Below are 57,671 nucleotides of genomic sequence, written 5' to 3'. Positions count from 1 at the left end.
GCGCGACAGCGGCACGATGATCGTGAAGAAGACGCGCCAGCGGCCCGCGCCGTCGATGAAGGCGGCCTCCTCCAGCTCGCGGGGGATGCCCTGGAAGAACTTGTAGAGGATGTAGACCATCGCGGCGGGCGCGCACTGCGGCAGGATCATGCCCCAGTAGGTGTCGACCATCCCCATCTGCTGGACGGTGGTGAACAGCGGGACGCCGAGCACGGCCGGGGAGACCATGAGGCCGGCCATCACCACGCCCATCAGGAGGCCCTTGCCCCGGAACTCGGTGCGGGCGAAGCCGTATCCGGCGAGCGCGCTCACCAGCAGCACGATCGCCGTCACGCAGACCGACACGACGAGGGAGTTGACGAACCAGTCGGTGATGTTGCCGGTCTCGAAGAGGGCCTTCCAGGCCTGTCCGGTCCAGTCGTCGGGCAGCCAGTGGGTGGGCACCTCGACCGCCTCGGTCTCCGACTTGAGCGAGGTGAACAGGGCCCACAGGAGCGGGGCGAGGAACACCGCGGAGACGGCGGTGCCGAGGAGCGTGAGCACGATCTGGCCGGGGGTCCAGCTCCGGCGGGGGCGGGTGCGGACCGGCGGTGCGGCGGTGGTCATCGGCCGCCCTCCTCACGGTTGCGCAGCAGCCACATCCGGGCGAGGGCGACGGCCGCGATGAGCACGAAGAAGATGATGGAGATCGCGGAGGCGTAGCCCACGCGGTAGCTGGTGAAGCCCTGTTCGAGCGTGTACTGCACGAACGTGCGGGTCGAGTCCTCCGGTCCGGGTCCGAAGTCCTGTATGACGACGGCCTGGTCGAAGACCTGGAGGGAGGCGAGGATCTGCAGGGCGATCACGAGGCCGGTGATGTTGCGCAGCATCGGCAGCGTGATGTGCAGGATGCGGTGCCATGCGTTGGCGCCGTCGAGTTTGGCGGCCTCGTAGAGGTGGGCGGGGATGCCCTGGAGCGCGGCGAGGTAGAGCAGGAAGCTGAAGCCGACGGTCCACCACAGGGTGGTGATGACGACCGCGAGCATCGCGTACGACTTGTCGGTCAGCCAGGGCGTTTCGAGGCCGAAGACGTGGTTGACCATGCCGGTGCCGGGGTTGAACAGCCACTGCCACAGGTTCGCGGCGACGGTGGACGGCAGCAGGAACGGCAGGAAGAAGCAGAGCCGCCACAGCCACTTGCCGCGCTCGATGTGGTGGGCCAGCATCGCGAGGAGGAGGGCGAGGACGGTGATGCAGGGCACGACGAGCAGCGTGAAGTACGCGCTGTGGCCGAGCGCGTCCCACATCAGGGGGTCCTTCAGGGCCTCGCGGTAGTTGTCGAGGCCGATGAAGTTCGCGCTGTCGCCGGAGATGTTGGCGTCGGTGAAGCTGAGGTAGAGGCCGCGCAGCAGCGGCCAGACCACGAAGAGCGCGAAGAGCGCGAGGAACGGGGCCACGAACCAGCCGCCGTGCTGGAAGCCCTGCCTGCGGCGGACGCCTGCGCTGTCGGCGGCGGTCCTCGCCCGGGCCGGGCGGACGATCGTCTCGGCACTGGTGGCGGTCATGCGGTGGCACCTCCCTGCGCGGCGGTGCGGCCGTCCATGGGGTTCTTCATGGCGAGCAGTTCGGTGAGCGTGCCCTTCATCCGGCGGGCGGCGGCCTCGGGCTTCGCGGAGCCCGTCGTCGAGGAGACGACGACCGGGCCGACCCGCTGGGCGAGGATGCCGGTGGACCCGGCGAACCACACCTTGGGCTCGGTGGCCTGGTGGTCCATGGCCGAGACGTACTCGTTCTGCGGCTGAAGGGCACGGTAGGCGGCGGTGGACAGGGTCGGCGTGTAGGCGGGGATGTGTCCGCCGGCCGCCCACTGCCGGGCGTGCTTGACGACGTAGGCGGCGAGCCGGTGCGCGCCCTCGTTGGTGGCGCCGCCGCGGCCGGCCTGGTGCGGCAGGACGAAGGAGTGGGACTCGGCGTGGGTGGCGCGCCTGCCGAAGACGGGCGGCAGCGGAGTGGCGCCGTAGTCGAGCTTCGCGGCGTCGAAGACCGGCACGGACCAGTTGCCCTCCCAGGCGAACGGGGAGCCGTTGACGAACTGTTCGGCACCGGCGCCGCCGCCGAAGGAGGGGTTGGCGTACCCGTCGGCGACGTGCTTGCGCAGGAACTCCAGGACCTGGGCGGCCTTGTCGGTGTCGAAGGTGACCTCGGTCTTGGCGTCGTTGAACCAGGTGCCGCCGAGCTGGGTGTAGAAGGCGACGAAGAACCACCACTGGAAGTTCTGGTCGTTGTGCCACAGGCCGATGGTCTGCAGCCCCTTCGCGGTGGCCTTCCTGGCCTCCTTGAGCACGTCGAACCACTCTTCGGTGGATTCGACCGGCACGATCCGGCCGTCCTCGCCGAGCAGGCCCGCCTTCTTCAGCACGTCCTTGCGGTAGAAGCAGAGCTGGACGTGGATGTCGAGCGGCAGCGCGTAGAGCTTGCCGTCGATGACGGCACGCTTCCACAGCTCCGGGTTGAAGTCCTGCTCGCGCACGCCGTACTTGGCGAGCAGCGCGGGGTCCCAGGGGTCGAGGAGGCGGCCGGGCGAGAAGCCGGTGACCCGGCCGAGGTGCATGACGCCGAGGTCGGGCGCGCGGTTGCCGGCGGCGGCCATGGCGAGCTTGGTGTAGAAGGGGCTGCCCCACTGGAGGGTGGAGTCCTTCACGTCGATGCCGGGGTTGTCCTTACGGAAGGAGTCCAGCATCGCGATCATGTTGTATCCGTCGCCGCCGCTGAAGAGGTTCCAGTAGCGGACCCGGGTGTCCGCTCCGGAGGCGAGCGCGTCGGCGCCGGTGCCGAGCGCCGCGAAGCCGAAGCTGCCCGCGACCGTCAGGCCGCCGGCCGCGGCCAGAAAGTGCCTGCGATTCAGGCCAGGTCGTCCCATGCCCTGCCCCATCTGTCGTCATTCGAAGTGATCGTTCGATATTTCGGATGTCGCTCGTAACTTCGAACGGGAACGTAGGTGGGAAGCGCTTGCACGTCAATGGTTCGGGCAGGATCGGGCCGGTCTTCACAGGCGGCGGGACGCGTCACGAGGGCACCGTCTCGGCCACCTCGCGACCGAGGAGGCTCCGGGAACTGGCCCGGAGGCCGGGGGTCTTGGCATATTGCAGGGGTGACCGACGGACGGCCGGGGGAACGAGGAGACAGCGGTGCGTACCAGGAAGGAGATGCGGCGTCTCGCTGACGCTCTCATCGACCCCATCGAGGTGGCCGTGCCGGCTGATCCCGAGGTGCTGTTCGAGGCACTCGTCGCCTCCGTCAGCGCGTGGCGGGGACGCGAGGTGGTCGTGCACCGGGCGGCGTTCCCGCCGCACACCGCCAGTGGGCTGTGGCTCGAGCGCGAGAGCCACGACGACGTGGTGGTCGACGAACGCGCGGCCGTCTGGCACCAGATCGTGATCCTGTGCCACGAGGTGTGGCACATGAGCCGCCGTCGGGCGGAGGGCGGTGCGGAGGCGGACGGCCGGTCCCGGGCGGTGGCCGCGCGCAGCGACTTCTCCCTGGCCGAGGAACAGGAGGCGGACCGCTTCGGCATGCTGATGGGCAGCCGGCTGCGCACCTGGCTGGACGCCTCCACCGACTCGGTGTTCGCCGCGGAGGGCGGCGGTCCGGCCAGCCCGGAGAGCCTCGCAGGCCGCATCGGGGCCGCGCTCAACTACCGCGGGACGACCGGATGAACAGCCTGATCAACTATCTGAGCTGCGCCGCGCTCTGGCTCGGCCTCGCAGTGCGGGCCCCCGACCTGCTGCGGCACCGGCACGATCCGTATCTGCGGGCCATCTGCGCGGTGCTGGGACTGGCCGGGCTCTGCTTCGCGCTCGGGGCGCCGCCGACGGTCGGGGCCGTCAACCGGCTGAGCGGCGTGCCCAACCTCGCGGCACCAATCACCTACGCGGCGATCACCGGGTACTGCGCCGCCTCCCAGGTCCTCGTCGTGCACTGGCGCGGCGGCCCCCGGGTGCGCCGTACCGCCCGCCGCTGGACGCTCGCCTACGCCGTCGTGGTCCTCGGCATCGCGCTGACCTTCGCGCTCGGCGACGCGCCCGTGGAGCGCCGCACCGATCTGGACACCTACTACGCGACGACCCCGTTCATCGCCCAGATGATCGTGCTGTACCTGGTCGCGCACCTGACCGCGGCGACCGTCACGACGGTGTCCGCGCTGCGCTGGGCCCGGCAGGTGCGCGGCGGGCTGCGGGCCGGCCTGACGCTGATCGGGGCCGGCTCGCTGTGCGGCGCCGGCTACAGCGCCACCAAGCTCGTCGCGGTGGGCGCCCGCTGGTCCGGGCGCGACTGGTCGGCGCTCGGCACCACGGTCTCCCCGGCCGCCGCCGGCCTCGGGGCTCTGCTGGTGGTCGTCGGGGTACTGGTGCCGCTGGTGACCCCGCGGGTGGCCGAGTGGCGGCGGGCGGGGCGCGCGTACGCCCGGCTGGGGCCGTTGGAGCGGGCCCTGGACGACCTGCTCGTGCGCCGGGCGCTGCGGCTGCCGCGCCCGCGGTTCGCCTCCCCCGCCACCCTCCTGATGTGGCGCCGGACGAGCATCCACAACGCGCTCGGTCACCTGGACGCGTACTGCGACCGGGACCTGTACGACCGGACCCGCGCCGACACGCTGACGGCGACGGGCGATCCCGCACTGGCCGGGGCGCATGCCTGGGCCGCGGTGATCGTCGACGCGCTCCGGCACGAGGCGGGCGCCGGGGAGGCGCCGCCGCCCGCCGCGGGCACCGGTCGCCCCCTGGCCCCCTCGCCGGACCCGGCGGCCCTCGCGAGGATCTCCGACGTGCTCGCCGGCACCGTGCGGGTACCGGCCGCCTCCCCCGCGCCGAGCGGCAGGACGACGGCGGGCACCGCGTGACGGCCGGCGGCGTCACCGAGGGTGGCGCGGGCGGCCGCGCGGGCACCCGGCACGGCCGGCCGGCACAGGTTCCGCACGTAAGGAGTGGTCGGACGTGAGTCTCGTCGTCTACCTGGCGGCAGTGGTGTTCGGCATGACCTCGGTGCTGCTGTTCCGCCGCCCCCGGACGGCCGTCCGCGACCCGCTGGCCCTGTCCACCTGCGTGGCCATCGTCCTCGGTGCGCTGGTCTTCGTGTGCGCCGCCCCGGCCACCCTGCGCACCGTCAACGAACTCACCGGCGTCACCAACTTCGGGGCCCCGCTGACCTACGGCATGCTCTCCGCGTACAGCTGCGCGGTGCTGGTGCTGCTGATCAACTGGCGGGGCGGGCCCCGGCCGGTGGTGCGGCGCGCGGTGCTGCGCAGCATGGCGGCCTACGGCGTGCTGGTGGCCGCCATCGTGGTGCTGTTCCTGCTCGCCGACGCGGACACCGAGCGGCTGACCGACCTCGACACGTACTACGCGGGCACCCCGTTCATGCGGGAGATGATCCTGCTGTACCTGCTCGGGCACAGCGCGGCCATGCTGGTGATGTGTGCCGTCTGCGTCAAGTGGAGCCGTGAGGTGGGCGGCCTGCTGCGGGTCGGGCTGCGGCTCATCCTGCTGGGCGCGCTGCTGGACCTGGTGGGGTTCCAGGTCACCAAGTACACGGCCGTGGTGGCGCGGTGGACGGGTCAGGACCTCGACTTCCTGTCCACCAGCGTGGCCCCGCCGATGGCGTCGCTGGCGGCGCTGGTGTGTTCCGTGGGGTTCGCCCTGCCCAGGCTGCTGCCCTCCGTCCTCGCCCACTGGCGGGGGCTGGACGACTACCGGCGGCTGGGTCCGCTGTGGTCGCTGGTGAAGTCGGTGTCCACGGCTCCCCGGCAGCCGTCCGTCCGGTGGCGGCTGCCCCGGGCCCGGCTCCAGTGGCGCGAGGTCTCCATCCACGACGCCCTGCTCACCCTGGCGCCGTACTTCGACCACCGGGTCCGCGAGGGGGCGCGGGAGGCCGCTCTGCGCGCGGGCCGCTCCCCGCACGAGGCGCGGCTGGCGGCGGAGGCGGCGATGCTCACCGACGCGGCACGCCGGGCCACCGCCCACGAGGAACCGCCCGACGCCACCGGCTCCTACCGCCTGCACGCCACCGAGGTACCGGGCGCGAGCGGGCTGGTGGAACTGTCGCAGGCACTGCACCGCCTGCCCGGCCGGGCCGGCGCACCCGGCGGCCCGGACCCGTCCGCCCTGACCGGACCCCTGACCGAACCCGAGGAGCCCCATGTCGCGTAGAGCAGTCGTCGTCGGTGCCGGACTGGCCGGGATGCTGGCCGCCGCCGTGCTGGCAAACGCGGGCGTGGCGGAGGTCGTCGTGCTGGACCGCGACGAGCTGCCCGACGGGCCGCGGCAGCGCCGGGGTCTTCCGCAGGGGCGGCACGCGCACCTGCTGATGCCCGGCGGGCTGACGGCGATGGAGGAGATCGTGCCCGGCGCGAGCCTGCGGGGGCGACTGCTCGCCGCGGGGGCGCACGAGGTGTCCCTCGGCTCGGGCATGCTGGCCCGCAGCCCCGAGGGCTGGCTGCGGCGGTGGCGGCGCCCGGGGCCCGTCATGCTCACCTGCACCCGGGCGCTGGTGGACTGGACGGTACGGGCCGCGGTGCTCGAACAGACGGCCGTCGAGGTGCGCCGGGCGTCCGTGGTGGGCCTGACCGGGTCGTCGGGGCGGGTGCGGGGCGTGCGGGTGTCGGGGCCCGGCGGGGAGGAGGACCTGGACGCCGACCTGGTCGTGGACGCGAGCGGACGCGGTACCCGGATCATCCCCTGGCTGGACGGGCTCGGGCTGTCCGGCGTCCGGACGCGGACCGTGGACTCGGGGCTGGTCAACGCCTCGCGCGTGTACCGGGTGCCGGCCGGGGCGGAGCGGTTCCCGCTGACGGTGGTGCACGCCGATCCGTACGTCTCCCGGCCGGGCCGCAGCGCCATGGTCATGCCGATCGAGGGCGACCGCTGGCTGGTCAGCTGCGGCGGCACGCGCGGCGGTGAACCACCGGCCGATCCCGAGGGGTTCCTGCGGTACACGCTCGGCCTGCCGGACCCGATCGTGGGCCGGCTGATCTCCGGCGCCGAACCGCTCACCGACGTGCACCTGAGCCGGTCCACCAGCAATGTGCGGCACTACCTGGACAAGGTGCGCGACTGGCCGGAGGGCCTGGTGGTCCTCGGCGACGCGCTCGGCACCTTCAACCCGGCCTACGGGCAGGGCATGTCGGTGGCCGCGTTCGGCGCCCGGGTACTGGGACAGGAGCTGGACCGGGCCGGCGGGCTCGACGCGCCCGGCCTGGCCCGGCGGGTGCTGCGGGGTGCGGCGCGCCCGGTGGACGCCGCCTGGGCCATGGCCGTCGGGCAGGACGTCCTGTATCCCGGGACGCGCGGCGGCGGGCGGCCGGGCATCGCCGACCGGGCGGCGACGGCGTACACGCGGCGCATGACGAGGGCGGCCACCGGTTCCCTCGCGGCGGCCTCGGCGATCTGGGACGTCACCAGCATGCGCACACCGCCGACCCGCCTGTTCCATCCGTCGGCGGTCCTGGCCGCGCTCGCCGGGCCGCCGCTCCCCCTGCTGACCGGGCCGCCGCTGACCCCGGGCGAGCGCGAGGTGCTCGACGGGCTGGACCGCACCGGGGCGTGAGCGCGGGCCGGTCGGCGGTCGCCGCCGTTCGCGGCGGCCGCCGGACGGCGGTGGGCGTCACCCCGCGAACGCCGGCTGCGCCACCCCCCGTCCCGCGTCCGGCACCACCAGCAGGGAGCCCGCCAGCGGGTGCGGGTCCGGCAGGCCGACGCGGGCCGTGGTGAGGTACAGGTCGGTGAGGTCCGGGCCGCCGAAGGCGCAGGCCGTGACCCGGGGGACGGGGAGGGTGATCACCCGGTCCAGGTCGCCGGACGGGGTGTAGCGGCGTACCGCGCCGCCGTCCCACAGGGCGACCCACACGCAGCCGTCGGCGTCGACGCACAGGCCGTCGGGGAAGCCCGCGCCGTCCTCGATCGCGGCCAGGGGGCGGCGGCCCGCGACCCGGCCGTCCGCGGTGACGTCGAAGACGTCGATCCGGCGGGTCGGGGTGTCGGCGTAGTACATGAGCGTGCCGTCGGGGCTCCAGCCGGTGCCGTTGCTCACCGTCACGTCGTCGAGGACGGTCTCGGCGGTGCCGTCGCCGGTGTACCGGGTCAGCGTGCCCCCGCCGCGCGCCTCGTCGTAGCGCATGGTGCCCGCCCACAGGCTGCCGTCGGGGGCGACGGCGGCGTCGTTGCCGCGGCGGCCGGGGACGGGTTCGCGGTGCAGCCAGCGGAAGGTGTCGTCGGGGTCGAGCAGGCCGATCCCGTCCCGCAGGTTGAGGACCAGGCCGCCGCCCGCGCGGGGCTTGACGGCGCCCACGTGCTGGTCGGTGCGGCGCACGGTGCGCCGGCCGGTGGCCGGGTCGTGGGTGTGGACGCGGGAGTTCAGGATGTCGAGCCACAGGAGGCGGCCCGTGGCCGGGTCCCAGGTGGGGCCCTCGCCGAGGGTCGCCTCTTCGTGGACGGCCACCTCGAAGGCCGTGCCGGTCCTTTTCATGCCGCGCTCCTGTGGCCGAGCCGCTCGGAGAGGTCGGCCGCGCCCTTGACCGCGAGCTGCTCCAGTTCGGCGCGGCGTTCCTCGCTCCAGCGGATCATAGGCACCGAGATCGACAGCGCGGCGACGACCCGGCCGGTGCGGTCGCGGACCGGGGCGGCCACACAGGACACGTCCGGGTTGGACTCGCGGCTCTCCACCGCCGTACCGCGCTCGCGGATCGCGGCCAGGGCCTCGCGCAGCGCGGCCGGGTCGGTGATGCTGTTCGGGGTCATCGCGGTCAGCTCGGCGCCGTCGGGGAAGCGCGCGGCGACCTCCGGCTCGGGCAGGGAGGCCAGCAGCATCTTGCCGACGGACGTGCAGTGCGCGGGCAGCCGGCGTCCCGCCGCGGACACCATGCGCACCGCGTGCGTGGAGTCGACCTTGGCGATGTAGATGACGTCGGTGTCCTCCAGGATCGCCACGTGCACCGTCTCGTCGCAGGTCTCGGCGACGGTCCGGGCGACCTGCTGGCCCTCCGCGGCGAGGTCGAGGTACTCGGCGTAGCGGGCGCCGAGCTGGTACGGGCGCACGCCGAGCCGGTACCGTCCGGACTGCCCGGCGACCGGGACGATGTACTTGCGGGCGGCGAGCGTGGTGACCAGCTCGTGCACGGTGGTGCGCGGCAGCTGGAGCCTGCGCACGATGTCGGGGGCGGAGAGCGTGCCGTCCCCGTCGAGGAAGAGCTCCAGTATGTCGAGAGCCCGGGTCACGGCCGGCACGAGGCGTCCCATGTCCAGCCCCCTCCCTAGATATGTTCGAGATTTCAACAGGCGATCGGAATAACGAACACAGGCTACTCATACCGCGTTTGCCTGGGCAATGGGCGTGCGGCCGCCCCATGGTCCACTGCGTCCGCGATGATGGCTGCCATGCCGACCGGAAAGCGGCCCGCGGGCCCCTTCACCCCGCGCGACTTCCAGCTGGTCCTGCTGCGCCGCATGGCCGACCACAACCCCGGCCCGGTGGAGGACGCCCGCCGCGAGCTGGGCGCCTCCGTCGCGCAGATGCGCGAGGCCAACAGGCGCTGGCAGGCGATGCTGCGCTCTCCCCGGTCCCGCTCGGCGGCCGCTCGGTACCGCTCCGTCCTGGGCGAGCCGGAATCGGTGGCGCCGCGCCGGATCGGCGACCTGGAGTGCGAGGCCCGGCAGTGGGCGCTGCCCCTGTGGCCCGGCCTGCGCTTCGAGGTGCTCGTCGCGGACAGGGGCGTCGTCTGGAACGAGTGGCTGGTCCGCGCCCCCGGCGCACCGGGGCCGGAACTGCGCACCCTGGACGACCTCACGCCCTGGTCCTGCACGGTCGACGAGGCGGCCCGCGCCTTCGCCCCCGCCCGGCCGCTCCAGGGCTCGGCCCCGACCCGGTGGGGGCTGGCCTTCACCGCCCCGGACCGGGAGGGCGTACGGCACGAGGTGGTCGCGGAGTTCACCTGGGGGCTGTTGCAGCGCACGGCGGTCGGCGGCTGACGCGGGCCCGGCGGGGACGGGCGGTCAGCGCTCGTCCTCCGGGTCCCAGTCCAGCAGGCGGACCTTGGCGACCGTACGGACGTGGCGGCGCATCGCGGCGGCGGCCTGCCGGGGCTGCCGGGCGGCCACGGCGTCCAGGATCGCGCGGTGCTGGGCCAGGGAGCGGCCGGGGCGGCCGGGCTGGCGCAGGGACTCGGTGCGGCTCTCGGCGATCTGGTGGGCGATGGACCGCATGAACTCGGCGAGCAGGCTGCTGTGTGCCGCCGCGGTCACCGCCGCGTGGAAGAGCCGGTCGCCCTCGACGCCGTGCCCGTCCCGGTCGATCTCCTCGGCCATCACGGCCAGCGCGGACCGCATGGCGGCGAGGTCGTCCTCCGTGCGGCGCTCGGCGGCCAGTTCGGCGAGCTTCGTCTCCAGGGCCTCGCGGGCCTCCAGGACGTCCGGGAGGCGCCGGCGGCGTTCGACCATCTTCTCCACGGGTTCGACGTCGAGGCTGTCCCGGACCAGATAGGTCCCGCCGCCGTGCCGCGCCTCCACCAGGCCCTGCACCTCCAGCACCACGATCGCCTGCTTCACCGAGGCACGGCTGACACCGAGGCGCTGGGCCAGGTCCCGCTCGGGCGGCAGCCGGTCGCCCGCCCGCAGGCCGCCGTCGGCGACGTACTGGCGCAGCCGCTCCAGCACCTGTTCGTACAGGCGCTGTTTGGTCATGGGGCGCAGGGCGTCGGTCATGAGGTCCCCCCTCTCCACGGGAGCGTAGCACCGGCGCCGAGGGTGGCCCGGTGGCCGAGTGGCTGAGCCAATTGTTGCGCGACCCCTTGACGTGATCCCGGGCCGGGCCCACGCTGACCAGCCAACCGCACCACACAAGTGGCTCAGCCACTCGGCCACTCGCTCAGCCATTCCCATCGGCAGTCAGGTCAGCACTCGGGAGCCCCCGCATGTCCCCCGAACTCATCTCGATCCTCGTCCTCGTCGTGGTGTTCGTCATCGCCACCACCCGCTCCGTCAACATGGGCGCGCTCGCCTTCGCCGCCGCGTTCGGGGTGGGCACGCTCGTCGCCGACCTCGACGCGGACGGCATCTTCGCCGGGTTCCCCGGCGACCTGTTCGTCGTCCTGGTCGGCGTCACCTACCTGTTCGCGATCGCCCGGGCCAACGGCACCACCGACTGGCTGGTGCACGCGGCCGTCCGGCTGGTGAGGGGCCGGGTCGCGCTGATCCCCTGGGTGATGTTCGCGCTGACCGGCGCGCTCACGGCGATCGGCGCGGTCAGCCCGGCCGCGGTCGCGATCGTCGCGCCGGTCGCCCTGAGCTTCGCCACCCGGTACTCGATCAGCCCGCTGCTCATGGGCACGATGGTGGTGCACGGCGCGCAGGCCGGCGGGTTCTCGCCGATCAGCATCTACGGCTCGATCGTCAACGGCATCGTGGAGCGGGAGAAGCTCCCGGGCAGCGAGATCGGCCTCTTCCTCGCCTCGCTGGTCGCCAACCTCCTCATCGCCGCCGTGCTGTTCGCGGTGCTCGGCGGGCGGAAGCTGTGGGCGCGCGGGGCGGTGACGCCGGAGGGCGACGGCGCCCCCGGCAAGGCCGGCACCGGGACCACGGGCAGCGGCAGCGACACCGGCACCGGCACCGGCACCGGCACCGGTACGAGCGCGGGCACCGGAGGCACCGCCCCCACCGCCGTGGCCGTCCGCTCCGACCGGGAGACCGGCGGTGCCGAAGGCACCGGCGTCCGCCTCACCCCCGCCCGCGTCGCCACCCTGGTCGCCCTGGTCGCGCTGGTCGTGGCCGTGCTCGGCTTCGACCTGGACGCCGGTCTGACCGCGGTCACCCTCGCCGTCGTCCTGAGCACCGCCTGGCCGGACGACAGCCGGCGTGCCGTCGGTGAGATCGCCTGGTCCACGGTGCTGCTGATCTGCGGTGTCCTCACCTACGTGGGCGTACTGGAGGAGATGGGCACCATCACCTGGGCCGGTGAGGGCGTCGGCGGCATCGGCGTCCCGCTGCTGGCCGCGGTGCTGCTCTGCTACATCGGCGCGATCGTGTCGGCCTTCGCCTCCTCCGTGGGCATCATGGGCGCGCTGATCCCGCTGGCGGTGCCGTTCCTCGCGCAGGGCGAGATCGGGGCGGTCGGCATGGTGGCGGCGCTCGCGGTGTCGGCCACGGTGGTGGACGTCAGCCCGTTCTCGACCAACGGCGCGCTGGTGCTGGCCGCGGCCCCGGACGTGGACCGGGACCGCTTCTTCCGGCAGCTGATGGTCTACGGCGGGATCGTGGTGGCGGCCGTGCCGGCGCTGGCCTGGCTCGTGCTGGTGGTGCCCGGCTTCGGGTAGACCCGTCTCGCGGATCCGGCGCGATCCGGCAGCCTTGAACGACAGCCCCGACAGCAGCTCTCGGGCAACAGCTAAGGAGTACGACGCGTGTCCTCTCTCTTCCCGGCCCTCTCCCCGGCCCCGACCGGCGCCCCGGCCGACCGGCCCGCGCTGCGGTTCGGCGAGCGCTCCCTGACCTACGCGGAACTCGCCGCGGCGGCGGGCGCCACGGCCGGGCGGATCGGCGGCGCCGGCCGGGTCGCGGTCTGGGCCACCCCGGCGATGGAGACCGGCGTCGCCGTGGTGGCGGCGCTGCTGGCCGGGGTCGCCGCCGTACCGCTCAACCCGAAGTCCGGCGACAAGGAACTCGCGCACATCCTCTCCGACAGCGCGCCCTCGCTCGTCCTGGCGCCCCCGGACGCGGAACTCCCGCCCGCCCTCGGGGCCCTGGAGCGCGTCGACGTCGACGTGCGGGCCCGCGGGGCGGTCCCCGAGGACGGTGCCGACGACGGCGACCCCGCGCTCGTCGTCTACACCTCGGGCACCACGGGACCGCCGAAGGGCGCCGTCATCCCCCGGCGGGCGCTCGCCACGACCCTGGACGCGCTCGCCGACGCGTGGCAGTGGACCGGCGAGGACGTGCTGGTGCAGGGGCTGCCGCTGTTCCACGTGCACGGGCTGGTCCTCGGCATCCTCGGCCCGCTGCGCCGGGGCGGGTCCGTGCGGCACCTGGGCCGGTTCTCCACCGAGGGTGCGGCGCGGGAGCTGAACGACGGCGCGACCATGCTGTTCGGGGTGCCGACGATGTACCACCGGATCGCCGAGACGCTCCCCGCCGACCCGGAGCTGGCGAAGGCGCTCGCCGGGGCCCGGCTGCTGGTGTCGGGGTCGGCCGCGCTGCCGGTGCACGACCACGAGCGCATCGCCGCCGCCACCGGGCGCCGGGTGATCGAGCGGTACGGCATGACCGAGACGCTGATGAACACCAGCGTGCGCGCCGACGGCGAGCCGCGCGCCGGGACGGTGGGCGTGCCGCTGCCCGGTGTGGAGCTGCGGCTGGTGGAGGAGGACGGCACGCCGATCGCGGCGCTCGACGGGGAGAGCGTCGGCGAGATCCAGGTTCGCGGCCCGAACCTGTTCACCGAGTACCTGAACCGCCCCGACGCCACCGCCGCCGCCTTCACCGAGGACGGCTTCTTCCGCACCGGCGACATGGCGGTGCGCGACCCCGACGGCTATGTCCGCATCGTCGGCCGCAAGGCCACCGACCTGATCAAGAGCGGCGGTTACAAGATCGGGGCCGGGGAGATCGAGAACGCCCTGCTCGAACACCCGGAGGTCCGGGAGGCCGCCGTCACCGGCGAACCCGACCCCGACCTCGGGGAACGGATCGTGGCCTGGATCGTCCCGGCCGACCCCGCCGCCCCGCCCGCCCTCGGCACGCTGGCCGACCACGTCGCCGCCCGGCTCGCCCCGCACAAGCGGCCGCGCGTCGTCCGGTACCTCGACGCGGTGCCCCGCAACGACATGGGGAAGATCATGAAGCGGGCGCTGAACCGTGACTGAGCGCCTGACCGCACGGGAGTTCCTCGCCCTGGTCACCGACGACGCCACCTTCAGCGAACTCCCGCACGCGGACGGCCCGTGGCGGCCCGACGGCCCCCTCGGCTGGCCCGGCTACGACGCCTCGCGGGCCCGCGCCGCCGAGCGCACCGGCGAGGCGGAGTCCGTCGTCTGCGGCACCGGCCTGGTGGAGGGCACCCGGGCGGTGCTCGTCTCCTTCGAGTTCGGCTTCCTCGGCGGCTCGCTGGGGCACCGCACCGGCGACCGTCTGGAGGCGGCGTACGCGTACGCCCGTGAACACCGGCTGCCGGTGGTGCCGTTGGTGGCGACCGGCGGCAGCCGGATGCAGGAGGGGATGCTCGCGCTGACCCAGCTCCAGCGGGTGGCCCGGCAGTCGGCGCTCACCCGCGCGGCCGGCCTCGCGCAGATCGCGGTGGTACGGGACCCGGCGACCGGCGGCGGCTGGGCGACGCTGGGCGCGGGCGCCGACGTGGTCCTCGCCCTGCCCGGCGCCCAGGTGGGCTTCGCCGGTTCGCGGGTCCGGCCGCCGGACGCGGACCCGGCGGCGTACACGGCCGAGGCGCAGGTGGCGGCGGGCAGCGCGGACGCCGTCGTGCCGCCCGGGGAGCTGCGCGCGACGCTGGGGCGGTGGCTGCGGCTGCTGACGGCGCCGTCCGGCGGTCCGGCGCCGGTGCCGGAGCCGCTGGGCGCCCGGGACCTGCCGGCCGGCGGCTGGGAGGCGGTGCGCCGGGCCCGCGATCCCGGACGCCCGCGCGCCGGGGCGTACCTGGACGCCTACTTCACCGACCGTGTCGCCCTGTCCGGCGACCGCTGCGGCGGCCGGGACCCGGAGGGCATGCTGTGCGGCTTCGGCTCGCACGCGGGGCGCACGGTGGCGTACGCCGCGCAGACGGGCACGGCGACCCGGCCCGCCGGGTACCGCACCGCCACCCGGCTGATCCACCTCGCGGACCGGCTCGGCATCCCGGTGCTGACCCTGGTGGACACACCGGGCGCGGCCAACGACGCGGAGGCGGAGCGGGCGGGGGCGGGTCCGGCGATCGCGGACCTGTTCGGCGCCGTGGCCTCGGCGCGTACGCCGGTCACCACGCTGGTGATCGGCGAGGGCGGCTCGGGCGGGGCGCTGGCCCTGGCCGCGCCCGGCAGCACGTGGGCCACCCCGGACAGCTACTTCTCCGTCATCGCGCCGGAGCACGCGGCGGCGATCCTGAAGCGCCCGCCGGCGGAGGTGGAGGCGACGGCCGGTCAACTGCGGCTGCGGCCGCAGGACTTGGCAGCACTTGGCGTGATCCGAACAAGCGAGCAGTTGTTCCCTGGAACAGGTGATCGTCGCTCTGAAGAACGCATGTGACTGCAGGGACCAACGATACTTACGGTGTGCAAGCAACGGGCTGCAGACCGTAGTTGACGCACATGTCCCGAGTAGTCCCGGCGGGGCCCGGCGGGTCCCGCACCTGAACAGCGCAAGGAGCTGCACGATCATGAACCTTCTCACCGACATCCTCGCCGGCCTCGTCCACTTCGTCGGCTGGCTGGTCTGACGGTCCGAGAACCCGACGGCGCCGCCTCCCCGTCCCAGGGAGGCGGCGCCGTCCGCGTGTCCGCGCCCGGACCGGGGCCTACCGCACGGCCACCGCCCGCACGATCTCCTGCGTGACCGAGCCGCCCCGGTCGTCGCGCGCCGAGGCCCGCAGCGAGACGTGCTCGGCATCGCGCGGCACGCTCAGCGTCCCGTACCAGGAGGCCTCACCGTCGCCGCCGCGCAGCCGGACCTGGTGCCAGGTCGTCCCGTCGTCGTAGGACGCCTCCAGCTTTCCGCCGCCGAGCTTCCCGGTGTCCGGGGCGCCCGCCACGTACGCGGCGCCGAGACCGACCCGCAGCTTCTTGCCGGCGCGCACCTTCCCCGCGAGGTCGGTGTCGACGTCGAAGGAGAGGTTGATCAGCGGCAGGAAGGTCCACCGGTCGTCGGGCGTGGCCGCCGACCGGAAGGTCCACTCCGCGTGGCCCTTCGTCGCCAGCGGCCAGCGTGCCGCGTCCAGCGCCGTGTCGGTGACGAGCCGGTAGGTGTGCTCGCCGGCCGGCGCGTCCCACACGTACGCGGCGGAACTCGGCCCCTGGTCGACCGGTTCGCCGTCCAGGTACACCGACGTGGTCTGCGACATGCCGCTGCCCTCGCTCCACACGTCGCCGAAGCCGGTGTGGTCGGGCCCGGAGTCGCCCCAGCCGGGCGCGTTGAACTGGAGCCGGTTCCCGGCGCGCTGCTGCCCCCAGCCGAGCCCGGTGCCGAGGTAGGGGTGCCACACCGGCTTGAACCAGTTCAGCTCCGCACGCGAGCCTCCCCGGTACCGGGACAGTCCGCCGCGCTCCTCCAGCGCCTCACCGGCGCTCGTCACGGTCTCGTGCCACAGCTGGCCGGGGCCGGTGGACACGTACTCGGTGCGCTCGACCGGGTAGTCGATCCGCTCCCGGAAGCCGAGGCCGATCGGGAAGGTGTCGGTGAGGGAGTACCGGAACTCGCCGCCGCTCGACGGTTCGGCGGCGTGGTACCTGGTGCGCAGCACGGCGAGGTCGCGGTGCCCGGGCTGGTAGGTGAGGTCCCGGTCGGGCACGGCGCCCTCGTGTCCCTCGGACAGGTCGTACACGTAGGGCGTGTTGCGGGTGCCGGTCATGTCGACCCGTCCGGCCCGGTGCAGCCGGCGGGCGTCGGCCGCGGAGACCGTGGCGATCTGGAGCGGCCGGTCGGCGTTGTCGTCGGTGCCCCACCACGACATCAGCCGTCCGGGGGCGTCGTCGGTCACGAACAGCGCCTTGACGCCGGCGTCCTGTGCGGCCTGGGCGAGCGCGGCCGGTTCGGTCCCCTCGGTGAGCCGGGCGAGGACCGCCTTGCCGCGTACGCCGTCCGGGAAGGGCCCGGCACCGACGGCTCCGACGTCGACCAGGGGCAGCCGGGTGCGGCCCTCGGTCAGGGTGCCGCCGGACTGGACGGTGGCCTCGTCGATCCCCTTCACCTCGAGCAGCGGCTTGCCGAGCCGCCACACGGTGCGGTACTCGAAGTCGCCCTGGGCGACCTTCTTCGTGGGCGCGGCGAAGACGCTGTCGTACGTCAGCGGCACCTGCACCGCGCCGAACAGGTCGGAGCCGTTCGCGCCGCGGTCGTACTCCATGAGGAGCTGCCGGGTCTCGGTGCGCCGGCCGACGTCGGCGCCGATCTCGCGCAGCTCGCGGCCGTCCAGGGTGATCTCGCGGTCCCGGTCGACGACGACCTCAGGGGCGGCGAGGAAGCCCAGGCCGAGGGAGTCGGCGCCGTGGCTGCCGCGCACGTCCAGGAAGGACGACAGGCTGTACGTCCCGGGCTCGAGCCGGAGCTTCAGGGTGCCGGAGTCGCCGACGTGGGCCGGGAAGGGGTCGACGCCCTCGGTGAGCCGCTGGACGGTCAGGTCGGCCGGGGTCGCGGCGCCGGAGCGGTCCTTGACGTGCACCGTGAGCGTGTACCGCTCGCCCTCCTTGACCAGCCCGAACGCGGTGTGCGCGAGGGGCTTCCCGCTCGCGTCGGCCGCCACGACCTGGCCGCTCGTGTTGCCGACCGGCGCCTTGGACCCGTCCCCGGTGACCGTGGTCGAGGCGGTGCCGTGCGCGGGCACGGTGAGGGAGGTGTCGGCGAGCGTGGCGACGCCCTCGGGGGCGCCCCGCACGGACAGCTTCAGCTCGACGTCCGTGTCCGAGGAGTTGGTGTAGGCGACGGTCCTGGTGACCGGCTCGTCGGCCTCGTACGGCCAGGAGTAGAAGCCCAGGTCGGCGCTGCCGGTCGCGGTGACGTCGGCGCCGACGGCCGCCGGCACGCTGACCCGGCCCGCACCCAACTGGTAGGCGGAGACGTCCAGTTCCTTGGACGTGGACATCAGCGCGTCCTTGAGCCGCGCGCCGCTCCAGTCGGGGTGCTCCTCGGCGAGCAGGGCGGCCACCCCCGCGATGTGCGGCGTCGCCATCGACGTACCGTCCATGGACGTGTAGTCGCCGCTGCCCTCGGCGAGGCGGGAGCGGGCGGCGAGGATGCCGACGCCCGGGGCCGACAGGTCGGGCTTGAGGGCGTTGTCGCCGTAGCGGGGCCCGGCGCTGGTGAACCAGGCGGCCTGGTCGGCGGAGTCGACCGCGCCCACGGTGAGGGCGGCGTCGGCCGCGCCGGGCGAGCCTATGGAGGAGGGGGCGCCGGTGTTCCCGGCCGCGATCACGAACAGGGCGCCGGTCTCGCGGGACAGGGTGTTGACGGCCTCGGCCATCGGGTCGGTGCCGTCGCTGGGTTCGGTGGAGCCGAGGCTCATGGAGACGATGTCGGCGTCCACGTCCCGGGCGGCCCACTCCATGCCCGCGATGATCTCCGACTCGCTGCCGAAGCCCTCGTCGTCGAGGACCTTGCCGACCGCGAGCGTGGCGCCGGGTGCGACACCCTTCTCCTTGCCGTCGGAGGCCGCGCCGCTGCCGCCCACGGTGGAGGTGACGTGCGTGCCGTGGCCGTGCCGGTCGGCGACCTCCTCGCCGGGGATGAAGCTGCGGCTCTGCGCGATCCGCCCCGCCAGGTCGGGGTGCCCGGCGTCCACGCCGCTGTCCAGCACGGCCACGGTGACGCCCTTGCCGGTCAGCCCCGCCTCCCAGGCCTCGGGCGTGCCGATCTGCGCGTTGGACTCGGCCATGTCCGCGGTGACCCGCCCGTCGAGCCACACGCCCTCGACACCGGCGCCGCGACGGGTGAATTCGCGCCAGAATGCACGCCCCTTGTCGGCCTCGACGGCGGCCCCGCGCACGCTGGGCAGCGACCGTGTCCGCTCGGCCCCCCGCGGGGTGGCGGCCCGCACGCCCTTGCCGTACGTCACGATCAGCGGCAGCTCGCCCGTCTCGCTGTCGGCGAGCCCCTGCTCCAGCAACGCACCGACGTCGAAGAGCCGTTCGTCGAGGCTGCCGTCGCGCAGGTACGGCAGGGCCTCGTCCGGTACGACGGTGGTCCGGCCGCCAAAACTGCTGGTGCGCACGGCCCCGGTGGCGCCCTCGGGCCGCTCGACCGCGACGGTCTTCCGGCCGCCGCCGAGGTCGGTGACGGTCACCCGGTCGCCGGTGACGAGGGTGACGGTGCGGGCCGCGTCGGCGGCGGCCGTGCGGGCGGCCGCCGTTCGGGATCGCGCCGGGTCGGGGGGCGGGTCCTGCGCCGCCGAGGTCCCGGCCGGCAGCAGCGCGATCACGAGCCCCGCCGACAGGAGGGCCGCCCCGCGTCTGACTGGTCCTGTGCTCATCCACGTCTCTCTTCGTGTCGTCGTAGAGTGCGGTGAAGAGTGCTGTGATCAGTCTCAGGGGGCCGGTGGGGCACGGGAGTTGACCGGAGGCGGCGGTTAGTCGCCCTGGCGGGTTTCCGCCAGCGGCCGAACGGACCGGCGGCCCGGGACGGGACACGGCCGAGTACCGTCCGTCACAATGGTGCTGCGCACGGACACGTACGGCACACGGGGAGCGAGCGGCGTCATGGACGGGTTGGTCGAGTTCAGGACCGAGGACGGCGTGCGGGTGGTCGTCGAGGGCGTCGAGGACGAGGACGGCGCGCGGCTGGTCTCGCGCGGCGACGGCCCGGCCCGCGCGGCCCGCACCTTCGAGGACTCCCTGGACGGCGTGCGGGCGGCGGCCGCGTCCGCGCTGCGCGTCTTCCGGGACGGCTCGCTCCGACCCGACGCCGTGGAGCTGGAGTTCGGGGTCAAGCTGAGCGCGGAGGCCGGCGCGGTCATCGCGAAGGGCTCGGCGGAGGGCCATCTGGTGGTGCGGCTGAACTGGTCGCCCGAGCCGTCCCCCACGCGTCCCGAGCCGCGGCCGTCCGCGACGCGTCCCGAGCCGCGGCCGTCCCCGGCGGGTCCCGAGGCCCCGGACGCCGCCGCGCTGTCATGAGCGGTGCCGCGTGGCACGCCCGCGTCGAGTGCGGCAGGGAGGTCGGCGCCGGATTCCTCGTCTCCGCCCGCCGGTTGCTCACCTGCGCCCATGTCGTCCGGTGGGCCGACCGCGCGCCGGTGACGGTGACCTTCCCGGGCCGCCGGGAGCTGGGCGAGCTGTCCGGCACGGTCGTCGTGCACGGCGGGTGGCAGGAGGGCGCCGCCGACCTCGGCGACCTGGTGGTACTGGAGCTGGACCGGGAGGTGCCGCTCGCCCCGGCCGTCTTCGCCCGGCCCGGAACGGAGCGGACCGTCCCCGTCCCCGAGCTGATCGCCTACGGCTTTCCCAAGGGGTACGACGAGGGCATGCTCGCCTCCTACCGCGCCCTGCCCGGGCCCCTCATCTCCGACGAGTGGGTCCAGCTGGAGGCCGTCACGGCGCACGGGCAGCCGCTGGCCGCCGGGTTCAGCGGCGCGGCGCTGACACTGGCCGACGGCACGGTCGTCGGCATGGTCTCCGCCGTGGCCGGCGCCCGGGACGTACGGGTCGGCAGGATGCTGCCCGTCGAGGTCATGGCGCGCTACTGGCCGGAGCTGGGCGAGCTGGTGCCCACCCCCGGCCACCGGGCGGACGCCCGCAGGCGGCTGTACGCGCTGGTGCGCCGGGCCGAGGAGAGCGGCCTGGCCTGCGACCCGAACCGGCTGTACGTGTCCGCCATGGACGCGTTCGACCCGCCGCTGCCGGAGGGCGGTTTCGGCTCCCTGCGGGAGGCCGCCGCCTACGTGCAGTGGGAGGTGCCGGACCCGGCGGCGGTGGCCCGCTTCGCCGACCGGCTGACGGAGCGGCTGCACGCCCCGTCCGGTCCGGCGCCGCGCCCCGCGGCCTGGTCGCCCATCGTCGTGGAGATCGACCGCAGCGGTGCCGGTGCCGACCAGGTCACCGTAGAGGTGTCCGCCTACCGGGACGGCCGGCGCCGCCCAGTGGGTTCGCGCCGGCTGGCCCGCGGCGCGGTGCGGTCCTTCGTCCAGGAAGGCATTGACGAGGCGTTCACCCAGCTCGATCCCGGCGCCGACGAACTGCTCACCTTCGTGCTCCCGCGCGAGTGGCTGAACGAACCGGTGGCGCACTGGGAGTGCGGAGAGGACGACTCCACGCCGCTGGGCTGCGCCTACCCGCTCGTGGTGACCGACCGGTACCGGCAGCGCAGCGGACGCCTCCGCCACCAGCTGCACAAGAAGTGGCGCAGGCTCGGGTCCGGCACGGGCGGCACGCTGCACCGGGTGGACTGCGGCACCCGGGAGCGGCCGGCCGGGCTGCGCAAGCGGCTGCGGGACGACGCGGAGCTGGCCGGTTTCGCCACCCCGCCCTCGGCGGCGCCGGAGTACTTCGAGGTCGGCCTCAACCTGCCCGTCCCCGTGCTGTTGTGGCCGCTGCGGGAGTGCCCCGGCGAGGAGGGACCCGACGGCCGCTGCTCCGGCACGGCGTTCCTCGACGAGCTGGCGGCGTCGGTGGCGGACGTGCCGCCGGCCGAACTGCCGCGCCTGGTCATGGAACTGCGCGAGACGGCGGACGCGGCGGAGGTCCCGGAGGAGCACTGGGCGCGGGACGTCCAGCTCCTGTGGGACGACCCCCGCTGTTTCGCCGAGCCGCCCGCCCTGCTCCACTCCCCCGTCGGCTGAACCGCCCGCCGCGCCATGCACCGACGCACCACGGCCGACCGCGACCGCGCCGAACCGACCCGCGCACCGATGGCCCTACCGACCGCCGCACCAACCCCTGCACCGACCGCCGCACCTACCGCCCGGAGAGAAGAACCCATGCCCTTGTGGCCCGTCTACACCGGCGCGCCTGACCCCCACGACGGCATCGCCCGGCTGCCCCCGCCCCCGCCCTGGCGGGCCTTCGACGGCGGCCCCGTGCTCGATCCGCCGGACGCGGACGGCGACACCGCGGCCGCCTCGCCCGACCGCGCCCACCGTGCCGCGACCTACCAGGCCACCGAGGACACGGTGCAGTTGGTCAACGCGGCCCTGTACCTGCGCCGTCCGCTGCTGGTCACCGGTCCGCCCGGCACCGGGAAGTCGTCTCTCGCCTACGCGGTCGCCCGTGAACTGCGGCTCGGCCCCGTCCTCAGGTGGAACATCACCAGCCGCAGCACCCTGGGCGACGGCCTCTACACCTACGACCCGCTCTCCCGCCTCTACGCGGCGCGCCACACCACGCAGCCGCCCGACGCCCCCGCCGCCACCGGCGTCGAGGACCACCTGCGGCTGGGCCCGCTGGGCACCGCCCTGCTGCCGTACGCCCGGCCGCGCGCCCTGCTCATCGACGAGATCGACAAGAGCGACCTCGACCTGCCGAACGACCTGCTGCACGTCCTGGAGGAGGGGCAGTACGAGATCCCCGAACTCGTCCGGGCCTCCCGGGACATCCCCGACGGCCACGCCGAGGTCCTGGCCGACGGCACCGACCAGCGGGTGCCGGTGGAGCGCGGCCGGGTCCGCTGCAACGCCTTCCCCTTCGTCGTCCTCACCAGCAACGGCGAGCGCGAGTTCCCGCCCGCTTTCCTGCGCCGCTGCGTCTCGCTGCGGCTGCGGCAGCCCGACGACGACCACCTCGCCGAGATCGTCCGCGCCCACCTGGGCGAGCCCGACGGGCACGCGCGCCAGTTGATCCACCGGTTCCTGTCCCGGGTGGGCAGCGGCGAACTGGCCACGGACCAGTTGCTCAACGCCATCTACCTGGCCCGTTCCTCCGGTCTGGGCGCCGACTCCCTGGACGAGCTGGCCGAGCAGCTGATGCCCTACCTCGGCCGGTCCGCGCAGCCCGACGCCTTCTGATGCCCACCGACCGCCCCGGCACACCGGACCCGCCGCCTCTGCCCCTCCTCGCCGATCTCCTCGGCCGGGCGGCGGCCACCGGTGCCCGCCCGACGCCGCTGGAGCTGGCCGAACTCCTGTGGCTGGCCGGTCACATGGAGCCCCCGGAGCAGGACCCGCCCGACGGCCCGGCGTCCGGGCCGCGGCCGGCGGAGCCGCCACCGGCCCCGGAGGGCACCCGGGAGCAGGGCCAGGAAGGCGACGGGCAACGGGAGCGCGACCGGAAGCCGGAGCGGGACCGGCACGGCGACCGGGAGCGTGACCGGGACGGGGACCGGAACCGGGGCCGGGGGCCGGGACAAGGGCCGTGGGGCGACGGGCCGGGGCGGCCCAGTACCCGCTCCGAGGCCCCCCGCACCCCCTTGCGCCTGCCGTCCCCCGCCCCCGCGCCGGGCACCTCGGCGGCGCAGCCGCACAGCGCCCTGCTCGCACCCGCACCGCCGATGCTGCGCCACACGCTGGCGCTGCAGCGTGCCCTGCGGCCGCTGAAGCGCCGTGCCGACGCGCCCGTCGGCCACGAGGTGGACGAGGCCGCGACCGCCGACCGCATCGCGCGCCTCGGCGCCGGCCCCGAGTGGTGGCTGCCCGTGCTGCGCCCCGTACGGGAACGGTGGCTGCGCCTGCACCTGGTGCACGACGCGGGCCCCACGATGCCCGTCTGGCGGCCCCTCGTGCGCGAACTGCAAGCCGCCCTGGCCCAGTCGGGCGTCTTCCGCACCGTCACCCTGCACCGCGCGGACCCCGACGGCACCGCCCGCGGCGACGGCGCCCAGATCCCCGCCGACGGCCGTACGGTGATGCTGCTGATCAGCGACTGCATGGGGCCGCAGTGGCGGGCCGGCCCGGACGGCGTCCGGTGGTTCGCCACGCTGCGCCGCTGGGCACGCCGCGCGCCCCTGGCGGTGCTCCAGCCGCTGCCCGAGCAGTTGTGGCGGGACACCGCCCTGCCGCCGGTCCCGGGCCGGCTGTCGGCCCCGCACCGGGCGGCGCCCAGCGCCTCGCTCGCCTTCACGCCGTACGACACCGCCGCGCCCCGCGCCCCCGAGGGGACCGTGCACGTCCCCGTGCTGGAGCCCGGGCCCGAGTGGCTGGCGAACTGGGCCGCCCTGGTCGCGAGCCCGGGCGGCACCCCGTACCCGGGCGCGGCCGCGGCGCTGCACCGACCGCTGCCGGCCGACGCCGACGACCGCACCGACGTCGCGCGGCTGTCGCCCGAGGAACTCGTCCTGCGCTTCCGCGCCAGCGCCTCCCCGCAGGCCTACCGGCTGGCCGGCCATCTCGCGCTGGGGCGCCCCGACCTGCCCGTGATGCGGCTGGTGCAGGCCGCGGTCGAGCCGGACCCGCGGCCCCAGCACCTGGCCGAGGTCATCCTCGGCGGACTGCTGACCACGGTCGCCGGGCCGCCCGGCTCCTACGCCTTCCGCCCCGGAGTGCGCGAGCTGCTCCTGCGCGGGCTGCCCCGCACCGCCCGCAACCGCACCCACGACCTGCTGCTGCGCACCGGCGGCCTGATCGACGACCGGGCGGGGCGTTCGCCGGGCGAGTTCCGCGCGCTGATCCCCTCCCGGAAGGGCACCGAGCGGGCCGGCCCGAGCGAGTCGTTCGCGACGATCAGCGAGGAGAGCGTCCGGCAGCTGACCGTGCGGGAGCGGCCCTCCGCCCCCTCGCCCTTCCCGCCCGGCCTGGGCGCCCGCTACCGGCCCACGCGACGGCTCACGCCGTCCGGCAGGATCTGGCTGGCGGAGGACACCGGACCGGACCGGACGGCACCGGACCGGACCCCGGCGGACCGGACCGCGGCCCACCCCGCGCCGACGAACCGGACGGTGGCGATCCGGCTGCACGACCCGGCCACCGGCCCGGCCGCGCGCCAGACGTTCCTGCGCAACGCGCGCCGGCTGACGCGGCTCTCCCACCCGAACCTGGTGACCGTGCTCGACGCGGGCATCGAGGGCGACGTCCCGTACGTCGTCATGGAGCACCTCGACGGCATAGCGCTGGGCGCCCTCACCCGGTCCGGGGACGGGCGGCTGCCGGTGCCGCTGACGGTGTCCGTGGGGGCGCAGCTGGCCCGGGCGCTCACCGCCCTGCACCGGGCGGGTCTGGCGCACGGCGGGCTGGAGGCGTCCCGGGTGGTCCTCCTGCCGGACGGCACGGTCCGGCTCAGCCTCTTCGAACCGGCTCTGGCCTCGGGGCCGGGGGCGCGCTCGGCGGACCTGCGTGCCCTGTGCGAGGTGCTGCTGCGGCTGACGTCGGGGACCTCGCGCCCGGCCGTCCCGGTCGACTCCCGCCGCCTGGACCGGCTGCCCACCGCCCTGCGGATCCACTACGCGCACGCCTTCGACCAGCTGCTGTCTCCCTCGCCGGCGGCCCAGGCCCGGGGCCTCGACCTGCTCGGGGACCCGGCGCTGCTCGCCCGCGCGGGCGAGGCGTACGCGCCGCGCCGGTACCGGGCCCTGGGCCCGCTGCGGGTCGGCCTCCCGGACGGTCCGGCCGACCTGCCGCGGGACGTGCGCGCGCTGCTCGCGATGCTGCTCCTCAAGCACGGCCGCACGGTGACCCACGAGGAGCTGCGGTGGGGCCTGTGGGACCCGGGCAACGAGCCGCGCAACCCGCGGAGCGAGACGACCCGGCTGGCGAAGCGGCTCGCGGAGATCCTTGGCCCGGGCGTCCTGGCCACGGCCGCCCACGGCTACGCCCTGCACACCAGCGCCGACGAGCTGGACCTGGTGCGCTGCGACGAGTTGGTGCGGCGCGCCGACGCGGCCCGGCTGGAGAGCGCGCTCGCCGAGGCGCACGACCTGGTCTCCGGGGCGCTGTCGCTGTGGGGCGACGCCGAGCCCCTGGCGGGCGTGCCCGGCCCCGCCGCCCGCACCGCCCGGACCCGCCTGCTGCGGCTGCGGCTCGCCCTGCACACCAAGCGCGCCGAGCTGGACCTGGTCCTCGGCGAGTACGACCGGGCCGCCGCCGAACTGTCCGGCCTGCTGCGCGCCCACCCGCACCGGGAGGACTTCCGCCGCCTCTGCCTGATCGCCCTGCGCCGCCAGGGCCGGGTCGAGGAGGCGCTGGAGGTGTACGAGGAGTACGAGCTGTCCGGCGGACGGAGCCCGGCCCTGACGGCGCTGGGCCGGGAGCTGCGCGAGGAGTACGCCGAACCGGTGGACGACGCGCCCCCGTGGACCGAGTACGAGCAGCGCCCCGTGGAGCCGGGCGCCCCCGAGTCGACGGTGTCCGCGCCGGACGAGTTGCCGGAGGGCCCCTTCCCCACGGAGGACGGCCTCTGGACGCCCCTGCTGGACGACGACGCCGAGCACGACACGGCACAGGCCCGGGCGGAAGCGGACGAGAGGGAGGAACGGGCGGAGAGCCGGGCAGCGCTGCGGGAAGCGATGCGCGCCGAGGGCCTGGAACCGGAGCCGGAACTGGACGAGGATCCTGGGCCGGAGGAAGAGGAGGAGCCGGACGAGCCGCCCTGGATCGACTTCGACACCGGTTTCCGCGCCTGCGCCCGCTACACCCTCGCCGACGGCCCGGTGGACCGCGACGCTGGCGCGGCACTGCACGGCCTGGTCACGGAGCTGCTGGCGGACAGCGGGGCGGACGCCGCCGCCTACGAACTGGTGGACGAGCCCGGTGGCCCGCTCGTGCTGCTGGCGCCGCGGGCCGAGGCCGCCCCGCTCCTGAGGGCGACCGTCGAAGGTCTGCCCGGGCGGCTGGCCCGCCTGGCCGGCCTGCGGTTGCGGATCGAGTTCTGGCAGGTGGAGTTCGGGCTGGACGGGAACGGGGAGCAGTCACTGGGCCGTGCCGACGCCGACGCGGTCGGCGCGGTCCTGGACGCCTCCGCCGCGCAGGCCGTCGTCGTGCTCTCCGACTCCCTGTACTACGACGAGGTGCGCGAGGAGGGGCAGTACGGGCCCGCCTTCCCGCCGAACCTCTTCCGCCCGCTGGCCGACGACACCGGCTGGTACCACCTGGTCGAGGGCGGCGGGCGCCCCGGTCCGGCGGCGGACCTCCGCTGACCCGGCCGGGCGCGGTCCTCCCGGGCCGCGCCGGGAACTCCCCTCGTTCAGCGGCCCCCCGCCCGGCCCCCTCCAGCGGGCGCCCGCCCGCGCGGCCGCGCACGATCAGTGCCTAAGAGGCCGCCCACCGGGCGGCCCCGCACGGTCCGCGCTCTCGGGAGGATTCGCCATGACCGCCAGTACTGCCAATACCGCCAGTCTGGAGGCGCTGCGCCGCTGCCACTTCGCCGTCGACCTGGGCGCGGCGCGGACCCGCGTGTACGTCAAGGGTGCCGGGCTCGTCGTCGACCAGCCGTCCGCCGCGGCGGTCAACACCCGCACGGGCGCGCTCATCGCGGTCGGCGACTTCGCGGAGAAGATGACCGGCCGCACCCCCGGCTACATCCGTGTCGTGCGGCCCGTCTCCGGCGGCACGGTGGTCGACATCGAGATGGCCCAGCGCATGCTGCGTCATCTGCTCGGCGACCGGGTCCGCCGCGCCCTGCGCCGCAAGCCGCGGCTGCGGGCCGCCGTCTGCACCCCGCACGACGCGGATCCGCTGTCCCAGCGCGCGGCGATCGAGACACTGGTCGGGCTCGGCGCGCGCCGCGTGGAACTCGTCGACACGCTCATCGCTGCGGCGGTCGGCTGCGGACTGCCCGTGGAGCAGCCCGAGGCAACGATGATCATGGTGTGCGGCGCGCACGCCACGCAGGTCGCGGTGCTCTCCCTGGGCTCGATCGTGACCGCGGTGCGCGTTCCGGTGGGCGGCGAGGCCGTGGACCACGCGATCGTGCAGCTGCTGCGCCACCAGCACGAGCTGGTGCTGCCCAGCCAGTCCGTGCGCCCGTTGCAGCTCGCCCTGTCCGGCAACGGGCTGACCCCGCAGGGACCGTCGTCCACCGAGATCCACGGCCGGGACGTGGCGACCGGGCTGGCCCGCAGTGTGCGGGTCGACACCGCCACGGTGCGCAACGCCATCCAGACCCCGCTGACGGCCGTGCTCGACGGCATCGGCAAGGTGCTGCGGGACTGCCCGCCCGACCTGGTCGCGGACCTCGCCGACCGCGGGATCATGATGGTCGGCGGGAGCGCGCTGCTGCCGGGCTTCGACCAGATGCTGCGTCAGGCCACCGGTATGCCGGTGCACATCGCGGAGCGGCCCGACGTGTGCGCGGTCCAGGGCCTCGGCAGCATGCTGGAGGGCCGGGTGGAGCCGCTGGTCCTGCACCCGACGACCGCCGGCTCCGACTCGCACGCCGACTCCGACTGATCCGCCGCCGGGCGGCGACCGGGGAAGCCTGACGCATGAGCGCGCGGCCCGCGCCCCGACTGGCCCGTCTCCTGGAGGCCCTCCTGGACGTCGGCACCGCCCTGGACCTGCGCGGCGTTCTGCAGCACATCGTGGACGGAGCCGCCGAGCTGACCAGCGCCGACCGCGCGGACCTGGTCGTCGCGGACCCGGACGCGGGCGGCCTCGCCGAGATCCGTACCCCGGGGCCGGACCGCCCCGTACCGGAGACGGCGCCCCTGCTGCGGATGCCGGTCCACGTGCGGGACGAGGAGTTCGGCGAGCTGCGGCTGGCCGGGCGGGCCGGGGCCGCGCCGTTCACCGTCGAGGACGAGCAGCTGCTGCGGGTCCTGGCCGTGCAGGCCGGTGTCTCGATCGGCAACGCCCGGCTGTACGAGACGGCCCGGCAGCGGGAGCGCTGGATCGAGGGCGCGGCCGCCGTCACCACCGCGCTGCTCACCGAGGAGGGCGCGGGCGACGCGCTGACCACGGTGGCCGAACGGGCCCGGCTGCTCGCCGACGCCTGCGCGGGCGTCATCCTGCACCCGACCGCCGAGGGCGGCATGGCGATCGTGACCGCCTCCACGCCCGACGACCCGGACGGCATGGTCGGCGCGACCATCGAGCCGGGCAGCCCGGTCCTGGAACAGCTCCTGGGCGGCGAGCCGGTGTTCGTCGACGACTCGGCGACCGACCCGCGCATGACGACCCACGTGCGGCACCGGTTCGGGCCGAGCATGATGCTGCCCCTTCAGGCGGGCGGCCGGCTCATCGGCACCCTCGCCCTGCCCCGACGCCGCGGCGGACGCCCGTACACGGACCTGGAGCGGCTGCTCGCGACGCAGTTCGCCTCGCAGGCGGCGCTCGCCCTCGTCCTGGCCGACGCCCGGCGCGGCAGGGAGCTGCTGGCGGTCTACGAGGACCGCGACCGCATCGCCCGGGACCTGCACGACCTGGTCGTCCAGCGGCTGTTCGCCACCGGCATGATGCTGGAGTCCACCCGGCGCCGCCCGGGCGCCGACGACGTCCGTGACATCCTCGGCCGCGCGGTGGAGGAGCTGCGCTCCACGGTCGGTGAGGTCCGTACGGCGATCCTCACCCTCCAGCAGCCCCCGGCAGGCCCGCCGGCGGGCCTGCGCGGCCGGGTCCTGCGCGAGACCGCGTCCGCCGCCGCCCGGCTCGGCACCGCGCCGTCCACGCACTTCAGGGGCCCCGTCGACGCCCGGGTGCCCGACCGGGTCGCCGACCGCCTGCTCACCGCCCTGCGCGACGCGCTGGCCGCCGCGTCGGCGCGCCCGGACGTCTCCCGCGTCGAGATCGCCGTCGAGACGCCCGCCCCCTCGCCGGAGGGCCGGGACGGGGTGCGCCTGCGGGTCGCCGACTACGGCGCCGACGCCGGGGGCCGGGGGCGGGGGACGACGGTGACGTGGTGGGCGCCGCTCTAGGTCCTGGCGGCCGGATGGTGCCGGTCTCCCGGACGGGGTACCCGTGCCGTGACCGCCCGGCAGGAGGAGGTACCACGATGAGCGAGCCGACCCCGTCCCAGGCCGAGGGCGAACGCGACGACGAGCCGGACACCCCCGACGTGCCGCACACCACTCCCTCCCAGGCAGAGGGCGAGCGGGACGACGAGGGCGAGAGCGCGCCGGTTGTCCAGCCACCCGGAACAGGCCGCTGACCAGCTCGGGACACGTTCGGACCGACAGCACGGACCCTTGCGAGAGGGAGTACGAGAACGACTTGACGGTGTCAGGAAAATCTCGCACTGCCAAAGACACTTACGGCGTGGATAGCGTCATGGCCGGCGGCGGGGCAGCGGCTCCGCCGCACCCCCACCACCAGCGCGGGCCATGGGTTCACGCCGTGAGAACGCAAGGAGAGAGTGCGTGTTTGACCGCATAGCCGAACTGGCGATCCGCCGGTCCCGGCTGGTACTCGTCGTCGCAGCCGTGGCCGTGGTCCTCATGGGAGCCCTGGGCGCCGGCGCGTTCGGCAAGCTCCTGCCCGGCGGCTTCGACGACCCGTCCTCCCAGTCCAGCAGGGCCAGGACGGTCATCACCGACAAGTTCGGCGGTGAGTCGAACCTGGTCCTGCTGGTGCGTGCCCCCGAGGGCGGCGTCGACGCCGCGAACGCCCGGCAGCAGGGGGAAAAGCTGACGGCCGGCCTCAAGGAGGAGAAGACCGTCGCGAACGTGATCTCGTACTGGGACACGGGCAACCCGGACCTCCGTTCCGAGGACGGCGAGCAGGCGATGGTGCTCGCCCATGTGAAGGGCGGTGACACCAAGGAGCGGGAGAACGCCAAGGAGATCATCGACGAGTACACCGGCGCCGGAGACGGCGGGCTCACCGTCGAGGCCGGCGGCAGCGCGGCCGTGGGTGACGACATGGGGACGTACTCCTCCGAGGACCTCGTACTCGCCGAGACGATCGCCCTGCCGCTGACCCTCCTGCTGCTCCTGTTCGTCTTCGGCAGCGTGGTCTCGGCCCTGCTGCCGCTGGCCATCGGGCTCATCGCGATCGTGGGTACGTTCGCGGAACTCTTCCTCCTCGGCAGCGTCGCCAGCATCTCCATCACGGCCACCAACCTGACCACCGCCCTCGGTCTCGGCCTCGGCATCGACTACGCGCTGCTGATGGTCAGCCGGTTCCGCGAACAGCTCGCCAAGGGCGCGAGCGTGGACGACGCCGTCCGGCACACCGTGCACACCGCGGGCCGTACGGTCGCCTTCTCCGCCGCCACGGTGGCGGTCGCGCTCGCGGCGCTCCTGGTCTTCCCGCAGTACTTCCTGCGTTCGTTCGGGTACGCCGGCGTCGGTGTGGTCGCCATCGCCGCCGTCAGCACCCTGTTCGTGATGCCGGCCCTGCTCAACGTCCTGGGACACCGGGTCAACAAGGGGCGGCTGCCGTGGGCGGGGAGGACGGAGCGGCACGACGACTCCCGGGTGCCCTTCTGGGGCCGGCTGGCCCGCACGGCCATGCGGCGTCCCGCCCTCACCGCGCTGCCGGTGCTCGCGGTGCTGCTGCTGGCGGCGAGTCCGCTGCTGGGCATCTCCATCGGTATCGCGGACGAGCGCTCGCTGCCCGAGGACGCGGCGAGCCGCCAGGTCTCGGCCCGGTTGGCGGAGAACTTCAACGGCAGTGACGCGGCGGCCGTCCACGTGGTCATGGACGAGTCCGTGGGCACGGCACCGCTCGGCTCGTACGCGGGCAGGCTCTCGCGGCTCGACGGTGTCGTCCGCGTCGAGGCGTCCACCGGGACCTACACCGGCGGGCAGGCCGCGGCGCCCGGTCCGCGCAACGCCGCGCTCGGCCGTCCGCAGGCGCAGCGGATCAACGTGGTGAGCGACCTGGCCCCGATGTCGGACGCGGCCCAGGACCTGGTCAAGGACGTCCGGGCGGTCGCGGCACCCGAGGGGACGGAGCCCCTGGTGGGCGGCAGGGACGCCGCGCTGGTCGACTCCAAGGACTCCATCACCGGCCTGATCCCGCTCGCCGGCGGCCTGATCGCGCTCACCACCTTCGTTCTGCTGTTCCTGTTCACCGGCAGCGTGGTGCAGCCGCTGCGGGCGCTGGTGCTCAACATCGCCAGCCTGGGGGCGGCGCTCGGCGTCATGACGTGGATGTTCCAGGACGGCCACTTCTCGGACCTGTTCGGCTTCACGCCGCAGCCGATGGAGGTGTCGATGACGTTGCTGATGTTCTGCATCGCCTTCGGCCTCTCGATGGACTACGAGGTGTTCGTCACCAGCCGGATCAAGGAACTGCACGACCAGGGCGCGGACAACGAGACCGCGGTCGTCGACGGCCTCGGGCACACGGGACGGATCGTCAGCGCGGCGGCCTGCCTGCTGGCGGTGAGCTTCTTCGCCTTCGGGACGGCCGGCATCAGCTACATGCAGATGTTCGGTCTGGGCAGCGGACTGGCCATCCTCATCGACGCCGTCGCCGTCCGCGGGGTGCTCGTGCCCGCCGCGATGCGCCTGCTCGGCCGCTCGGCCTGGTACGCCCCGCCGTTCCTGCGCAAGGTGCACGACCGCGTCGGCCTCAGTGAGGGCGGCCACGAGCCGGCGCCCGTGGCGGAGCGGACGTACGAGAAGGACCCGACGGGAGTCTGACCACGCGGGCAGGCCCGCCCCCCGGACACCGTGCCCGTCTCCGTACCCCCACGGAGGCGGGCGCGGCTGTGTCGCCGGACGCGGCGCGGCCGGGCCCCACGTCGTCCTGACTCAGTAGTCGCGCCACTCGTCCTGAACGTATTCGAGCACCGCGGGATCCATCAGGGTGCTCGGCCGTACGTCGGTGCGGCGGCGGTCGACGGGGAACACGGTGGCCGCCTTCAGGACCGCCGCGTCCAGGTAGCGCAGCTTCGGCGTGTCCCGGGCGAGCCGCAGCGGCGGGGCCTCGGTTCCGGGGCGGGCGAGGACGAAGCCCCAGTTGCCGAAGCTCGGCACGTCGATCTGGAACTCCGTCGTCGCGTACCCGGCCGTCTCGATGGTCTTCGCGATCGACCAGTAGGTCTTGGGGGCGAAGAACGGCGATCCGCTCTGCACCATGACCTGGCCGTCCGGCGCCAGCACCCGGCGGAGCAGATCGTAGAACTCCACCGAGTACAGCTTCGCCAGCGACGCCGAGTCCGGGTCCGGGAAGTCGATGATCACCGCGTCGTACTGCTGCCGTGCCTCGCGCAGCCAGGTGAAGGCGTCCGCGTTGACGACCTTGGCCCGCGGATCGTCCAGCGAACCCTGGTTGAGCTTTCGCAGCGGCTCGAAGGTGCGCGCCAACCGGGTCATCGCCGGGTCCAGTTCGACCAGGGTGACGTGCCGGACGCCCTCGTGGCGCAGCACCTCGCGCAGCGCGAGCCCGTCACCGCCGCCCATGATCAGCACGTTGGAGTGGGGGCCGGACAGCGCGGGGTGGACCAGCGACTCGTGGTAGCGGTACTCGTCGACCGAGCTGAACTGGAGGTCGCCGTTGAGGAAGAGCCGTACGTCGGGCTCGCCGGTGAAGGCGGTGGAGCGGGTGACCACGATGTCCTGGTACTGCGTCGTCTCGGAGTGGATGATCGGGTCCGCGTACATGTGCTGGCGCGCCGTCACCTCCAGGTCGTCCGCCAGCACATACGTCGTACCGAGCGCGGCGAGCACCAGGGCGACGCCGGCCAGCAGCCCGGCCTTGACCAGCCGGCCGGTCTGGCGGCGGAAGATGAACACCACGACGATGACCCCGGCGACCGCGTTGACCACGCCGACCACCAGCGCGCCCTTCAACTGGCCGAAGGTCGGCAGCAGGAACAGCGGGAAGCACAGGCCGCCGACGAGGGCGCCGATGTAGTCGACGGCGAACATGTCGGCGACGGCGCTGCTCGCCTCCTGCGTGCGGATGCGCTGGAGCAGCGTCATCAGCAGCGGGATCTCGGCGCCGATGAGCAGGCCCACCACCAGGGACACCACGATCATCGCGGGCATGTAGAGCTGGAGCCAGGCGAAGGCCGCGTACAGCATCAGGACGGACAGACCGCCGACCAGCGCGAGTACTCCCTCCACCACCGCGAAGGCGACGACGGGGCGGTGGCGCAGGGGTTTGGCGGCCAGCGAGCCCACGCCCATGGCGAAGACCATCACGGAGATGACCACGGAGGTCTGCAGCACCGAGTTGCCGATGAGGTAGCTGCCCAGCGCGGTCAGGGCCAGTTCGTACACGAGGCCGCAGGCCGCGCAGAGGAAGACGGCGAGCAGCAGCAGGAACCGCGCCCCCCGGGTGTGGTGGTCGGCCGGGGGGTTCGGGGGCGCCGCGACGGCACGGTCGTCCAGGGCGGAACTCATGGGGGTGGCCTCGCGGTGGTCCTCGTGGTGGTCCTGGGAGGTGGTGGTCCCAGGAGGGGTGCTCCTGGGAGGAGTGCTCCTAGGAGAGGGCTGCGCCGACCATGGCGGCGGTGCCCAGGTACATGCCGGCCTGGACCCAGGCGGCGGGGTGCGGGCGGTGGTCGTCGCCGTCGTCGAGGGCCACCGCGCCCATCTGGCCCGGCGTCAGCAGGCCGATGACGATGCCGACCAGCGTCATCACCAGCACCCCGGCCAGACCGTAGAGGAGCGTGCTGAACAGGCCGTATCCGAGGCCCTCTTCGGACTCGCTGGCCCGGATGGCCGACATGATGACCAGCCCGACCGCGACGGACTGGCTGCCGAGGAGCACGGCCGCGCCGCGGTTGCGGTCCCGCCACACCACGTGGAAGAGCTTGCCGGGCGTGACGAGGTCGAGGGCGCCGAAGCCGACGGCCATCACGGCGAGGCCCACGACCCCGTAGAGCAGAGCCTGCCCGGCCGACTCGAAGATCTCGGTCACTGCGTTGCCTTTCTGGAGGACGTCGTCAGGTGCGGGGAGGGGCGCCGGGCGTCACTTGCCGGAGCCGGGGCCGCCGCCGCGGAAGCTGCTCGGGTTGGGCCAGTAGGTGAGGTGCTGGTGATGCCGGCGGTAGCCGTTGCGGTAGTCCTCGATCTCGATCGTGCTGCCGCTCCGGTACGGCGAGACGGTCACCATGTCGTCGCCGTAGCGCAGGAACTCCTTGCCGTCGCCGGACGCCCGGTCGAGGGCGTCGCGGTGGTCGTCGATCGCGTCGGCGACCTTGGCCGGCGAGCTGTCCTTGTCGAGCCACCCGCTCCCGCCGGTGGAGTACGTCTTGCCGATCCAGCCGCGCGGGACGCCGTCCTCCCCGTCGCTGGAGCAGGCGGAGAGCAGGACGGTGACCAGCACGGCCGCCACCGCCCCGGGAAGGATTCGGGCGCTGTTCATCGAGCCTCCAGCCGGCTGTGCGTCGATACGATGTGCCCGTCCTGCGGGTAGCTGTGCCAGGTGCGCCAGGCCAGCCCCGGGCGGTCTGCGCCGCCCAATCCCTCGTCGCAGGCCTCTACGACGACCGCCGTCACCGCTTCCGGAGACCCGGGGAAGACCCCGCTCAGGCTGTGCTCCGCCTCGTCGGCGCGGCTCAGGGCGTCCGCGACCCGGGCGCTGAACTCCGCGGGGTCCAGGCATTCCGTGACGGCGCTGAAGTCGTACGTCCACCCCGCAGGTTGCCGGGTGAGCGTCGTCGGCAGTCCCCTGACCGCCTCGGGCAGGCACGCCACGGTCTCCCGCACCGGGCCCGCGAAGACCTGGTGGGACGCGCCGAGCAGCCTCAGGCGCACGGCGAGCCCTCCCACGGACACCTCACGTTCGGCGAGCGCCGGCAGCTCGGTCAGGTCCAGGGAGAAACAGAGCTGATCCGCGGCCGTATCCAGGAAGGCAGCTTGCAGAGATACGGCGTGCATGCGGCCCCCCGGTCCGATAGTGCTACGAGCGGCGCCGAGTATGACACACGCGTCAGCGGTGGCCGGAAGGCGGCCCTCGTCAGTCCCGGGTTCGCACATACAAGGGCGTTTCATCCATGGATGCGCACTTGCGCCCCGTACAGGAAGGCACGGGATCACGAGCGGAGCAGTGGCAGGATGCACCGATGGGGACGACCGACAGCGACAGAGACAGCGAAGTCCAGTACGTGCGGTTCCAGTCGCCTCACCGGAACAGCCGAGGCCACTTCACCGGCGTTTTCGGGCTCGTCAACAATCTGGCGAGGGAGGGAAGGCTCTCGGACGAGCAGGAGACCTTCCGCCGCGGCGGCAACCGTTGGTACGACGCCGCGTACACCGATCCCTCGACCGTCGACCCCCACGTGTACGACGACGAGATCAACCCCGGCGCGGCGGCATGGTTCAAGCCGTCAGCCACTCATCTCCTCGCTCGCGTCTCCGGCTACCTGGAGATCCTGTCCTCTCACGGCGTCGCCTGTCGGGCTCTGCGTTCCGCGGACCCTGGACGGGTCATCTACGAGGACGATGTACAGATCGTGGTCGTGCCACACGCACCGGAGGCGACTGCCACCCACGAGAACTCCCACGGCCGGAAGTGAGACGGGCGCGGCCGGGTCGTGGGTCGACGTCGATACCGATACGGGCGCCGTGGTCGATGGCTTCGGTGCGGGAGGAGTCCGAAGGCATCGACCCCCCGGCCTCAGGCGCGCCGCCGCTCCGGGGCGCGAACGGCGGCACCGGAGCATGCTCAGTCGATGCAGAACTCGTTGCCCTCGATGTCCTGCATCGGGATGCACGCGTCGTTGCCGTCATACAGCGTTCGCACGTGTACCGCCCCGAGCGGCATCAGCCGTGCGCGCTCGGCGTCGAGCGCGGCGAGGCGCTCTTCCCCCACAAGTCCGGTGCCGACCCGCACATCGAGGTGCACCCGGTTCTTGGCCGCCTTTCCCTCGGGGACGCGCTGGAAGTACAGTCGCGGGCCCACACCTGACGGGTCGACGCAGGCGAACCAGGCGTCCCGCTCCTCAGGCGGCCGCGAGCGCTGGTACTGGTCCCACGTGGCGAACCCCTCCGGTGGCGGCGGAACGACGTACCCCAACACCTCGCACCAGAAGCGAGCCAGGCGCTCAGGTTCCGCGCAGTCGAAGGTGACCTGGAACTGCTTGACCGATGACATCGGCGGACCCTACCAAGAGGGCTCCGCGGGGAACCGTACAACGCCGGGTGGCGAGGCGGCAGCGCTGGAGACCGAACCAGGACCGGGACGACGACGGTGCGGCTCGCGTCGAGCGAGCAGATGATCTTTGCCCCCGCGAGAGGACTCTCCCACCGAGGAGGTTTCAGCCCGCACCGCAGGTGAGAACGTTCCTGCGGCAAGGCGCACGAGTGGGGCGGGTGGGACTCGAACCCACGGCCGACGGATTATGAGTCCGCTGCTCTAACCGGCTGAGCTACCGCCCCATAGCGGCGTGTCGCGTACATGTGTGCGCGCCGTCTGCCGCAGCATAGCCGCTCATACGATCTCCTGCCTCGGATGGTCGGCTTCCACGGCTGCCTTCATGACCTTGAGGACTCCGCAGCGTGCCGCGTGGTTCCCGGGTCTCGAGGGCAGTCTCGCGGCACATGAAAAAGGACCCCGGAGGGTCCTCGTTCACGGTGCTCCCCCGACTGGACTCGAACCAGTAACCTGCCGGTTAACAGCCGGCTGCTCTGCCAATTGAGCTACGGAGGACCGAGCTCCCCGGACTGGACTCGAACCAGTAACCTGCCGGTTAACAGCCGGCTGCTCTGCCAATTGAGCTACCGAGGAATGTCGGTGTCGCATCGAACGCGTCGGCCTGGGTATTCGCCAGGGGGCGCGCGCTCGCTGCGACACATACATTAGCGCAAGCAGGGGGGTGCTCCGCCAATCGGTACTCGCCAGCACCCCCGGAGCCAGTGAAGGGAAGGGTGGCCGCCATGCGATACCGGCTCACGTTCGTCGTCGGACTAGCGGTGGGTTACGTGCTCGGCACGAAGGCCGGGCGGGAGCGTTACGAGCAGTTGCGGAAGTCCGCGCAGCAGGTCGCGCAGAACCCGGCCGTGCGCAACACCGCGGAGTCCGCCGCCCAGCAGGGCAGGCACTTCGCCGACAAGGCGTACCACGTGGTGAGCGACAAGGTCGGTGACCGGATGCCCGACTCGGTGGCCCACCGGGTCCGCTCGCTGCGGGAACGCGGCAGCAACGGCAGCGGTCCCGACGACTGGGGCACCAGCAACACCTGAGGTCCCGGTACGGGGACCTCGGCCGGTGCGGCAGAATTTCGGGTATGGGGATAGTCGCCGGGTTGGACAGTTCGCCCGATTTCACTCGTATCGTCGTCTGCGATTCGGACACGGGTGCCGTGCTGCGCCAGGGCTACGCACCGCACCCGCTGGAGAGCCCCGAGGGCGGAGGCCGGCCCGCGGACGTCGATCCGCAGGCCTGGCTGCTGTCCCTCGGGGAGGCGGCCGGCGGCGGGCTCCTCGAGGGCGTGCAGGCCATCGGCGTGTCGGCGCAGGCCAACTCGGTCGTGCCGCTGGACGCACAGGGCAACACCGTGCGCCCGGCCATGGTCGGCGGCGACAAGCGCTCCCAGGTCGCGGCGGCCGACCTGATCGACGCGCTCGGCGGGCGTGAGGCGTGGGCGCAGGCGGTGGGTTCGGTGCCGCAGACCGGGCAGCCGGTGACGAAGCTGCGCTGGCTGGCGCGGAGCGAGCCGGAGGCCGCCGCGCGGACCGCCGTACTGCTCCAGGCCCACGACTGGCTGGTGTGGCAGCTGCTCGGGCGGCCGGTCCGGCGGACCACCGACCGGGGCGGGGCGTCGGGCACCGGGTACTGGTCGGCGGCGACCGGCGGTTACCGGCCCGATCTGGTCGAGCTGGCGCTCGGGCACCAGGCGATCCTGCCGGAGGTGATCGGCCCGGCCGACGCGGCCGGTACGACGCCGGAGGGGCTGCTGATCTCCGCCGGAACCGGTGAGACCCAGGCGGCCGCCTTCGGGCTCGGGATCGGGCTGGGCGACGCGGTGGTGTCGCTGGGCGCGTCCGGGTCCGTGATGGCCGTGCACCCTGAGGCGCTCGTCGACCAGTACGGCATGATCACCTCCCTCGCCGACGCCACCGGCATGCACCTTCCGGTCGTCACCACCCTGAACGCCGTGCGGGCGCTGCGCGGCACCGCCGAGCTGCTCGGGATGCCGGACCTGGAGAGCCTGTCCGAGCTGGCGATGAAGTCGACGCCCGGATCGCACGGGCTGGTGCTGCTCCCCTACCTGGAGGGCGAGCGGACGCCGAACCTGCCACACACCGCCGGGACCCTGGCCGGCCTGCGGCGCGAGTCGATGCGGCCGGAGCACCTGGCGCGGGCCGCGTTCGAGGGGATGCTGTGCGGTCTCGCCGACGCCCTGGACGTGCTGCGCGGCCGGGGCGTGGACGTACGGCGGGTGTTCCTGCTGGGTGCGGCGGCCGAGCTGCCGGCCGTGCAGGCGGCGGCGCCCGCGCTGTTCGGGACGCAGGTCGTCGTGCCGCAGCCCGCGGACTACGCGGCGATCGGCTCGGCCCGGCAGGCGGCCTGGGCGCTGGGTGTCTCCCAGGGCACGCTGGACCCGCGCACTCCCCCGGTCTGGCAGGGCGCGGTGGCGCAGGTGCTGGAGCCGGGCGCGGAGCTGGCGGTGGGGCAGGCGGTGCGCCAGCAGTACGTGTCGGTGCGCGAGCAGACGCACCCGGGCGCGCTCTGACGCCGGGGCTGACCGCTCGTAGGCCGGAATTTGCCGCGCTCTTGGGTTAATCGGTTGAGGTAACGCGGGTGGAGTGTCCGACGATAGGGGCCAGGGGCAACCAACCGCGGCCCCTGTCGCCGACTCCGAGAGACTCAGTGTGCTCATACGACTACTGCGGACCTATCTCAGGCCCTACAAGAAACCCATCGCCCTGCTGGTGGCGCTGCAGTTCCTGCAGACCTGTGCCTCCCTGTACCTGCCCACCCTGAACGCGCACATCATCGACGAAGGCGTCGTGAAGGGTGACTCGGGCTACATCCTGAGCTACGGCGCCCTGATGATCGGCATCTCGCTGGCCCAGGTGGTCTGCAACATCGGTGCCGTCTTCTACGGCGCGCGCACCGCGGCCGCCCTCGGCCGGGACGTGCGGGGTGCCGTCTTCGACCGGGTGCAGTCCTTCTCGGCGCGCGAGGTGGGCCACTTCGGCGCGCCCTCGCTGATCACCCGGACCACCAACGACGTGCAGCAGGTCCAGATGCTGGCCCTGATGACGTTCACGCTGATGGTGTCGGCGCCCATCATGTGCGTGGGCGGCATCGTGATGGCGCTCGGGCTGGACGTGCCGCTGTCCGGGGTGCTGCTCGGGGTCGTGCCGGTGCTGGCGATCTGCGTCACGCTGATCGTGCGCAAGCTGCGCCCGCTGTTCCGGAAGATGCAGGTGCGCCTGGACACGGTGAACCGGGTGCTGCGCGAGCAGATCACCGGCAACCGCGTCATCCGCGCCTTCGTGCGCGACGAGTACGAGCAGCAGCGCTTCCGGAAGGCCAACACCGAGCTGACCGAGGTGGCCCTCGGCACCGGCAACCTGCTGGCGCTGATGTTCCCGGTGGTCATGACGGTGGTGAACCTGTCGTCGATCGCGGTGGTGTGGTTCGGCGCCCACCGGATCGACAGCGGCGGGATGCAGATCGGCGACCTGACGGCGTTCCTCGCCTACCTGATGCAGATCGTCATGTCCGTGATGATGGCCACCTTCATGTTCATGATGGTGCCGCGCGCGGAGGTGTGCGCCGAGCGCATCCAGGAGGTCCTGGAGACCGAGAGCAGCGTGGTGCCGCCGGTGGCGCCGGTCACCGAGCTGCGCCGGCACGGGCACCTGGAGATCCGGGAGGCGGGCTTCCGCTACCCGGGTGCCGAGGAGCCGGTGCTCAGGCACATCGACCTGGTGGCCAGGCCGGGCGAGACGACCGCCGTCATCGGCTCGACCGGCAGCGGCAAGTCGACGCTGCTGGGCCTGGTCCCCCGGCTCTTCGACGCCACCGACGGGGAGGTCCTGGTCAACGGCGTGGACGTGCGCACCGTCGACCCGAAGACGCTGGCCAAGGTGGTGAGCCTGGTGCCGCAGAAGCCGTACCTCTTCGCCGGAACCGTCGCGACCAATCTGCGCTACGGCAATCCGGACGCGACGGACGAGGAGCTCTGGCACGCGCTGGCGGTGGCGCAGGCCAAGGAGTTCGTCTCCGAGCTGGAGGGCGGGCTCGACGCGCCGATCGCGCAGGGCGGCACCAATGTGTCGGGCGGTCAGCGCCAGCGCCTCGCGATCGCGCGGACGCTGGTCCAGCGCCCGGAGATCTACCTCTTCGACGACTCCTTCTCCGCCCTCGACTACGCCACCGACGCGGCGCTGCGGGCCGAGCTGGCCCAGGAGACCGCCGAGGCGACCGTGGTCATCGTGGCGCAGCGGGTGGCGACCATCCGGGACGCGGACCGGATCGTCGTGCTGGACGAGGGGCGGGTGGTCGGCGTGGGCCGGCACCACGAGCTGATGGCGGACAACGAGACCTACCGGGAGATCGTGCTCTCCCAGCTGACGGAAGCGGAGGCTGCCTGATGGCCGGGCCTGCGGGTCGCATGATGGCCGGGGGCGGCCCCGACCAGCGATCGATGGACTTCAAGGGGTCGAGCAAACGGCTCGTCTCCCAGTTCCGCCCGGAGCGGGCGACGCTGTTCACGCTGCTGGCGTGCGTCGTCGTCAGCGTCGGTCTCAACGTGGTCGGGCCGAAGATCCTCGGCCGGGCCACCGACCTGGTCTTCGCGGGGATCGTCGGGCGGGACATGCCGTCCGGGGCCACGAAGGAGCAGGTTCTGGCCACCATGCGCGAGCACGGTGACGGCAACGTCGCCGACATGCTCCGCAGCACGGACTTCGTCCCGGGGCAGGGCATCGACTTCGGCGCGGTGGGCGAGGTGCTGCTGCTCGCGCTGGCGACGTTCGCGGTGGCCGGTCTGCTGATGGCGGTGGCCACCCGCCTGGTGAACCGGGCGGTGAACCGGACGATGTTCCGGCTGCGCGAGGACGTCCAGACCAAGCTGTCCCGGCTGCCGCTGTCCTACTTCGACAAGCGCCAGCGGGGCGAGGTGCTCAGCCGCGCCACCAACGACATCGACAACATCGGGCAGACGCTCCAGCAGTCGATGGGCCAGCTCATCAACTCGCTGCTCACCATCATCGGCGTGCTCGCGATGATGTTCTACGTCTCCTGGATCCTGGCGCTGGTCGCCCTGGTGACCGTGCCGCTGTCCTTCGTGGTGGCCACGCGGGTGGGCAAGCGGTCGCAGCCGCAGTTCGTGCAGCAGTGGCGCTCGACGGGGCAGCTGAACGCGCACATCGAGGAGATGTACACCGGGCACGCGCTGGTGAAGGTGTTCGGGCGCCAGGAGGAGTCGGCGAAGCAGTTCGCCGAGCAGAACGACGCGCTGTACGAGGCCGGGTTCAAGGCGCAGTTCAACAGCGGCATCATGCAGCCGCTGATGATGTGCGTGTCCAACCTGAACTACGTGCTGGTCGCGGTGGTCGGCGGGCTGCGGGTGGCCTCGGGCCAGCTGTCCATCGGCGACGTGCAGGCCTTCATCCAGTACTCCCGGCAGTTCTCGATGCCGCTGACGCAGGTCGCGTCGATGGCGAACCTGGTGCAGTCGGGCGTGGCGTCGGCGGAGCGGGTGTTCGAACTCCTCGACGCCGAGGAGCAGTCGGCCGACCCGATCCCGGGCGCCCGGCCCGAGGACCTGCGCGGGCGGGTGGAACTGGAGCACGTCTCCTTCCGCTACGACCCGGAGAAGCCGCTGATCGAGGACCTGTCGCTGAAGGTGGAGCCCGGCCACACGGTCGCCATCGTCGGCCCGACGGGCGCGGGCAAGACGACCCTGGTCAACCTGCTGATGCGGTTCTACGAGGTCTCCGGCGGGCGGATCACCCTGGACGGCGTCGACATAGCGAAGATGTCCCGGGACGAGCTGCGGGCCGGCATCGGCATGGTGCTCCAGGACACCTGGCTGTTCGGCGGCACCATCGCGGAGAACATCGCGTATGGCGCCTCGCGGGAGGTCACCCGCGGGGAGATCGAGGAGGCCGCGCGGGCCGCGCACGCCGACCGGTTCGTACGGACGCTGCCGGACGGCTACGACACGGTGATCGATGACGAGGGCACGGGGGTGAGCGCGGGTGAGAAGCAGCTGATCACCATCGCGCGGGCGTTCCTGTCCGACCCGGTGATCCTGGTCCTCGACGAGGCGACGTCGTCCGTGGACACGCGCACCGAGGTGCTGATCCAGAAGGCGATGGCGAAGCTCGCGCACGGGCGGACGTCGTTCGTGATCGCGCACCGGCTGTCGACGATCCGGGACGCGGACACGATTCTGGTGATGGAGGACGGGGCGATCGTGGAGCAGGGGGCGCATACGGAGCTGCTGACCGCGGACGGCGCGTACGCGCGGTTGTACAAGGCGCAGTTCGCGGAGGCTGTGGCCGAGGTGGGGTGAGGGGTTGCCCGGCGTCGGGGTGCCGCGCCCGCCCGTGCCGCCCCGGGGGTGCCTCCCAGGCCGTTCAGGCACCCGGGGAGGCACGACTGCCCGCGGCTACGAGGCTCAGTCCAGGTAGCCCCTCAGCTGGTCCGCGTAGGCGTGGTCGCGGAGTTTGCTGAGGGTCTTGGACTCGATCTGGCGGATGCGTTCGCGGGTGACGCCGAAGAGGCGGCCTATCTCCTCCAGGGTGCGGGGGCGGCCGTCGGCCAGGCCGTAGCGGAGCTGGACGACCTTGCGTTCGCGTTCGCCGAGAGTGGAGAGCACCGCCTCCAGGTGCTGGCGCAGCAGCAGGAAGGCGGCCGACTCGACGGGGCTGGCGGCGTCGCCGTCCTCGATGAGGTCACCGAGGGCGACGTCGTCCTCCTCGCCGACCGGGGCGTGCAACGACACCGGCTCCTGCGCCAGGCGCAGCACCTCGCCGACCCGCTCGGGCGCCAGGTCCAGGTGGGCGGCGACCTCCTGCGGGGTCGGTTCGCAGCCGCGTTCCTGGAGCATCCGGCGCTGGACGCGGACGACCCGGTTGATCAGCTCCACGACGTGGACGGGGACGCGGATGGTGCGGGCCTGGTCGGCCAGGGCGCGGGACATGGCCTGGCGGATCCACCAGGTGGCGTAGGTGGAGAACTTGTAGCCGCGGGCGTAGTCGAACTTCTCGACGGCCCGGATCAGGCCCAGGTTCCCCTCCTGGACCAGGTCCAGCATGGTCAGCCCGCGCCCGACGTACCGCTTGGCCACCGACACCACGAGCCGCAGGTTGGCCTCGATCAGGCGGCGCTTGGCGAGGCGGCCCAGGACGACGAGCCGGTCGAGGTCGAGGGCGAGACGGTCGTCCAGGCCGGGGCTGCACCGCAGCTTCTCCTCGGCGAACAGCCCGGCCTCCACCCGCCGGGCGAGGTCGACCTCCTCGGCCGCGGACAGCAGCGGAATCCGGCCGATCTCGCGCAGGTACTGCCGGAACAGGTCGGAGGAGGGGCCGCCGGACTCGGTACGGGTGGGCGGCGGCGGTTCCGGGTGCTCGGGCACGTCCACGGGGGCGCCGGGGTGGGGCAGGGCCGCTCCGGCACCGGGCTGCGCGGGCATCGCGAGGAGCACACCGCGCTCCGCGTCCGGCTCCGCGCCGCCGGCAGCGGTGTCGGTCTGGGTGAGCGTCTGGGTCTGCACGGGGGCGACCTCCAGGATGGACGCGGCCGGCGGGGGCCGGCGGCGGTACGTCGGGGGGCGGAGCCGGCTCGCTCGCCGCTGTCCGCCTCGCACGCGTGCACTCAGGTACCGCCCCCAGTGTGGGGTACGACACATCGCCGCCACGAGGGGCGTGCGGTGACTTTTTGCGTCCGGGGCGTGACCGAGGGGTTACCCCCGGAAAACCGGGATGCCGAGCGGCACCCGGCTCTGACACGATCCCGGGATGTCCGCCTCCTCGTACGAGACCCACATAACGGTGCGCTGCCCGGAGCCCGGCGAGGCCGAGCGGCTCGGCCGCTGGGCCGCCGCGGCCGGGCTGAAGCTGACGCACATCGTGCTCGCCCGGGGGCGGACGCCGTACCAGCCGATGCTGACGCTGCGGGGTTCGCGGACGTACGCCCAGGAGTCGGCGCGCGCCGAGGGGACGGTGCGTCGGCTGCGGGCGGACGGCTTCCGGCCGGTCCGCGTCAAGATCGAGTCGTCGCCGTGGGCCGCCGAGGTGCCGCGCCTGCCGTGCTCGGACGGCCGGTACTTCGAGCACCACGTCAAGCTGCTGCTGGCGGCCGGCACGGACACGGCGGCGCTGGCGGAGTGCGTGGTACCGCACGGCGCCCACCTGTCGTGGAACGCCCGGCGGGTGCGCGACGACGCGGCCCACGAGCGGTTCGTCACCCAGCGCTGCCACGGGGTGGCCGCCGAGGAGGCGGGGCGCGCGCTGGACGGGCTGCTGGACGCGCTGGCGCCGCTGCGGGTGCTGGAGGTGGAGCGGGAGTTCGTCCTCCACGACAGCGATGTGTCGGTGGACGAGGGCTGGCTGGACGAGGGCCGTCCGGCGGGGCGGCCGGAAGGGATACGGCGATGAGCAGGCAGGGGTGGCAGGGGTTCGGCTGGGCGAACGACAGGGTCCCGCGGGCGCCCCTGGACGACGAGACCCGGCGGGCCGAGCATCTGCCCAGGACGCTGCGGCCGGTGCCGGGGGACGACGTGACGCAGCGGCCGGTGTTCGACCCGGCGCTGAAGCAGCACCAGAACGCCTACCGGGCCACCGACCCGAGCTTCACGGACCCGGAGCGGGGCACCGCGTGGCGGGCGGCCCGACGGCGCGCCCTGGACCAGGTGCTGGACGCCGTCGCGGACTCGGAGTGGGTGGACTCGCTGGTGCTGCGCGGCAGCATGCTCATGTCGACGTGGTTCGGCGCGCAGGCCCGGGAGCCCGGTGACCTGGACTTCGTGGTGGTTCCCCGGTCCTGGCGGATCGACGACGGCCGCACCGAACGGATGCTGACGACGCTCGCGGAGGCGGCCGGGGCGCGGGCCGGTACCGGGGCCGGCGGCATGGACGTCGGCATCTCGGCCCGGGGCGCCGTGGTCGAGGACATCTGGACCTACGACCGGGTGCCGGGCCTGCGCATGGTGGTGCCGTGGGGATCGCCGGGGCTGCCGGGCGGGCACGTCCAGCTCGACTTCGTGTTCGGGGAGCGGCTTCCGGAGCCGCCCGAGCCGGTGGAGCTGTCGGGCGGGGCGGTCCTGTACGCCGCGACACCGGGTCTGTCTCTCGCCTGGAAGTTGATGTGGCTGATCAACGACATGTACGGGCAGGGCAAGGACCTGTACGACGCCGTGCTGCTGGCCGAGCGGCATCCGCTGAGCCGTGACCTGCTGCACGCGGTGTTCCGGCTGTCGGGCGAGTGGCCGTACCACCGCGAGCACATCCTTTTGGAGGACGTGGTGGAGGCGGCCGGGTGCGTGGAGTGGAACCACTTCGTCACCGAATACCCGCGGTTCCGGGACCGCGGGGACGAGTTCGCCGAGCGGCTGGTGCGGGCGGTGACGCCGGCGTTCACACGGGACGGCGGCTGATCCCGCCGCCGCGTCTCACAGCGCGGCGGCGCCGTGTTCGCGCAGGTTCTGGTCGTACTGCTGGAGGATCCACAGCTCGTTCTGGACGGCGGCCAGTTCGGCGGGGTCGCCGTGGCCGGAGAGGCGGGTGAGGCGGCCGGTGATGTCGCGGATGCGGCGCTCGACGGCCCGGCGGCGGACCGTGACCAGCTGGGCGCCCGCGTAGACCTCGTCGACGCCCTTCACGCCGCGGTGCAGCATGATCGCCTCGACCGCGAGTTCGGTGACCATGGCCCGGACGGTGTCGTCGGGGGCGGCCTCGCGGACCCGGACCAGGTAGTCCTGCGGGTCCTGGACGCCGAACTCGGCGCCGCCCGCCTCCATGATCGCCTCGCGTACGGCGGCGTAGGGCGGGGCGGTGAACTCGTCGACGCCGTACGCGTCGAAGGCCGGGGAGACCAGCTCGGGGCGCTGGAGGGCGAGCTTGAGCAGCTCGCGTTCGGTGGCGAAGACCGGGTTGCGGAGGTTGAGGGCCGGGCCCCGGGGGGTGGCCGTCATGGGTCCGGCCTGCTGCTGCGGGCCGCCGCCGCGCTGCCGCTGGTCGGGGGCGGGGCCCTTGCCGCCGCGGTCACGGGCCCAGCGGGCGAGCTGGGCGATCCGCTTGACCACGAACTGGGTGTCGAGGATGCCGAGCATGCCGGCGAGCTGCACGGCGACCTCGTGCTGGGCGCCGCTGTTCTTGATCCGGGCGACGACCGGCGCGGCCTCGTCCAGGGCGGCGGCGCGACCGGCGGGGGTGTCCAGGTCGTAGCGGGCCACGATCTGGCGCAGCGCGAACTCGAAGAGCGGGGTGCGCGGCTCGACCAGGTCGGCGACGGCGTCGTCGCCCTTGGCCAGGCGCAGGTCGCAGGGGTCCATGCCGTCGGGGGCGATGGCGATGTAGGTCTCGGCGGCGAACTTCTGGTCGTCCTCGAAGGCGCGCAGGGCCGCCTTCTGTCCGGCCGCGTCGCCGTCGAAGGTGAAGATCACGCGGGCCGAGCCGTTGTCCATCAGCAGTCGGCGCAGGATCTTGATGTGGTCGCCGCCGAAGGCGGTGCCGCAGGTGGCGATGGCGGTGGTGACACCGGCGAGGTGGCAGGCCATGACGTCCGTGTAGCCCTCGACGACGACGGCGCGGGACGCCTTCGCGATGTCCTTCTTGGCGAGGTCGATGCCGTAGAGGACCTGGGACTTCTTGTAGATGGCCGTGTCGGGGGTGTTCAGGTACTTCGGGCCGTTGTCCGCCTCGTAGAGCTTGCGGGCGCCGAAGCCGACGACGTCGCCGCCGATGTCGCGGATGGGCCACATCAGCCGGCCGCGGAAGCGGTCGATGGGGCCGCGGCGGCCCTCCTGGGACAGGCCGGAGAGCAGCAGCTCCTTGTCGCTGAAGCCCTTGCCGCGCAGGAAGCGGGTGAGGTGGTCCCAGCCCTGGGGGCTGTAGCCGACGCCGAAGTGCTCGGCGGCGGCCTGGTCGAAGCCGCGGTCGGCGAGGAAGGCGCGGCCGGTGTCCGCCTCGGGGCCGGTCGCGAGCTGTTCCGCGTACCACTGGGCGGCGATCTTGTGGGCCTCGACCAGGCGGATGCGCTCACCGCGCTGGTGGGAGGGGTTGTATCCGCCCTCCTCGTAGCGCAGCGTGATGCCGGCCTGGCCGGCCAGGCGCTCGACCGCCTCCGAGAAGGTGAGGTGGTCGATCTTCATCACGAACGTGATGGTGTCGCCGCCCTCCTGGCAGCCGAAGCAGTGGAAGAACCCCTTGCTCGGACTGACCTGGAAGGACGGCGACTTCTCGTCGTGGAAGGGGCACAGCCCCTTCAGGTTGCCGCCCCCGGCGTTGCGCAGCTGGAGGTACTCCGAGACGACGGCGTCGATCGGGACCGCGTCCCGTACCGCCTTCACGTCCTCGTCGTTGATCCGTCCTGCCACGCGTGAAGTCTACGGGGGCGGACCGACAACTATGCGACGAGGCTTTCGAGGGATACGTGCGGGTTCGCCAGGTCCTCCGTGTCCACCCGGGTCTTCGAGCGGATCAGCTGCTGGATCGGCTCCGTGACGTCCCACACGTTGACGTTCATCCCGGCCAGCACCCGGCCCTCCTTCACCCAGAAGGCGATGAACTCGCGCTTCGCCGCGTCCCCGCGGATCACCACCTGGTCGTACGAGCCGGCCGGCGCCCAGCCGGAGTACTCCATGCCCAGGTCGTACTGGTCGGTGAAGAAGTAGGGCACGCGGTCGTGGGCGAGGCCCCTGCCGAGCATCGCGCGGGCGGCGGCCGGACCGCCGTTCAGGGCGTTGGCCCAGTGCTCCACGCGCAGGCTGGTGTCGAAGAGGGCGTGGTGGAAGGAGGCCACGTCGCCGGCCGCGAAGATGTCGGGGTCGGAGGTGCGCAGGTGGTCGTCGACGACGATGCCGCCGCCGTGCGCGCGGTCGGCGATCTCCAACCCGGCCGCCTGGGCGAGCGCGGTGCGCGGGGCGGCGCCGATCGCGGCGAGCACGTCGTGCGCGGGGTGCTCCTCGCCGTCGTCGGTGCGGGCGGCCAGCACCACACCGTCCTGGCCGACGATCTCGGTCAGCTTCACGCCGAAGCGGAAGCGGACGCCGCGCGACTCGTGCAGCTCGGCGAAGACGGCGCCCAGCTCGGGACCGAGGACGCCGTGCAGCGGGGTCGGGGCGGGCTCGATGACGGTGACCTCCGCACCGTACTCGCGGGCCGCGGCCGCGACCTCCAGGCCGATCCAGCCCGCGCCGGCGATCACCAGGTGTCCGTTGTCCCGGCCGAGGGTGGCGAGGACGCCCTTGAGGCGCTCGGCGTGCGCCAGGCGGCGCAGGTGGTGGACGCCCGCGAGGCCGGTGCCGGGGACGTCCAGGCGGCGGGGCTCGGCGCCGGTCGCGATGAGCAGCTTGTCGTAGCTGACGTGGGTGCCGTCGTCGCCGTAGTGGACGGTCTTGGCGGCGCGGTCGATCGCGACGACGGTCTGGCCGAGGTGCAGCTCGATGTCGTGCCGGGCGTACCAGGCGGGCTCGTGCACGAAGACGCTGTCGCGCTCCTCCTTGCCCAGGAGGTAGCCCTTGGACAGCGGCGGGCGCTCGTAGGGGTGGTCGCGTTCGTCGCAGACGAGGATCACCCGGCCGGTGAAGCCCTCCGTGCGGAGCGTCTCGGCCGCTTTCGCGCCCGCCAGGCCGCCTCCGACGATGACGAATGTCTGATCCGCGTCGACCACTTGTCTGCCTCCTCGTCAGGGTGCCGCCACGTGCGAGCGTCCCGCACGTGGCGTGGTGCGGGAAGGGGCAGTGACCCGATCAGGCCATGGAGAGCCGCGATCCGGGCATGCCTGTCCCGCCGCCAGTCTCATGGATGCCCCGTCAGGCGGGCGTGAAGCGAGCGGGCCGAGGCGTCGGTGAGGGAGGCGATCTGGTCGACGACCACCCGTTTGCGGGCGCGGTCGTCGGCGGCCGCGTCGAACAGGGCGCGGAACTGGGGGTCGAGCCCGTCCGGCGCGCGAGCGGTGAGCGCCTCGGCCAGCTCGGCGACGACGATGCGCTGGTCGGCGCGGAGCCGCTCCTGCTCGGTGCGCTGCATGACGTAGCGGACGGCGACCGCCTTGAGGACGGCGCACTCCATCCGGGTCTCGCGGGGCACGACCAGCTCGGCGGTGTAGCGGGTGAGCCGGCCGTCGCCGTACGCGGCCCGGGTGGCGGCCTCGGCGGCCAGGCAGAAGCGGCCGATGAGCTGACTGGTGGCATCCTTCAGCCGCGCCTGGGCGGGCGCCGAGCCGTCGTATCCGTGCGGCCACCAGTCCTGGGCGAGGAGGCGGTCGAGGGCGGCGGCGAGTTCGGCGTGGTCGGTGCCGGCGAGCACGTACCGTCCGACGGCGGCGTCGAACACCGCCTCGCGCTCGGGGTCGGCGAGCAGGCAGTTCGGGTCGATGTGGCCGGCGTGCAGGCCGTCCTCGACGTCGTGCACGGAGTACGCCACGTCGTCGGCCCAGTCCATCACCTGGGCCTCGAAGCAGGTGCGGGCGCCGGGGGCGTCCTCGCGGAGCCACGCGAAGACGGGCCGGTCGTCGTCGTACACCCCGAACTTGGGCGAGGCGGGAACGGCGGGGTGGGCACCGCGGGGCCACGGGTACTTGGTGGCGGCGTCGAGCGTGGCGCGGGTGAGGTTGAGCCCGACGGAGCCGTCCTCGGTGAACCGTTTGGGCTCGATGCGGGTGAGGAGCCGGAGCGACTGGGCGTTGCCCTCGAAGCCGCCGCAGTCCTCGGCGAAGGCGTTCAGCGCCTGTTCCCCGTTGTGCCCGAAGGGCGGGTGGCCCAGGTCGTGCGCGAGGCAGGCCGCCTCGACGAGGTCCGGGTCGCACCCGAGGGCGGCGCCCAGCTCCCGGCCGACCTGGGCGCACTCCAGGGAGTGCGTGAGGCGGGTACGGGGGCTGGCGTCCCAGACGGGGCTGCCCTCCCCCGGCGCGACGACCTGCGTCTTCCCGGCCAGGCGGCGCAGGGCGCCGGAGTGCAGGATGCGGGCGCGGTCGCGCTGGAAGGCGGTGCGGCCGGGGCGTTTGTCGGGTTCGGGGGCGTAGCGGGCCACGGACGCGGGGTCGTACGGGGTGGGGGGTGCGGTGCCTTCCATGTCGTGAACAGTATGCGGAAGGTGTGACAGGTGGGGGCCCGGTCGTCCGCCCGGTGCGGTTATCCGGCGAGTGCGGGTTCGGTTGCGGCCGGTCGCGCCCCCGCGGCGGAGCCGCAAGTCGTCCCGTCCCGCGCCTCTCTGCCGGCGTTGCTCGCGCCGCCTCTTCCGAGTGCCCGGTCGTAGCGGTGCAGGAGCAGGCGGGCCATCGCCGGGTGGGTGCCCAGGGGCTCCGAGGCGATCCACGGGGCCGCCGCCGCGCACTGGGTCGCGAAGCGGCCCGGGGCCGTGAAGCAGGAGGCGAGGGCGATGCGGCGGTGGCCCCGGTCCGTCAGCGCGCGTACGGCCTCCGGGACCGTCGGGGCCGCCGCCGAGGCGTATGCCGGGACGACCGGGACGCCGAGGCGGGCAGCGAGGGCGGCCGCGGTGCGGGCGGTGTCGGCCCGGGACTCCGGGTCCCGGGAGCCCGCCGAGGCGAGGACGACGGCGTGTTCCGGGCCCGGGTGGATGGGCCAGCCGGCCTCCGTGAGGCGGGCCTGGAGGGCGTCCACCAGGAGGGAGTGCGGGCCGAGCGGGCCGGCCACGCGGGTGCGGGCCGGGGAGGCCGCGGCCATCTCCGGGATGTCCCGTTTGACGTGGTGGCCGCGGCTCAGCAGGAGGGGGACGAGGACCGCCGCCCCGTCGCCGAGGGCGGTGAGCGTGTCCGGCAGCAGGGGCTCGTTCAGCTCGACGTGGCCGAGGTGCACCGGCAGGGCGGGGCGCAGGGCGCGGACCCGGTCGAGGAGGGCCCGTACGGTGCTGAGCGCGCGCGGGTCGCGGCTGCCGTGGGCGACGACGACCAGGGCGGGGGTGCCGCCGGTGGCCGCCGTGGTCCTGCTGCTCGTCACTGTCGTCGCCGTCATGCTCCGAGGGTGACGGCCGGAGATTGCCTCCCCGTTGCGTGGGTGTCACGGGGATTTTCCGTCGGTTCACACGGCGCCGGGCCGTCCGTGTGAGCGGGCGGCGAACCGGACGGACTCCCCGGGCGTCCCTGGTGGCAGGAACCGACCGGGGAGGGGACCGCCCGCATGCGCCGCCCGAGACTTCGCAGACCGCGCCTGCCGCGTACCCGGAAGGGGCAGCGGCGGCTGGTGCGGGTGGTGGTGGCCGGGTGTGTGCTGGCGCTGCTGCCGAGCGCGTGGCTGCGCGTCGTGACGGACGACCGGCTGCGCACCGTCGCCGACGTGCCGCGCACCGAGGTCGCCGTCGTCTTCGGGGCCGGGCTGTGGGACGGGGAGCCGTCGCCCTACCTCGCGCACCGGCTGGACGCGGCGGCGGAGCTGTACCGGGCGGGGCGGATCGCGGTGGTCCTCGTCACCGGCGACAACAGCCGCGAGGAGTACGACGAGCCGGACGCCATGCGCGCCTACCTGGTCCGGCACGGGGTGCCCGACGGGCGGATCGTCAGCGACTACGCGGGGTTCGACACCTGGGACTCCTGCGTCCGGGCGAAGAAGATCTTCGGCGTCGACCGGGCGGTGCTGATCAGCCAGGGCTTCCACATCCGCCGGGCGGTCGCGCTGTGCCAGGAGGCGGGGGTGGCGTCGTACGGCGTCGGGGTCGCCGACGAGCACGACGTGACCTGGTACTACGGGGGCGCCCGGGAGATCCTCGCGGCGGGCAAGGCGGCGCTGGACGCGGTCTTCGAGCCGGACCCGCACTTCCTCGGCCCGAGGGAACCGGGGGTGGCGCGGGCCCTGGCCGGCGCCGGATGACGCGTCCCTCACCGCGGCCCGGCGGGGGCGGGGAGGTCGCCGTCCCCGCCGTGTAACAGGGCGCCGCCCGGTCGCGTAACACGGCAGCCGCAGGCTGGGCGGCATGCAGAACACCGGCACGCGCACCCCCGCCACCACCCCCACGCACTGCCCGTACTGCGCCCTGCAGTGCGGGATGAATCTGACGCCCGTCGAGGGCGGGACCGTCGAGGTGTCCGAGCGGACGGACTTCCCGGTGAACCGGGGCGCGCTGTGCGGCAAGGGGCGTACGGCGGCGGCGGTGCTGGCGCCGGGGGCGCGGCTGACCTCGCCGCTGGTGCGGTCGGGCGACGGCGCGCTGGTGCCGGCCGGCTGGGACGAGGCGCTGGACCGGATCGCCGGGAACCTGGAGCGCACACGGGCGCGGTACGGCGCGGACGCGCTCGGGGTGTTCGGCGGGGGCGGGCTGACCAACGAGAAGGCGTACGCGCTGGGCAAGTTCGCCCGGGTGGTGCTGGGCACCTCGCAGATCGACTACAACGGGCGGTTCTGCATGTCGTCGGCCGCGGCGGCCGGGACGCGGGCCTTCGGGCTCGACCGGGGGCTGCCGTTCCCGCTGGAGGACGTCCCGCGGACCGGGTGCGTGATCCTCGTGGGGTCGAACCCGGCGGAGACGATGCCGCCCTCGCTGCGCTACTTCACCGAACTGCGGGAGAACGGCGGCACCCTGATCGTCGTCGACCCGCGCCGGACGAAGACCGCCGAACAGGCCGACCTGCACCTCGCACCCAGGCCCGGCACCGACCTCGCCCTCGCGCTCGGCATGCTGCACCTGGTGGTCGCCGAGGGCCGGGTCGACGAGGCCTACGTCGAGGAGCGCACGTCCGGCTGGGAGGAGGCGCGGGCGGCGGCGATGGCGCACTGGCCGGAGTACGTGGAGCGGATCACCGGGGTGTCCGTCCCCGAACTGCGGGAGGCGGTACGGCTGTTCTGCGCGCCCGAGGCGGCGATGGTGCTCACCGCGCGCGGGCCCGAGCAGCAGGCCAAGGGCACGGACACGGTGGGCGCGTGGATCAACCTGTGCCTGGCGACCGGGCGGGCCGGGCGGCCGCTGTCCGGGTACGGCTGTCTGACCGGGCAGGGCAACGGGCAGGGCGGGCGCGAACACGGCCAGAAGGCGGACCAGTTGCCGGGCTACCGCAAGCTGACCGACCCGGCTGCGCGGCGGCACGTGGCCGAGGTGTGGGGCGTGGACCCCGACGCGCTGCCGGGGCCGGGGCGCAGCGCGTACGAGCTGCTGGACGCGCTGGGGACGGACGTCAGGTCGCTGCTGGTGATGGGGTCCAACCCGGTCGTGTCCGCGCCCCGGGCCGCGCACGTCGAGGGGCGGCTGCGGTCGCTGGACTTCCTGGCGGTGTGCGACGTGGTGCTCTCCGAGACGGCGGAACTGGCGGACGTCGTCCTGCCGGTGACCCAGTGGGCGGAGGAGACGGGGACCACGACGAGTCTGGAGGGACGGGTGCTGCTGCGGCGGCGCGCGATCACGCCGCCGGACGGGGTGCGCGGCGATCTGGAGGTGCTGCACGGGCTGGCCGGGCGGCTCGGCGTGGAGAAGGGGTTCCCGACCGATCCCGAGGAGGTCTTCGAGGAGCTGCGGCGGGCGAGCGCGGGCGGCCCGGCGGACTACTCCGGGATCGACTACCGGCGGCTGGCGGAGGAGAACGGCGTCTTCTGGCCGTGCCCGGCGCAACCCGCGGCCGACGACACACACACCGCCGACCCCGGCACCGGCACGGACACCCGCACCCGCACCGGCACGGGCACCGCCAGCGGCATGAGCACGGACACCGGCAGCGGCAGCACCGACGCCGGCATTGGCAGGGACCCCCGCACCGCCACGGGCACCGGCAGCGGCATGAGCACCGAGACGGGCAGCGGCAGCAGCGGCAGCAGCGACGCCGGCGCCGGGCTCCGCGTCGCGCCCCACCCCGGCACCCCGCGCCTCTTCCTCGACCGGTTCGCCACCGACGACGGCCGGGCCCGGTTCGCGCCCGTGACGCACCGGCCGAGCGCAGAGGAGCCGGACGACGAGTACCCCGTGCTGCTGACCACCGGGCGGGTCGTGTCGCAGTACCAGTCCGGGGCGCAGACCCGGCGGGTGGCCGAGCTGAACGCCGCCGCGCCGGGCCCGTTCGTGGAGCTGCACCCGCGGCTCGCGGCACGGCTGGGGGCGGCCGACGGCGACCCGCTGGCGGTGGTGTCCCGGCGAGGGCGGGCGGTGGCACCGGCCCGCATCACCACCGGCATCCGGCCCGACACGGTGTTCATGCCGTTCCACTGGCCGGGCGAGGGCCGCGCCAACACCCTGACCAACCCGGCCCTGGACCCGACTTCGCGGATGCCGGAGTTCAAGGTGTGTGCGGTGCGGGTGGAAACGGTGACGTCCTAGCGGCGTCATCCTCTCCTCCCATGATCTCCACGTGAGCGCTATGGACATGTCATGTCCCGGATTCTTGAATCCGAGTCAGCACCAGCGCCCGCAGGCGTGCCGAGAGCGCGCCCGTCCCGAGGAGATCGATGAGCCGAATGCCGCACGTCAGGGGTTGCCGTCTCGCCCTGGCCGGTACCGCCGCCACCACCGCGACCCTGCTGATCGCCGCCCTCGCCCCCGGCGCCGCGGCCGCCGGCCGCCCGACCCCGGCCACGGCCCTCGACCACGCCGCGGCCGCCCTGTCGGAGCACGCCGCCGCCCTGGGCCTGACGGACGACCAGGACACCGAGGTCCGCGACGTCATCGTCGACGGGGACGGTACCCAGCACGTCCGCTACGACCGCACCTACCGCGAACTCCCCGTCCTGGGCGGTGACTTCGTGGTCCACCTCGCTCCCGACGGCGACTTCCGCGGCGCCGACCGCGCGACGGACACCCCGCTCTCCCTGCCCACCGTCGTGCCGAAGCTGTCGGCACCCAAGGCCGCCGACCTGGCCTCGAACGCGTTGCGCGCGGCCAATCCGGGCGAGCTGCTGAAGAAGCTCACCGCCCGGCCGGAGCTGGTCGTCGACGCCCTGCACGGCACCCCGAGGCTGGCCTGGCGGACCGACGCGGCGGCGCTGGACTCCCTCGGCAACCCGGTCGCGCGCACCGTGCTGACCGACGCGGGCACGGGCGCCCGCATCGACGCCTGGGACACCGTCGAGTCGGCGTCCGGCGACGGGAAGTCGCTGTACGGGGGCACGGTGCCGCTGGAGACGACGCCGTCCGGGTCGTCGTACCGGCTCGAGGACCCGACGCGCGGCGGCACGTACACGGGTGACGCGGAGAACCGGACCGACCTGTGCCTCCTCACCGTCTGCCTGGTGCGGGCGCCCGCGACGCCGTTCACCGACGCCGACAACCACTGGGGCACGGGGGCCGCGGACGACCGCGCGTCGGCCGCGGTGGACGCGCAGTACGGCACGGACGCCACCTGGGACTACTACGAGGACGTCCACGGGCGCCGCGGCATCGCGGGCGACGGCAAGGGCTCGTACAACCGCGTGCACTACGGCACCCGGTACAACAACGCCTTCTGGGACGACGGCTGCTTCTGCATGACGTACGGCGACGGTGACGGGACGGCCTTCGGGCCGCTGGTCTCGCTGGACGTCGCCGGGCACGAGATGTCGCACGGGGTGACGTCGAAGACGGCGGCGCTGACGTACTCGGGCGAGCCGGGCGGCCTGAACGAGGCGACCTCCGACATCTTCGGCGCCCTGGTGGAGTGGCACGCGGACAACTCCGCCGACCCCGGGGACTACCTGATCGGCGAGAAGGTCGTCCGGGACGGCTTCGGCCGCAACGCCCTGCGGTACCTGGACCGGCCGAGCAGGGACGGCAGCTCGGCCGACTGCTGGAGCACCTCGCTGGGCGACCTGGACGTCCACTACTCCTCCGGCGTCGCCAACCACTTCGCCTACCTGCTGGCCGAGGGCAGCGGCGCGCGGACCGTGGGCGGCGTGGCGTACGACTCCCCGACCTGCGACGGCTCCACGGTCTCGGGGATCGGCCGGGACAAGCTCGGCGACATCTGGTACCGGGCGCTGACCGTCTACATGACCTCGTCCACCGACTACGCGGGCGCCCGCGCCGCCACCCTGAGCGCGGCCGGTGACCTGTACGGCACCCGCAGTACCGAGTACGCCGCGGTCGGCGCGGCGTGGAGCGCGGTGAGCGTGGGCTGACGGCGACGGCTCGCACCCGCGCTCGCCTACCCTTGCGGCGGGGCCGTGGCACGGACCGCGGCCCCGCCGTGACGAAGGAGCGGGAGAGGGAGCGGGAGCGATGAGTCTGAGGCAGTTCGAGTACGCCCTGGCCGTCGCCGAGGAGGGCTCGGTGACGGCCGCGGCCGAGGCGCTGCGCGTCGCCCAGCCCTCGGTGTCCCAGCAGATCCGCGGCCTGGAGCGGGACCTCGGCGTGGAGCTGTTCTCCCGCACCCCCACCGGTCTGGTGCCCACCGTGGCCGGCCGCGCCTTCCTGCGGGACGCGGAGATCGCGGTGAACGCGGCCCGCCGGGCGCGGGCGACGGCGCGGGCCGGCTCCGAGGAACTGGCGGGCGAACTGGTGGTCGCGGTGCAGATGGGCCTGGGCACGCGGCAGCTGCCGGGCGCCCTGAGCGCGCTGCGCCGCCGTTTCCCGCGCCTGGAGGTCACCGTCTTCGAGGAGCCGAACCCGACCGAGCTGGAGCGGCTGGCGCGCGGAGGCGTGATCGATCTCGCTCTCATGGCCGGGCCCTGTGATGAGGGGCTGTACGACGGCCACCACCTCGGTGACGAGGAGTTCGTCGTGGTGCTGGCGGCCGGGCACCCGCAGCTCGCCGTGGACCGGGTCGCGCTGCGGGACCTGGAGCGGGAGCCGTGGGTGCGGTTCGACCCGGCCAGCGCGCTCGACGGCGTACTGGTGGACGTGCTGCGGGAGAACGGGCTGGCCCCGACCACCGTCGCCCGGGTCTCCCAGACGGCGACGGCCGTGCGCTGGGCCGCCCACGGCCTCGGGGTGACCTTCGTCCCGGCCTCCGCGGTGCCCCCCGGCCACGAGCACCTGGTGCGTCCGGTGTCCCCGGCCGTGTCCCAGCCCGTGGTCGCCGCGGTCCGGCCCGGCGCGGGCCCGGCGGAGACGGCGCTGCTGGAGTTCCTGCGCCAGGAGACCTGGTACCGGTTCGCTCAGAGCTGGGTGGCGCCGCCGTCCACGGCCAGCTCGGCGCCGGTCGTGTAGGTGGCGTCGAAGGCGAGGAAGGCGGCGGCCCGGGCGATCTCCCCGGGGGTGCCGAAACGCCGCATGGGGTTGTCCGCGACCCGTTCCGCCTTG

Annotated in this window: 45 protein-coding genes and 3 tRNA genes (2 of these 48 running past the window's edge); 27 read left to right on the top strand and 21 right to left on the bottom strand. The window is 73.7% G+C overall.

Annotation, left to right across the window (positions count from 1 at the left end; all coding sequences use genetic code 11):
• The 3 genes in view from R2E43_RS26095 to R2E43_RS26085 are tightly spaced (each overlapping or abutting the next) and all read right to left on the bottom strand, a layout consistent with a single transcriptional unit that may run on beyond the window.
• Positions 1–606 carry the 5' portion of a carbohydrate ABC transporter permease gene (locus R2E43_RS26095; RefSeq protein ID WP_003976374.1) on the bottom strand. 258 nt of this gene lie to the left of the window's left edge, so the window shows 606 of its 864 coding nt (coding positions 1–606); the start codon lies at positions 604–606; the stop codon falls past the left edge of the window.
• Positions 603–1,544, bottom strand: coding sequence for a carbohydrate ABC transporter permease (locus R2E43_RS26090; RefSeq protein WP_332056617.1), 942 nt, complete (start codon positions 1,542–1,544; stop codon positions 603–605). Before R2E43_RS26090 ends, R2E43_RS26095 begins: the two co-directional genes overlap by 4 nt.
• The gene (locus tag R2E43_RS26085; protein WP_011028349.1) at positions 1,541–2,899 is read right to left on the bottom strand and encodes an extracellular solute-binding protein; all 1,359 of its coding nucleotides are present in this window, start codon (positions 2,897–2,899) and stop codon (positions 1,541–1,543) included. The genes R2E43_RS26090 and R2E43_RS26085 overlap by 4 nt, the downstream gene beginning before the upstream one ends.
• Before the next feature lie 268 nt (positions 2,900–3,167).
• Here R2E43_RS26085 and R2E43_RS26080 point away from each other — a divergent pair, with 268 nt between their 5' ends.
• The 4 genes from R2E43_RS26080 (at position 3,168) to R2E43_RS26065 (ending at position 7,578) form a co-directional block, all read left to right on the top strand.
• A complete protein-coding gene (locus tag R2E43_RS26080) occupies positions 3,168–3,695 on the top strand; it encodes a hypothetical protein (protein WP_030863864.1) in 528 nt (175 codons plus the stop codon).
• Complete coding sequence (locus tag R2E43_RS26075; protein ID WP_332056616.1) at positions 3,692–4,876, top strand: MAB_1171c family putative transporter; 1,185 nt, start codon at positions 3,692–3,694, stop codon at positions 4,874–4,876. Before R2E43_RS26080 ends, R2E43_RS26075 begins: the two co-directional genes overlap by 4 nt.
• 94 nt (positions 4,877–4,970) lie before the next feature.
• Complete coding sequence (locus tag R2E43_RS26070) at positions 4,971–6,182, top strand: MAB_1171c family putative transporter (RefSeq protein WP_332056615.1); 1,212 nt, start codon at positions 4,971–4,973, stop codon at positions 6,180–6,182.
• Positions 6,172–7,578 (top strand): NAD(P)/FAD-dependent oxidoreductase, encoded by a 1,407-nt coding sequence (locus R2E43_RS26065; RefSeq protein WP_011028353.1) that lies wholly within the window; start codon positions 6,172–6,174, stop codon positions 7,576–7,578. Before R2E43_RS26070 ends, R2E43_RS26065 begins: the two co-directional genes overlap by 11 nt.
• Before the next feature lie 57 nt (positions 7,579–7,635).
• Here the strand turns inward: R2E43_RS26065 and R2E43_RS26060 are convergent, their stop codons facing one another.
• The gene (locus tag R2E43_RS26060; RefSeq protein ID WP_106518390.1) at positions 7,636–8,496 is read right to left on the bottom strand and encodes an SMP-30/gluconolactonase/LRE family protein; all 861 of its coding nucleotides are present in this window, start codon (positions 8,494–8,496) and stop codon (positions 7,636–7,638) included.
• Entirely contained in the window at positions 8,493–9,266 is a 774-nt protein-coding gene (locus R2E43_RS26055) for an IclR family transcriptional regulator (protein ID WP_003976366.1), read from the bottom strand. Before R2E43_RS26055 ends, R2E43_RS26060 begins: the two co-directional genes overlap by 4 nt.
• A gap of 126 nt (positions 9,267–9,392) precedes the next feature.
• On the opposite strand from R2E43_RS26055, the gene R2E43_RS26050 reads away from it, so the two are divergent.
• A complete protein-coding gene (locus tag R2E43_RS26050; RefSeq protein WP_003976365.1) occupies positions 9,393–9,995 on the top strand; it encodes a hypothetical protein in 603 nt (200 codons plus the stop codon).
• A gap of 24 nt (positions 9,996–10,019) precedes the next feature.
• On the opposite strand, the gene R2E43_RS26045 is transcribed toward R2E43_RS26050, so the two are convergent.
• Complete coding sequence (locus tag R2E43_RS26045; protein WP_003976364.1) at positions 10,020–10,727, bottom strand: FadR/GntR family transcriptional regulator; 708 nt, start codon at positions 10,725–10,727, stop codon at positions 10,020–10,022.
• Positions 10,728–10,936: 209 nt separating this feature from the next.
• Here R2E43_RS26045 and R2E43_RS26040 point away from each other — a divergent pair, with 209 nt between their 5' ends.
• The 3 genes from R2E43_RS26040 (at position 10,937) to R2E43_RS26030 (ending at position 15,248) form a co-directional block, all read left to right on the top strand.
• Complete coding sequence (locus tag R2E43_RS26040; protein WP_011028355.1) at positions 10,937–12,334, top strand: SLC13 family permease; 1,398 nt, start codon at positions 10,937–10,939, stop codon at positions 12,332–12,334.
• Positions 12,335–12,421: 87 nt separating this feature from the next.
• Positions 12,422–13,879, top strand: a complete 1,458-nt coding sequence (locus R2E43_RS26035) for an acyl-CoA synthetase (protein WP_011028356.1) — start codon at positions 12,422–12,424, stop codon at positions 13,877–13,879.
• Positions 13,872–15,248 (top strand): carboxyl transferase domain-containing protein, encoded by a 1,377-nt coding sequence (locus tag R2E43_RS26030; RefSeq protein WP_011028357.1) that lies wholly within the window; start codon positions 13,872–13,874, stop codon positions 15,246–15,248. Before R2E43_RS26035 ends, R2E43_RS26030 begins: the two co-directional genes overlap by 8 nt.
• Before the next feature lie 268 nt (positions 15,249–15,516).
• On the opposite strand, the gene R2E43_RS26025 is transcribed toward R2E43_RS26030, so the two are convergent.
• Positions 15,517–19,179 (bottom strand): S8 family serine peptidase, encoded by a 3,663-nt coding sequence (locus R2E43_RS26025; RefSeq protein WP_319230515.1) that lies wholly within the window; start codon positions 19,177–19,179, stop codon positions 15,517–15,519.
• 178 nt (positions 19,180–19,357) lie between these two features.
• Here R2E43_RS26025 and R2E43_RS26020 point away from each other — a divergent pair, with 178 nt between their 5' ends.
• The 8 genes from R2E43_RS26020 to R2E43_RS25985 all read left to right on the top strand — a co-directional run bounded on the left by R2E43_RS26020 (position 19,358) and on the right by R2E43_RS25985 (position 32,087).
• A complete protein-coding gene (locus R2E43_RS26020) occupies positions 19,358–19,819 on the top strand; it encodes a CU044_2847 family protein (protein ID WP_401532385.1) in 462 nt (153 codons plus the stop codon).
• Complete coding sequence (locus tag R2E43_RS26015) at positions 19,816–21,480, top strand: VMAP-C domain-containing protein (RefSeq protein ID WP_332056614.1); 1,665 nt, start codon at positions 19,816–19,818, stop codon at positions 21,478–21,480. Before R2E43_RS26020 ends, R2E43_RS26015 begins: the two co-directional genes overlap by 4 nt.
• A 138-nt stretch (positions 21,481–21,618) precedes the next feature.
• Complete coding sequence (locus tag R2E43_RS26010) at positions 21,619–22,641, top strand: AAA family ATPase (protein WP_030863841.1); 1,023 nt, start codon at positions 21,619–21,621, stop codon at positions 22,639–22,641.
• A complete protein-coding gene (locus R2E43_RS26005) occupies positions 22,641–26,699 on the top strand; it encodes an SAV_2336 N-terminal domain-related protein (protein WP_332056613.1) in 4,059 nt (1,352 codons plus the stop codon). The genes R2E43_RS26010 and R2E43_RS26005 overlap by 1 nt, the downstream gene beginning before the upstream one ends.
• A gap of 169 nt (positions 26,700–26,868) precedes the next feature.
• Positions 26,869–27,951, top strand: a complete 1,083-nt coding sequence (locus tag R2E43_RS26000; protein ID WP_003976353.1) for a rod shape-determining protein — start codon at positions 26,869–26,871, stop codon at positions 27,949–27,951.
• Positions 27,952–27,986: 35 nt separating this feature from the next.
• Positions 27,987–29,414: a GAF domain-containing sensor histidine kinase gene (locus R2E43_RS25995; protein WP_319128539.1), complete on the top strand. Its 1,428-nt coding sequence runs from the start codon at positions 27,987–27,989 to the stop codon at positions 29,412–29,414.
• A gap of 77 nt (positions 29,415–29,491) precedes the next feature.
• Positions 29,492–29,647, top strand: a complete 156-nt coding sequence (locus R2E43_RS25990; RefSeq protein ID WP_037666685.1) for a hypothetical protein — start codon at positions 29,492–29,494, stop codon at positions 29,645–29,647.
• Between the two features lie 208 nt (positions 29,648–29,855).
• Entirely contained in the window at positions 29,856–32,087 is a 2,232-nt protein-coding gene (locus tag R2E43_RS25985) for an MMPL family transporter (RefSeq protein WP_319231134.1), read from the top strand.
• 111 nt (positions 32,088–32,198) lie between these two features.
• On the opposite strand, the gene R2E43_RS25980 is transcribed toward R2E43_RS25985, so the two are convergent.
• From R2E43_RS25980 to R2E43_RS25965, 4 genes are all read right to left on the bottom strand, one after another.
• Complete coding sequence (locus R2E43_RS25980) at positions 32,199–33,794, bottom strand: polyamine aminopropyltransferase (protein WP_003976349.1); 1,596 nt, start codon at positions 33,792–33,794, stop codon at positions 32,199–32,201.
• 79 nt (positions 33,795–33,873) lie between these two features.
• Positions 33,874–34,314, bottom strand: a complete 441-nt coding sequence (locus tag R2E43_RS25975) for a DUF350 domain-containing protein (protein ID WP_011028363.1) — start codon at positions 34,312–34,314, stop codon at positions 33,874–33,876.
• A 51-nt stretch (positions 34,315–34,365) separates the two neighbouring features.
• A complete protein-coding gene (locus tag R2E43_RS25970; RefSeq protein ID WP_003976347.1) occupies positions 34,366–34,761 on the bottom strand; it encodes a DUF4247 domain-containing protein in 396 nt (131 codons plus the stop codon).
• Positions 34,758–35,276 (bottom strand): DUF2617 family protein, encoded by a 519-nt coding sequence (locus R2E43_RS25965; protein ID WP_003976346.1) that lies wholly within the window; start codon positions 35,274–35,276, stop codon positions 34,758–34,760. Before R2E43_RS25965 ends, R2E43_RS25970 begins: the two co-directional genes overlap by 4 nt.
• Before the next feature lie 185 nt (positions 35,277–35,461).
• Here R2E43_RS25965 and R2E43_RS25960 point away from each other — a divergent pair, with 185 nt between their 5' ends.
• Positions 35,462–35,914: a hypothetical protein gene (locus tag R2E43_RS25960; RefSeq protein ID WP_003976345.1), complete on the top strand. Its 453-nt coding sequence runs from the start codon at positions 35,462–35,464 to the stop codon at positions 35,912–35,914.
• 149 nt (positions 35,915–36,063) lie between these two features.
• Here R2E43_RS25960 and R2E43_RS25955 read toward each other — a convergent pair whose 3' ends face one another.
• The 4 genes from R2E43_RS25955 to R2E43_RS25940 all read right to left on the bottom strand — a co-directional run bounded on the left by R2E43_RS25955 (position 36,064) and on the right by R2E43_RS25940 (position 37,125).
• Positions 36,064–36,492, bottom strand: coding sequence for a VOC family protein (locus tag R2E43_RS25955; RefSeq protein WP_003976344.1), 429 nt, complete (start codon positions 36,490–36,492; stop codon positions 36,064–36,066).
• 210 nt (positions 36,493–36,702) lie between these two features.
• Positions 36,703–36,776, bottom strand: a tRNA-Ile gene (locus tag R2E43_RS25950).
• Between the two features lie 198 nt (positions 36,777–36,974).
• Positions 36,975–37,047: transfer RNA gene (locus R2E43_RS25945), tRNA-Asn, on the bottom strand.
• A 5-nt stretch (positions 37,048–37,052) separates the two neighbouring features.
• A tRNA-Asn gene (locus R2E43_RS25940) sits at positions 37,053–37,125 on the bottom strand.
• 149 nt (positions 37,126–37,274) lie between these two features.
• On the opposite strand from R2E43_RS25940, the gene R2E43_RS25935 reads away from it, so the two are divergent.
• The 4 genes from R2E43_RS25935 to R2E43_RS25920 all read left to right on the top strand — a co-directional run bounded on the left by R2E43_RS25935 (position 37,275) and on the right by R2E43_RS25920 (position 42,874).
• Positions 37,275–37,580, top strand: coding sequence for a YtxH domain-containing protein (locus R2E43_RS25935; protein ID WP_016326153.1), 306 nt, complete (start codon positions 37,275–37,277; stop codon positions 37,578–37,580).
• 44 nt (positions 37,581–37,624) lie between these two features.
• Positions 37,625–39,073: a xylulokinase gene (locus R2E43_RS25930; RefSeq protein WP_030863824.1), complete on the top strand. Its 1,449-nt coding sequence runs from the start codon at positions 37,625–37,627 to the stop codon at positions 39,071–39,073.
• Positions 39,074–39,212: 139 nt separating this feature from the next.
• Positions 39,213–40,946, top strand: a complete 1,734-nt coding sequence (locus R2E43_RS25925) for an ABC transporter ATP-binding protein (RefSeq protein WP_003976341.1) — start codon at positions 39,213–39,215, stop codon at positions 40,944–40,946.
• Complete coding sequence (locus tag R2E43_RS25920; RefSeq protein WP_003976340.1) at positions 40,946–42,874, top strand: ABC transporter ATP-binding protein; 1,929 nt, start codon at positions 40,946–40,948, stop codon at positions 42,872–42,874. Before R2E43_RS25925 ends, R2E43_RS25920 begins: the two co-directional genes overlap by 1 nt.
• 105 nt (positions 42,875–42,979) lie before the next feature.
• Here R2E43_RS25920 and R2E43_RS25915 read toward each other — a convergent pair whose 3' ends face one another.
• Entirely contained in the window at positions 42,980–44,170 is a 1,191-nt protein-coding gene (locus tag R2E43_RS25915; protein ID WP_003976339.1) for an RNA polymerase sigma factor, read from the bottom strand.
• A gap of 151 nt (positions 44,171–44,321) precedes the next feature.
• Between R2E43_RS25915 and R2E43_RS25910 the strand changes: the two genes are divergently transcribed.
• Together R2E43_RS25910 and R2E43_RS25905 are read left to right on the top strand one after the other, a co-directional pair.
• Positions 44,322–44,960 (top strand): hypothetical protein, encoded by a 639-nt coding sequence (locus R2E43_RS25910; RefSeq protein ID WP_003976338.1) that lies wholly within the window; start codon positions 44,322–44,324, stop codon positions 44,958–44,960.
• Positions 44,957–45,958: a nucleotidyl transferase AbiEii/AbiGii toxin family protein gene (locus R2E43_RS25905; protein WP_332056612.1), complete on the top strand. Its 1,002-nt coding sequence runs from the start codon at positions 44,957–44,959 to the stop codon at positions 45,956–45,958. The genes R2E43_RS25910 and R2E43_RS25905 overlap by 4 nt, the downstream gene beginning before the upstream one ends.
• Before the next feature lie 15 nt (positions 45,959–45,973).
• Here the strand turns inward: R2E43_RS25905 and dnaG are convergent, their stop codons facing one another.
• From dnaG to R2E43_RS25885, 4 genes are all read right to left on the bottom strand, one after another.
• Complete coding sequence (gene dnaG / locus R2E43_RS25900) at positions 45,974–47,899, bottom strand: DNA primase (RefSeq protein WP_003976336.1); 1,926 nt, start codon at positions 47,897–47,899, stop codon at positions 45,974–45,976.
• Between the two features lie 29 nt (positions 47,900–47,928).
• Positions 47,929–49,194 carry an NAD(P)/FAD-dependent oxidoreductase gene (locus R2E43_RS25895; protein ID WP_003976335.1) on the bottom strand — a complete coding sequence of 422 codons (1,266 nt, stop codon included), beginning with the start codon at positions 49,192–49,194 and terminating at the stop codon, positions 47,929–47,931.
• Positions 49,195–49,322: 128 nt separating this feature from the next.
• The gene (locus R2E43_RS25890) at positions 49,323–50,597 is read right to left on the bottom strand and encodes a deoxyguanosinetriphosphate triphosphohydrolase (RefSeq protein WP_332056611.1); all 1,275 of its coding nucleotides are present in this window, start codon (positions 50,595–50,597) and stop codon (positions 49,323–49,325) included.
• Positions 50,598–50,656: 59 nt separating this feature from the next.
• On the bottom strand, positions 50,657–51,496 hold the full coding sequence (locus tag R2E43_RS25885) for a sirohydrochlorin chelatase (RefSeq protein WP_210983793.1): 840 nt from the start codon (positions 51,494–51,496) through the stop codon (positions 50,657–50,659).
• Positions 51,497–51,661: 165 nt separating this feature from the next.
• Here R2E43_RS25885 and R2E43_RS25880 point away from each other — a divergent pair, with 165 nt between their 5' ends.
• The 4 genes from R2E43_RS25880 (at position 51,662) to R2E43_RS25865 (ending at position 57,578) form a co-directional block, all read left to right on the top strand.
• Positions 51,662–52,348 (top strand): SanA/YdcF family protein, encoded by a 687-nt coding sequence (locus R2E43_RS25880; protein WP_003976332.1) that lies wholly within the window; start codon positions 51,662–51,664, stop codon positions 52,346–52,348.
• 103 nt (positions 52,349–52,451) lie between these two features.
• Positions 52,452–54,776 (top strand): molybdopterin oxidoreductase family protein, encoded by a 2,325-nt coding sequence (locus R2E43_RS25875; RefSeq protein WP_332056610.1) that lies wholly within the window; start codon positions 52,452–52,454, stop codon positions 54,774–54,776.
• Positions 54,777–54,904: 128 nt separating this feature from the next.
• Complete coding sequence (locus R2E43_RS25870; protein WP_332056609.1) at positions 54,905–56,548, top strand: M4 family metallopeptidase; 1,644 nt, start codon at positions 54,905–54,907, stop codon at positions 56,546–56,548.
• A gap of 100 nt (positions 56,549–56,648) precedes the next feature.
• Complete coding sequence (locus R2E43_RS25865) at positions 56,649–57,578, top strand: LysR family transcriptional regulator (RefSeq protein WP_003976329.1); 930 nt, start codon at positions 56,649–56,651, stop codon at positions 57,576–57,578.
• On the opposite strand, the gene R2E43_RS25860 is transcribed toward R2E43_RS25865, so the two are convergent.
• A protein-coding gene (locus R2E43_RS25860) for an SDR family oxidoreductase (RefSeq protein ID WP_003976328.1) crosses the window boundary here: on the bottom strand, positions 57,527–57,671 show its 3' end. It continues 599 nt past the right edge of the window; only the last 145 of its 744 coding nucleotides appear in the window; its start codon lies off the right edge, out of view; the stop codon is at positions 57,527–57,529. The genes R2E43_RS25865 and R2E43_RS25860 overlap by 52 nt on opposite strands.

The sequence above is a fragment of the Streptomyces violaceoruber genome (assembly GCF_033406955.1).
Taxonomy (GTDB): Bacteria; Actinomycetota; Actinomycetes; order Streptomycetales; family Streptomycetaceae; genus Streptomyces; species Streptomyces violaceoruber.
Note: the sequence above shows the minus strand (reverse complement) of the source record. Positions and strands in the feature narration are given on the sequence as shown.

Coding starts and splice junctions, on each gene's coding strand:
- R2E43_RS26090 (WP_332056617.1), bottom strand. CDS start 1,544: ATGACCGCCACCAGTGCCGAGACGATCGTCCGCCCGGCCCGGGCGAGG.
- R2E43_RS26085 (WP_011028349.1), bottom strand. CDS start 2,899: ATGGGACGACCTGGCCTGAATCGCAGGCACTTTCTGGCCGCGGCCGGC.
- R2E43_RS26075 (WP_332056616.1), top strand. CDS start 3,692: ATGAACAGCCTGATCAACTATCTGAGCTGCGCCGCGCTCTGGCTCGGC.
- R2E43_RS26065 (WP_011028353.1), top strand. CDS start 6,172: ATGTCGCGTAGAGCAGTCGTCGTCGGTGCCGGACTGGCCGGGATGCTG.
- R2E43_RS26060 (WP_106518390.1), bottom strand. CDS start 8,496: ATGAAAAGGACCGGCACGGCCTTCGAGGTGGCCGTCCACGAAGAGGCG.
- R2E43_RS26055 (WP_003976366.1), bottom strand. CDS start 9,266: ATGGGACGCCTCGTGCCGGCCGTGACCCGGGCTCTCGACATACTGGAG.
- R2E43_RS26050 (WP_003976365.1), top strand. CDS start 9,393: ATGATGGCTGCCATGCCGACCGGAAAGCGGCCCGCGGGCCCCTTCACC.
- R2E43_RS26045 (WP_003976364.1), bottom strand. CDS start 10,727: ATGACCGACGCCCTGCGCCCCATGACCAAACAGCGCCTGTACGAACAG.
- R2E43_RS26040 (WP_011028355.1), top strand. CDS start 10,937: ATGTCCCCCGAACTCATCTCGATCCTCGTCCTCGTCGTGGTGTTCGTC.
- R2E43_RS26025 (WP_319230515.1), bottom strand. CDS start 19,179: ATGAGCACAGGACCAGTCAGACGCGGGGCGGCCCTCCTGTCGGCGGGG.
- R2E43_RS26020 (WP_401532385.1), top strand. CDS start 19,358: ATGGTGCTGCGCACGGACACGTACGGCACACGGGGAGCGAGCGGCGTC.
- R2E43_RS26015 (WP_332056614.1), top strand. CDS start 19,816: ATGAGCGGTGCCGCGTGGCACGCCCGCGTCGAGTGCGGCAGGGAGGTC.
- R2E43_RS26010 (WP_030863841.1), top strand. CDS start 21,619: ATGCCCTTGTGGCCCGTCTACACCGGCGCGCCTGACCCCCACGACGGC.
- R2E43_RS26005 (WP_332056613.1), top strand. CDS start 22,641: ATGCCCACCGACCGCCCCGGCACACCGGACCCGCCGCCTCTGCCCCTC.
- R2E43_RS26000 (WP_003976353.1), top strand. CDS start 26,869: ATGACCGCCAGTACTGCCAATACCGCCAGTCTGGAGGCGCTGCGCCGC.
- R2E43_RS25995 (WP_319128539.1), top strand. CDS start 27,987: ATGAGCGCGCGGCCCGCGCCCCGACTGGCCCGTCTCCTGGAGGCCCTC.
- R2E43_RS25990 (WP_037666685.1), top strand. CDS start 29,492: ATGAGCGAGCCGACCCCGTCCCAGGCCGAGGGCGAACGCGACGACGAG.
- R2E43_RS25980 (WP_003976349.1), bottom strand. CDS start 33,794: ATGAGTTCCGCCCTGGACGACCGTGCCGTCGCGGCGCCCCCGAACCCC.
- R2E43_RS25970 (WP_003976347.1), bottom strand. CDS start 34,761: ATGAACAGCGCCCGAATCCTTCCCGGGGCGGTGGCGGCCGTGCTGGTC.
- R2E43_RS25965 (WP_003976346.1), bottom strand. CDS start 35,276: ATGCACGCCGTATCTCTGCAAGCTGCCTTCCTGGATACGGCCGCGGAT.
- R2E43_RS25960 (WP_003976345.1), top strand. CDS start 35,462: ATGGGGACGACCGACAGCGACAGAGACAGCGAAGTCCAGTACGTGCGG.
- R2E43_RS25955 (WP_003976344.1), bottom strand. CDS start 36,492: ATGTCATCGGTCAAGCAGTTCCAGGTCACCTTCGACTGCGCGGAACCT.
- R2E43_RS25935 (WP_016326153.1), top strand. CDS start 37,275: ATGCGATACCGGCTCACGTTCGTCGTCGGACTAGCGGTGGGTTACGTG.
- R2E43_RS25930 (WP_030863824.1), top strand. CDS start 37,625: ATGGGGATAGTCGCCGGGTTGGACAGTTCGCCCGATTTCACTCGTATC.
- R2E43_RS25920 (WP_003976340.1), top strand. CDS start 40,946: ATGGCCGGGCCTGCGGGTCGCATGATGGCCGGGGGCGGCCCCGACCAG.
- R2E43_RS25910 (WP_003976338.1), top strand. CDS start 44,322: ATGTCCGCCTCCTCGTACGAGACCCACATAACGGTGCGCTGCCCGGAG.
- R2E43_RS25905 (WP_332056612.1), top strand. CDS start 44,957: ATGAGCAGGCAGGGGTGGCAGGGGTTCGGCTGGGCGAACGACAGGGTC.
- R2E43_RS25890 (WP_332056611.1), bottom strand. CDS start 50,597: ATGGAAGGCACCGCACCCCCCACCCCGTACGACCCCGCGTCCGTGGCC.
- R2E43_RS25885 (WP_210983793.1), bottom strand. CDS start 51,496: ATGACGGCGACGACAGTGACGAGCAGCAGGACCACGGCGGCCACCGGC.
- R2E43_RS25880 (WP_003976332.1), top strand. CDS start 51,662: ATGCGCCGCCCGAGACTTCGCAGACCGCGCCTGCCGCGTACCCGGAAG.
- R2E43_RS25875 (WP_332056610.1), top strand. CDS start 52,452: ATGCAGAACACCGGCACGCGCACCCCCGCCACCACCCCCACGCACTGC.
- R2E43_RS25870 (WP_332056609.1), top strand. CDS start 54,905: ATGAGCCGAATGCCGCACGTCAGGGGTTGCCGTCTCGCCCTGGCCGGT.
- R2E43_RS25865 (WP_003976329.1), top strand. CDS start 56,649: ATGAGTCTGAGGCAGTTCGAGTACGCCCTGGCCGTCGCCGAGGAGGGC.